At 59.7% G+C, this 57,671-nt stretch carries 37 protein-coding genes and 2 pseudogenes (2 of these 39 running past the window's edge); 26 read left to right on the forward strand and 13 right to left on the reverse strand.

Features of this window, described 5'->3' with window-relative positions; all coding sequences use genetic code 11:
- The 7 genes from P3T17_RS31810 to P3T17_RS31840 all read left to right on the forward strand — a co-directional run.
- On the forward strand, positions 1 to 1,719 hold the 3' portion of the coding sequence (locus P3T17_RS31810) for a TonB-dependent siderophore receptor (protein ID WP_429410674.1). Its footprint begins 411 nt before the window's first position; the window shows 1,719 of its 2,130 coding nt (coding positions 412–2,130); the start codon falls outside the window, past its left edge; the stop codon is at positions 1,717 to 1,719.
- 379 nt (positions 1,720 to 2,098) lie between these two features.
- Positions 2,099 to 3,529 carry a peptide synthetase gene (locus P3T17_RS31815; RefSeq protein WP_429410676.1) on the forward strand — a complete coding sequence of 477 codons (1,431 nt, stop codon included), beginning with the start codon at positions 2,099 to 2,101 and terminating at the stop codon, positions 3,527 to 3,529.
- Positions 3,530 to 3,745: 216 nt separating this feature from the next.
- Positions 3,746 to 4,609 (forward strand): YqcI/YcgG family protein, encoded by an 864-nt coding sequence (locus P3T17_RS31820; protein WP_429410724.1) that lies wholly within the window; start codon positions 3,746 to 3,748, stop codon positions 4,607 to 4,609.
- 116 nt (positions 4,610 to 4,725) lie between these two features.
- On the forward strand, positions 4,726 to 13,281 hold the full coding sequence (locus tag P3T17_RS31825) for an amino acid adenylation domain-containing protein (protein WP_429410677.1): 8,556 nt from the start codon (positions 4,726 to 4,728) through the stop codon (positions 13,279 to 13,281).
- A gap of 8 nt (positions 13,282 to 13,289) precedes the next feature.
- Positions 13,290 to 21,329, forward strand: coding sequence for an amino acid adenylation domain-containing protein (locus P3T17_RS31830; protein WP_429410679.1), 8,040 nt, complete (start codon positions 13,290 to 13,292; stop codon positions 21,327 to 21,329).
- A gap of 76 nt (positions 21,330 to 21,405) precedes the next feature.
- Complete coding sequence (locus tag P3T17_RS31835; RefSeq protein ID WP_429410681.1) at positions 21,406 to 23,055, forward strand: cyclic peptide export ABC transporter; 1,650 nt, start codon at positions 21,406 to 21,408, stop codon at positions 23,053 to 23,055.
- A gap of 703 nt (positions 23,056 to 23,758) precedes the next feature.
- Positions 23,759 to 24,964, forward strand: coding sequence for a porin (locus P3T17_RS31840; protein ID WP_429410683.1), 1,206 nt, complete (start codon positions 23,759 to 23,761; stop codon positions 24,962 to 24,964).
- Between the two features lie 130 nt (positions 24,965 to 25,094).
- Here the strand turns inward: P3T17_RS31840 and P3T17_RS31845 are convergent, their stop codons facing one another.
- A complete protein-coding gene (locus P3T17_RS31845; RefSeq protein ID WP_074267463.1) occupies positions 25,095 to 25,412 on the reverse strand; it encodes a DUF6566 family protein in 318 nt (105 codons plus the stop codon).
- Positions 25,413 to 25,517: 105 nt separating this feature from the next.
- Between P3T17_RS31845 and P3T17_RS31850 the strand changes: the two genes are divergently transcribed.
- Positions 25,518 to 26,024, forward strand: a complete 507-nt coding sequence (locus tag P3T17_RS31850; RefSeq protein ID WP_429410685.1) for a TraR/DksA family transcriptional regulator — start codon at positions 25,518 to 25,520, stop codon at positions 26,022 to 26,024.
- Positions 26,025 to 26,053: 29 nt separating this feature from the next.
- On the opposite strand, the gene P3T17_RS31855 is transcribed toward P3T17_RS31850, so the two are convergent.
- Positions 26,054 to 26,971 carry a LysR substrate-binding domain-containing protein gene (locus P3T17_RS31855; RefSeq protein WP_429410687.1) on the reverse strand — a complete coding sequence of 306 codons (918 nt, stop codon included), beginning with the start codon at positions 26,969 to 26,971 and terminating at the stop codon, positions 26,054 to 26,056.
- Positions 26,972 to 27,147: 176 nt separating this feature from the next.
- On the opposite strand from P3T17_RS31855, the gene P3T17_RS31860 reads away from it, so the two are divergent.
- From P3T17_RS31860 to P3T17_RS31875, 4 genes are read left to right on the forward strand one after another with little or no spacing between them, the layout of a single operon-like run.
- Complete coding sequence (locus P3T17_RS31860) at positions 27,148 to 27,846, forward strand: pirin family protein (protein ID WP_429410689.1); 699 nt, start codon at positions 27,148 to 27,150, stop codon at positions 27,844 to 27,846.
- A gap of 47 nt (positions 27,847 to 27,893) precedes the next feature.
- Entirely contained in the window at positions 27,894 to 28,316 is a 423-nt protein-coding gene (locus tag P3T17_RS31865; RefSeq protein ID WP_429410691.1) for a DoxX family protein, read from the forward strand.
- Between the two features lie 7 nt (positions 28,317 to 28,323).
- The gene (locus tag P3T17_RS31870) at positions 28,324 to 29,175 is read left to right on the forward strand and encodes a pirin family protein (RefSeq protein ID WP_429410693.1); all 852 of its coding nucleotides are present in this window, start codon (positions 28,324 to 28,326) and stop codon (positions 29,173 to 29,175) included.
- A 58-nt stretch (positions 29,176 to 29,233) separates the two neighbouring features.
- Positions 29,234 to 30,070 (forward strand): aldo/keto reductase, encoded by an 837-nt coding sequence (locus tag P3T17_RS31875; RefSeq protein WP_429410695.1) that lies wholly within the window; start codon positions 29,234 to 29,236, stop codon positions 30,068 to 30,070.
- Positions 30,071 to 30,165: 95 nt separating this feature from the next.
- Here the strand turns inward: P3T17_RS31875 and P3T17_RS31880 are convergent, their stop codons facing one another.
- Entirely contained in the window at positions 30,166 to 31,227 is a 1,062-nt protein-coding gene (locus tag P3T17_RS31880) for a LacI family DNA-binding transcriptional regulator (protein WP_429410698.1), read from the reverse strand.
- Between the two features lie 233 nt (positions 31,228 to 31,460).
- On the opposite strand from P3T17_RS31880, the gene P3T17_RS31885 reads away from it, so the two are divergent.
- The 7 genes from P3T17_RS31885 to P3T17_RS31915 all read left to right on the forward strand — a co-directional run bounded on the left by P3T17_RS31885 (position 31,461) and on the right by P3T17_RS31915 (position 38,777).
- Positions 31,461 to 32,453 carry a substrate-binding domain-containing protein gene (locus P3T17_RS31885; RefSeq protein WP_074267471.1) on the forward strand — a complete coding sequence of 331 codons (993 nt, stop codon included), beginning with the start codon at positions 31,461 to 31,463 and terminating at the stop codon, positions 32,451 to 32,453.
- A gap of 70 nt (positions 32,454 to 32,523) precedes the next feature.
- A complete protein-coding gene (locus P3T17_RS31890; RefSeq protein ID WP_429410700.1) occupies positions 32,524 to 34,062 on the forward strand; it encodes a sugar ABC transporter ATP-binding protein in 1,539 nt (512 codons plus the stop codon).
- The gene (locus P3T17_RS31895) at positions 34,055 to 35,068 is read left to right on the forward strand and encodes an ABC transporter permease (protein WP_429410702.1); all 1,014 of its coding nucleotides are present in this window, start codon (positions 34,055 to 34,057) and stop codon (positions 35,066 to 35,068) included. The genes P3T17_RS31890 and P3T17_RS31895 overlap by 8 nt, the downstream gene beginning before the upstream one ends.
- A complete protein-coding gene (locus P3T17_RS31900; protein ID WP_429288959.1) occupies positions 35,065 to 36,096 on the forward strand; it encodes an ABC transporter permease in 1,032 nt (343 codons plus the stop codon). Before P3T17_RS31895 ends, P3T17_RS31900 begins: the two co-directional genes overlap by 4 nt.
- Positions 36,093 to 36,968, forward strand: coding sequence for a sugar phosphate isomerase/epimerase family protein (locus P3T17_RS31905; RefSeq protein ID WP_429410704.1), 876 nt, complete (start codon positions 36,093 to 36,095; stop codon positions 36,966 to 36,968). Before P3T17_RS31900 ends, P3T17_RS31905 begins: the two co-directional genes overlap by 4 nt.
- A 161-nt stretch (positions 36,969 to 37,129) precedes the next feature.
- Positions 37,130 to 37,750, forward strand: coding sequence for a nucleoside/nucleotide kinase family protein (locus tag P3T17_RS31910; RefSeq protein ID WP_429410706.1), 621 nt, complete (start codon positions 37,130 to 37,132; stop codon positions 37,748 to 37,750).
- A gap of 340 nt (positions 37,751 to 38,090) precedes the next feature.
- Positions 38,091 to 38,777 (forward strand): hypothetical protein, encoded by a 687-nt coding sequence (locus tag P3T17_RS31915; RefSeq protein WP_429410708.1) that lies wholly within the window; start codon positions 38,091 to 38,093, stop codon positions 38,775 to 38,777.
- A gap of 1,463 nt (positions 38,778 to 40,240) precedes the next feature.
- Here P3T17_RS31915 and P3T17_RS31920 read toward each other — a convergent pair.
- From P3T17_RS31920 to P3T17_RS31950, 7 genes and pseudogenes are all read right to left on the reverse strand, one after another.
- On the reverse strand, positions 40,241 to 41,617 hold the full coding sequence (locus P3T17_RS31920) for a cytochrome c (RefSeq protein WP_074267478.1): 1,377 nt from the start codon (positions 41,615 to 41,617) through the stop codon (positions 40,241 to 40,243).
- Positions 41,618 to 41,626: 9 nt separating this feature from the next.
- Positions 41,627 to 43,408, reverse strand: a complete 1,782-nt coding sequence (locus P3T17_RS31925) for a GMC family oxidoreductase (RefSeq protein WP_074267479.1) — start codon at positions 43,406 to 43,408, stop codon at positions 41,627 to 41,629.
- A 1-nt stretch (position 43,409) separates the two neighbouring features.
- A complete protein-coding gene (locus P3T17_RS31930; RefSeq protein WP_074267480.1) occupies positions 43,410 to 44,147 on the reverse strand; it encodes a gluconate 2-dehydrogenase subunit 3 family protein in 738 nt (245 codons plus the stop codon).
- Between the two features lie 79 nt (positions 44,148 to 44,226).
- Positions 44,227 to 44,834, reverse strand: a pseudogene (locus P3T17_RS31935) (IS5 family transposase); the annotation flags it as partial.
- A gap of 64 nt (positions 44,835 to 44,898) precedes the next feature.
- A complete protein-coding gene (locus tag P3T17_RS31940) occupies positions 44,899 to 46,182 on the reverse strand; it encodes an alpha/beta hydrolase (RefSeq protein ID WP_083611620.1) in 1,284 nt (427 codons plus the stop codon).
- A gap of 74 nt (positions 46,183 to 46,256) precedes the next feature.
- Positions 46,257 to 47,570, reverse strand: coding sequence for a c-type cytochrome (locus P3T17_RS31945; RefSeq protein WP_074267482.1), 1,314 nt, complete (start codon positions 47,568 to 47,570; stop codon positions 46,257 to 46,259).
- A 40-nt stretch (positions 47,571 to 47,610) separates the two neighbouring features.
- Positions 47,611 to 49,872 carry a xanthine dehydrogenase family protein molybdopterin-binding subunit gene (locus tag P3T17_RS31950; protein ID WP_083611621.1) on the reverse strand — a complete coding sequence of 754 codons (2,262 nt, stop codon included), beginning with the start codon at positions 49,870 to 49,872 and terminating at the stop codon, positions 47,611 to 47,613.
- 417 nt (positions 49,873 to 50,289) lie between these two features.
- Between P3T17_RS31950 and P3T17_RS31955 the strand changes: the two genes are divergently transcribed.
- Positions 50,290 to 50,754 carry a (2Fe-2S)-binding protein gene (locus P3T17_RS31955; protein WP_074267483.1) on the forward strand — a complete coding sequence of 155 codons (465 nt, stop codon included), beginning with the start codon at positions 50,290 to 50,292 and terminating at the stop codon, positions 50,752 to 50,754.
- A gap of 151 nt (positions 50,755 to 50,905) precedes the next feature.
- Here the strand turns inward: P3T17_RS31955 and P3T17_RS31960 are convergent, their stop codons facing one another.
- Positions 50,906 to 51,223: a hypothetical protein gene (locus P3T17_RS31960; protein WP_429410710.1), complete on the reverse strand. Its 318-nt coding sequence runs from the start codon at positions 51,221 to 51,223 to the stop codon at positions 50,906 to 50,908.
- 63 nt (positions 51,224 to 51,286) lie between these two features.
- Positions 51,287 to 51,562, reverse strand: coding sequence for a hypothetical protein (locus P3T17_RS31965; protein WP_429410712.1), 276 nt, complete (start codon positions 51,560 to 51,562; stop codon positions 51,287 to 51,289).
- Positions 51,563 to 51,723: 161 nt separating this feature from the next.
- Here P3T17_RS31965 and P3T17_RS31970 point away from each other — a divergent pair, with 161 nt between their 5' ends.
- The 5 genes and pseudogenes from P3T17_RS31970 to P3T17_RS31990 form a co-directional block, all read left to right on the forward strand.
- The gene (locus P3T17_RS31970; RefSeq protein WP_253190080.1) at positions 51,724 to 52,500 is read left to right on the forward strand and encodes a fumarylacetoacetate hydrolase family protein; all 777 of its coding nucleotides are present in this window, start codon (positions 51,724 to 51,726) and stop codon (positions 52,498 to 52,500) included.
- A 108-nt stretch (positions 52,501 to 52,608) separates the two neighbouring features.
- A complete protein-coding gene (locus P3T17_RS31975; RefSeq protein ID WP_217272835.1) occupies positions 52,609 to 53,073 on the forward strand; it encodes a cupin domain-containing protein in 465 nt (154 codons plus the stop codon).
- A 91-nt stretch (positions 53,074 to 53,164) separates the two neighbouring features.
- The gene (locus P3T17_RS31980; protein ID WP_074267488.1) at positions 53,165 to 54,463 is read left to right on the forward strand and encodes an MFS transporter; all 1,299 of its coding nucleotides are present in this window, start codon (positions 53,165 to 53,167) and stop codon (positions 54,461 to 54,463) included.
- A gap of 280 nt (positions 54,464 to 54,743) precedes the next feature.
- A complete protein-coding gene (locus P3T17_RS31985; RefSeq protein ID WP_074267489.1) occupies positions 54,744 to 55,799 on the forward strand; it encodes a porin in 1,056 nt (351 codons plus the stop codon).
- Positions 55,800 to 55,995: 196 nt separating this feature from the next.
- Positions 55,996 to 56,274, forward strand: a pseudogene (locus P3T17_RS31990) (transposase); the annotation flags it as partial.
- Between the two features lie 229 nt (positions 56,275 to 56,503).
- Here P3T17_RS31990 and P3T17_RS31995 read toward each other — a convergent pair.
- On the reverse strand, positions 56,504 to 56,836 hold the full coding sequence (locus P3T17_RS31995; RefSeq protein WP_074296386.1) for an antibiotic biosynthesis monooxygenase family protein: 333 nt from the start codon (positions 56,834 to 56,836) through the stop codon (positions 56,504 to 56,506).
- Between the two features lie 662 nt (positions 56,837 to 57,498).
- Between P3T17_RS31995 and P3T17_RS32000 the strand changes: the two genes are divergently transcribed.
- Positions 57,499 to 57,671 carry the 5' portion of a GntR family transcriptional regulator gene (locus tag P3T17_RS32000; RefSeq protein WP_074267492.1) on the forward strand. It continues 541 nt past the right edge of the window, so the window shows 173 of its 714 coding nt (coding positions 1–173); the start codon lies at positions 57,499 to 57,501; its stop codon lies beyond the right edge, outside the window.

The following is a 57,671-nucleotide window of genomic DNA, read 5'->3' on the forward strand; positions in this document are numbered from 1 at the left end:
TATCAGACCCAGTTCGATCTGGCCATGTACGACCGCATCGAAGTGTTCCGCGGTCCGGAAGGTGTGATGACGGGTGCAGCCGATCCGACCGATGCCGGCGGTACGGTCAACCTCGTGCGCAAACGTCCGCAGAACACGTTCCATCTGGAAACCGAGACGCAGATCGACTCGTTCGGCGCTGTGCGCCAGATGGTCGACGTGACCGGGCCGCTCAACAAGGACGGCTCGTTGCGTGGCCGCGCGGTGATCGTGGGCAGCGATGGACTGCAATCGGTCGACGGCGTGCGCGAAAAGAAGTTCATGGTGTACGGCGCGCTCGACTACGACTTCAATCCGCGCACGACACTGTCGTTGTCGGCGGCCTATGAGGTCAATCCGGTGTCGGGCTTCGACTATGGTATCGGCGAAACGGCCTCCGGCACGCGGCTGCCGAGTTCGTACTCGCAAAACTTCAGCCCGAGCTGGAATTACAGCTACACGTCGCTGGCGGAAACCAATCTCAACCTGACGCACCGCTTCGAGAACGACTGGCAGTCGTCGACCACGGTCTTCTATCGCCATGAACTGCAGTCGACAAATTACGCCTATTCCGGCCCGGGCGTCACCGACGACGGCCTCTCGGCCTACGGCGATCAGCGGCAGCGCATTACCTACGACTGGTTCGGCGCCGATACCCATGTGTCGGGCCCGATCAATCTGTTCGGCCAGACTCATACGCTGACCGTCGGGGCAAACTATTCGCTGCAGAACGAGACTACCAAGTCCGGCTTTGTCTCCCTCACGGGGCCATTCGCTGACGGCGATTACAACGTCTTCGATGCGGACTCGGTGCCGAGCGTCAACGTGCCGTTCACGTATGGTTCCAACATCCGGACCGAGGAATACGGGGTCTACGCACAGGCCAGGATTCATCTCGCCAAGCCGCTGACACTCGTGCTCGGTGCGCGCGAAACGTTCTTCAATGAAGAGTCGCAGACCATCTTGCCGAGCGTATCCGACTGGAGCACGGAAGCACGGATGAATGGCAAGTTCCTGCCGTCGGCGGCACTTGTCTATGACATCGTTCCCTGGTTGAGCGCATACGTCAGCTATTCGAAGATTTTCGAGCCGCAGACGGCGACCACTTATACGGGTGCGGCGTTGCCTCCAGCAACAGGTGACCAGTACGAAACCGGCCTGAAAGGCACGTTCCTGAACGGACGCCTTGGTGCGACGGCCGCTCTGTTCCGCATCAACACCAACAACGTCGCGATCACGGACCCCGACAATCCGACGGGTTCGATCGCCGGCGGCGCGGCGCGTGACCAGGGCTTCGAGTTCGAAGTCACCGGGGAGCCGCTGCCGAACTGGAATGTGTATGCGGGCTACACCCTGCTGAACGAAAGCTTTACGAACCAGACGGCCAATTACTCGGACGGCACGGACCCGAAACATCTGTTCAAGCTGTGGACGAGCTACCGCCTCTCGCAAGGACTCCTGAAGGGCGTGACGGTGGGCGGCGGGATGCTGGCTCAAAGCGAGATTACCCGTGGTGTAGAGCAGGGCGGCTATGCGATCTTCAATGCGCAGGTGGGCTATCGCATCAACAAGCACGTGGATACCTCGCTGACGCTGAACAACATGTTCAATCGCGAGTACTACGTGCGTCCGCCCGGAACGTACTTTAGCCAGTTCGGGGACCGGCGCAACCTGATGTTGACGGTGCGCACGGATTTCTAACGTGGGCAAATCGAGGCATGCGCGCGAATTCCTTCGCGCATGCGGCTGCATGAAATGCGCGGCTCCGCTTTACGGCGTGGCCGCGCGCTGGTCTCTGGACCTCACGCACAGCGCCGCGCGTTCGTAGCGCTTGTGGAAACGCGCCGCCTCGGAGCCAGCTTGACCTGAAAGAACTTGACAAGACTGGGCATCATGTCTAATTTTGTATAAATGATAATCATTCGTATTTGTATTCAGCATGTCGAGCCGGCGGTGTGTCTGCCGGGTTTGTCGCGTTTGCCGCATTTGTTATCCGCCAGCCATTCGTGAGGTGTGCTGTGCATGCTATGCCGACGCTGTCGTGCAGCGCACTCCCGAGTCACTCACAGGAAATATCGCCATGACGCAAGCTACGCCGTTGCTATTCGACTTTGCGCCGTTCGCCGGCAAAAGCGAACAGTACGTAGAGCTGATCAAGCAGTTCGCCGCCGCCCAATCGTTTCGCAGCGCCACCGTCGACGAGTTGCTACTCGATGACGACTACCACCGGCGTCCGTTGCGCCCCGAAGACTTCGAGTTCCTCAAGTTCGCCAAGCCGGTCCGTCAACATAACGTGAGCCGTCTGCCGTCGCTGGCTGCAAACCGTACGCTGCTATCGATCTATGAGCTAGGCATCGCGCGCCTGCCGCGCAGCGCAGAGGCGGCGGAGTGGCAACATTTCAGCGAGTTCTATCGTGACGATGTCCAGGTGCGTGGCGCACAACTCGCGCCGTTCCTCGAGTCGTATGCATTCGAATACCTCGCTCAGGACCAGGGCATCGAAACGGATGCCGCCACGGCGGCGGGACGCCTTGCGCGGATTGTCGACGACGAAACCGCATTCTGGAGCGGGACATTCGAGCGCCTGATGCGCAACGATTATCTCGAGGAAGGGTTGCGCTTCATCATGGTCCAGCGCTGGGCGCTGGCGCCGTCGAAGCGCCGCGCGTTGGCGAAGGCTGCCGCAAGCGGCCTGTTCGATATGCTCCCTGCCGAGTTGCATCCGGCGCTCGAAGGCGATCTCCCTGACGATGCTTTGCTGCAACGTGTAGCTGGTGCATGTGGCGTCACGCGCCAGCAACATGCGTACTGGCAGTTCTACTTGCCCACCAGCATGGCGAAGTGCAATCTGCTGTATGCGCTGGGACGCAGGCCGGATCGCGCGTTCGCACTCGTCGGCGCCGCCTTTGCGGCGCAAGCCGAGTGGCTCGCTTTCGGTCTCGCACTTGAGCGCGCTTGTGCGCATCTGCAGCCTGCCGGACGCCGCCGCAGCGACGCAGCTGAGCGCAAGACCGAACTGGTGGCGCGCTTCACGCAGGCGTTGCAGGGCATCGAGCGCCAGTTCGGCGCCACTGCCTTCACGCAGGCTGTGCAAGGCGTCGCGGCTGCCGAGCGTCTCGCCGAGCGGGCCCGTTGGGATCTTGGCGAGCAACTGCTGTGGCTTTCGTCGATTCGCCGCTACGTCGATTTCGCGCATCGCATCAGCACGCGTATCGATGCGGAATGCCCGGGCATCGACCGTGAGACCTTCGTCGAGCCGCATGAGATGTGCTCGACCACGCACGTTCACAACGACCATCGTCTCGTGACCATTCAGGATGGCGAAATGCTTTTCTGGGGTAACGTCGGCATGCAGCTCAAGATGAACGAGGGCGACATGGTGCTGATCCCTGATGGACGCCTGCATGGCTCGACCGTCGTCTCCGGCGAGTGTACCTATCACCAGCCGATCATCCCCGACGATTGGGTGCAGGCGCTGGTCGCCGAACTGGACGCGAAGGCCGAGGCCTGAGCATCGCGCGAGGGCACTTGCGGTTCTTTTGTGGCCGTATCGTTGCCGAGCGCCGTGAACACCGGAAAGCCTGGGACAAGGGCGCCGGTTCCCCCGCAAACCGATATCGCAGTTGACGCACGTCCGCGAGGGCGTGTGCCGGCCCGCTCGCCACTGCGCGATGCAGATGTGTGACGACAAAGGACATTGAAGATGCGCTCAAACGAGGGAACCGTGATGGATGCCGTGCAGTTCGCCGAACCGCCTGCGCCAAACCCACACGAAGACGCGCTGCCCAGCGAAGGATTCGATCCCGGCGACTGGAAAAGCCGGATCATCGCAGGACGCGCGACTGGCGCGGCAGCGAATCCGCCCGCATGGCTGGATGCGTCGTATGGCACGATGTGCGGGCATGTGATGGACCCGGCGTATCCGTGCTTCTTCGGCACGATGGCCGAGAAACGCGGCGAAATGTTCTATTCGTATGTGAACGGCAAGGACATTCGCGATTTGCCCGCAACGATGCAAACGTTCGCCGAGCTCGTCTCGCTGCCGCAATATCGCAAGAACAACATTGCGGTGTTCTTCGAACCCGATCGCGAGCCGCTTACGCACGCGGCGTATCACGACTTGTTCTGGAGCATTCTGCAGCACCTGCACGACGTTGACCCCGATCCGCATGCCGATGCCCAGCCGGACCCGTCGCACGAAGACTGGGAGTTTTCGTTTGCCGGCGTGGAGACCTTCGTGGTTTGCGCGTGCCCGTCGTTCCGGCAGAGACATAGTCGCAATCTTGGACCCGGCATGGTGCTGCTGTTTCAGCCACGCAGCGTGTTCGTCGACACCATTACCAACAAGGTGATCGGGCGTGAGGCGCGCAATCAGGTGCGCAAACGCATCGAAACTTGGGACACGATTCCCGCACACCCCGACCTCGGCTTTTACGGCGACCCAGGCAATCTGGAATGGAAGCAGTACTTCCTCGACGACACCAACCTGCCCGCCGACGATCGTTGTCCATTTCTCAAGCGTCAACGCGAGAAGGCTGCAGCCCACGCGCTTGTCGATGCGGCATGGCGCAGAACATCGGCACCCGACTGAGACCGAGCACGAACGCGAACGCCGTGCGCGTCGTGAACGCGGCGAAGATTGAGCGAGTGGGTGACGCATTGCCCGAATCGCCGCAACGGGCGCGGCCTGCCACACGAGATGGTGAAATGACTGAGAACATGATCGAACGCTTGCGCGCATTGAGCGTATCGCGCGCGACCGGTACCGCGCTGGTGACGCTGGATGCCAGCGGTGAGAAGCGCTATGACTATGCGGGGCTGGACCGGCGCGCACGGGCAATTGGCGCAGTCTTGCACGGGGTGGATGGCGAGGCGGATGCGGAAGCAGCCCATATGTCACCGCGTGCGCTTCTGTTGATGGATAGCGGTGTCGATTACGTAGCAGCGTTTTTCGGCTGCCTCTACGCAGGCGTTATCGCAGTGCCGGCTTATCCGCCCGAGTCGTTGCGCGGACAACATCTCTCGCGCCTCGAGTCGATCGCCGCAGATGCGGGAGCTAGCTTCATCCTGACGACTGCTGCGCTTGCCGGCAAACTTCGCGATGCGTTTGAGAAGATCGGACCACGCGCTGAAATCGTAATGGTGGACACGCTCGATCTGGGCAGCGACGCATCGAGTTCCTTCGAGCCGCATCGCGCCGTGCCGTCCGACATCGCATTTCTGCAGTACACCTCAGGTTCGACATCGGCACCCAAGGGCGTGATGGTTACGCACGGCAGTTTGTGGGCCAATGAACTGGCCATCCGAGAAGGCCTTGGTGTTCGCGAGAACGACGTCTTTGTGAGTTGGCTGCCGCTGTATCACGACATGGGTCTGATTGGAACGCTGTCGCAGCCTGTGTTTAGCGGGATCCCACTGGTGCTGATGTCGCCGCAGTATTTTCTCGAGCGGCCGGTGAGATGGCTCGAAGCAATCGCGCGTCATCGCGGCACGATCTCGGGTGGTCCCGACTTCGCGTACCGGTTGTGCGCCGATCGCGTCAGCGAAGAGCAGCGTGCAGCTTTAGATCTGTCCTCGTGGCGGCTCGCGTTCTCTGGCTCGGAGCCGGTTCGAAAGTCCACTCTGGAGGTTTTTGCTGGACGCTTCGCTGGCGTCGGGTTCGATCCGCATGCGTTGTTTCCGTGTTATGGACTCGCTGAGGCTACGCTCTATGTCAGCGGCATGGCGCCGGGGAGTGGTGCTCGTGCGCCGTCATTTTCTGCGACTGGACTCGCAGCCGGTCGTGCCGAAGGCGAAGGCGCCGGGGATGGCGATGGCATACCCATCGTTTCATGCGGCAAGCCTGTGAACGGCCATGCGTTGGCAATCGTCGATAGCGAGAGTGGCATTGAGCTGGGCGCGGGGCAGATTGGCGAGATTCTCGTGCGAGGTCCGAGCGTGGCGGCTGGCTATTGGCGTCGGCCCGAGGACAGCGCTCGTACGTTCGTCGAGCGCGACGGCGCACGTTGGCTGCACACTGGCGACCTGGGCTTTCTGCACGAGGGCGAACTCTACGTCGCCGGGCGGATCAAGGATCTGCTGATCGTGCGTGGTCGCAATCTGTATCCACACGATCTTGAGCTCGCGATCGAGCGCGAGGTCGAACTGGTGCGTCGTGGTCGCGTCGCGGCGTTTGCAGTTGAGATCGATGGTCAGGAAGGCATTGGCATCGCTGCGGAAGTCTCGCGCAACATGCAGAAACTCGCGCCGGCGGAGGCGATTTCGGCTGCGCTGAGCGAAGCAGTCGCACTTGCTTGCGGTGAACCGGCGGGTGTCGTTGTGCTGCTGAATCCAGGTGGGTTGCCGAAGACATCGAGCGGTAAGGTACAGCGAGCGGCCTGTGTGCGCGGTTGGCAGCAGCGTTCGCTCGACGCCTATGCTTATTTTGAGCAGGGACGTCGGGTTGAAGCGAATGCCTTGCGTGATGGTGGCGCTACTGTGGCCGAGTCTGCATTGTTAGCGCCGCTGGCCGGATTTGAACAGGAGCTTGCCGCGCTGTGGCGTGATGCATTGAGCTTGTCGCAGGAGCGCCCTGCTCGCGAAGACAGCTTCTTTGCACTCGGCGGCAGCTCGCTCGCGGCGGTGCAACTGGCTGCTTCTGCGCGGGCGCGCTGGGCGATCGATTACACGCCGCGCGATGTCTTTGGTGCGCCCGTTTTCAGGGATGCTGCTGCACTAATCGAGCAGAGGAGCACGCAAGGAGCGGTGTCGCCGGAGTTGGTGGTAGTGCGTCTCTCCGACGACCAGCGTACGCAGACGCGCGCCTCCGATGCCCAACGAGGCCTCTGGTTGACGTGGCACCATGACCCCGCGAGTGCCGCTTACAACATGAGCGGCGAGTTGCATTTAACAGGTGAACTGGATCTGGGCGCCCTGCAGCGTGCGTTTGACGACGTGGTACGACGCCATGAAATCCTGCGCGCCCATTTCACGCTTGGCGACGACGGTGAGCCCGTGCAGGTCATCGAGGGCGACATGCGCGTGCTGTTACCCGTGACGCGGCTTGAAACTGGCTCGTCTGCCGCACAACGTGAGGCTATGCTCGATGCACTGGTCGAGCAGGTGGCTCGACAGCCCTTCGATCTCGAATACGGGCCGCTATTGCGCGCCCACCTGGTCAGCATCGGTGGGCGCGAGCATCGCCTGTTGCTTGCACTCCACCACATCATCGCCGATGGCTGGTCGGTGAACGTGTTGCTTACGTCGCTGGCGGACGCCTATCGTGCGCAACTGGCCGGGCCGGTTTCAGCGGTGTCGAGCATCGAGCCTCAGTTACAGCACGTGGATTATGTCGCGTGGGAGCGTGCCACGCTCGATTCCGCTGCGCTTGCGCGCCAGCTCGAGTACTGGCGCACTCAACTCGCTGCGGACGGGGATCCCGCTGCCGCAGCGCAACTCTTTGCACGACCCGCTTCAAGTGCTGCGATTTCAGTCGCAGATGTTACGAGCCTTGCAGGGCATCAACGCAGTTTGACCTTCTCGCTTCCTGCCCGTACCGCAGCGACGCTAAAACGCGTTGGCGCAACCCGGCACGCGTCGCTCTTCATGACGATGCTCGCAGTCCTGAATGTCACCCTGCAACGTCTGAGCGGCCGGGACGACATTCGCGTTGGCGCGCCGATGTCACTGCGCAAGCTTCCCGAAGCGCAGTCGATGATTGGCTACTTCGTCAATCTGCAGGTAATGCGCACGCGCATGAACGCGCATCGCGATTTCGGCGCGCTCGTCGATGCCGTACGCGAAACCGTGCTGGCTGCGCAGGAACATCAGGATGTGCCATTCGATCGGCTCGTCAGCGCGCTGCTGCCGAACCGCGCAAGCGGGGCCGCGCTGTTCCAGGTCAAGCTGACCGAACAGCAGCCATTCGCCGAAGCCGCGTTCGCGCCACTCGACGCGCGGCTTCATGTGTTGTTGAATGACGCACCTCATTTCGACCTTGCACTTGATTTCACCCGCACCGGTGAAGCGATTGACTGCTTGCTCGCGTATGACGATACGGTGTTCGACACCGCGTTTGCTGAACGCTTTGCGGGCTTGTTTACTGAGTTGGCGGAGCGACTCGGCGGAGCGCCCGATACGCCTTTGGAGCGACATGTAGCGAGCTCAGTTAGGGAGCTGATGCATTGCGGCGCGACTACCGGGCGACGCGCAAGCAACGTTCAGAACATCACCAATCCACAGGACGCATACACTACGCAAGACGTGCTGGCGCTGTGGGATGCCAGCGTCGCACGTCACCCCGAACGCATCGCTCTTTACGACGGCAAGCGCAGTGTGACATTCGGTGCACTGGACGCCGCAGCAGAAGCGCTCGCGGCCCAACTTGACGTTCTCGGTGTAGGCGATGAAGCGCGCGTTGGCGTGCTGGCCAGCCGCTCGATCGAACAGGTGTTTGGCATGCTGGCGGCGTTGAAGGCCGGTGCAACCTGGGTGCCATTCGATCCGCAGATGCCGCCCGCACGGATCGCCACGCAGATCGCGGACAGCGGCGCAGTTGCGTTGCTCCATGCCGGCGCCTTGCCGGCGGCCCTGACTAGTATCGCGTCGAGCATCTCAACGCTCGCGCTGCAACACGACCTAACGGCTTCGTCAGCGTACCGAATCGCTTCGACCGAACCGGCACCACGTTCACGCCGCCCACCGCACGCAGACCGAGCGGCGTACATGATCTACACCTCAGGTTCGACGGGTGAACCGAAGGGCGTCGTCGTCACCCATGGTGGTCTCGCAAACTACGTGAACGGGATGCTCACGACATTGCAGGTCGACGCGGACGCGTCGTTTGCGATGGTGTCTACCCCTGCCGCCGATCTCGGCCATACGGTGCTATTTGGCGCGCTGTGCTCCGGACGCACGCTGCATCTGCTTGCACAGGACCTCGCATTTAATCCCGATGGATTCGCGCACTATATGGCGGAGCACCGGATCGGTGTACTGAAGATCGTGCCGAGCCACCTGGCCGCATTGCTGTCCGCAGCGCGTCCTCGCGATGTTCTGCCGACACATGCGCTGATTGTCGGCGGCGAGGCGACCCCCGCCGCGTTGCTCGAACGTCTCAGTGCGCTCCAGCCGATCTGTCGAATCTTCAATCACTACGGGCCAACGGAAACGACGGTCGGCATCGCGATGCACGCTCTCCCGAAAGCGTCGCAATCAGGCCACGATTTGCCCCTGGGTGCGCCGCTGCCCAACGCCCACATCTACCTGCTCGATGATCGGATGGAGCCAGTGGCGCGAGGCGCTGAGGGTGAGTTGTACCTCGGTGGACCGGGTGTCGCGCGCGGCTATCATGGTCGCGCTGGCCTCACGGCTGAACGCTTCGTGCCCGATCCGCTCGTGCCCGGTGCTCGCCTCTATCGCTCCGGCGATCGAGGACGTCGCGGCGCCGACGGCCTGCTCGAATACCTCGGTCGAGTGGACGATCAGGTGAAGATTCGCGGCTATCGCGTCGAGCCGCGCGAGGTCGAGCGCGAGATCCTTCGCGTGGATGGCGTGCAAGATGTCGCGGTGCTGACATACGACGCGTCGTCGGGAAAACGCCTGGCGGCGTTTGTCGTGACGAGCCGTGCCCTCGATGCCGTGATGGTCGACGCTGCCCGCGCGCTGCCCGACTACATGATGCCGGCGGAGACCATCGCGCGCGACGCGCTGCCGCTGAACGCCAACGGCAAGCTCGACCGCGCCGCGCTGCGGGCGGCGCTCAACGAACATCGGCAAGTGCGGTCTGAACTGACCGCGGGCCTTGATACCACTAACGTCGGTGCACCTCGCACGGCAACCGAACTCACACTCGCGCAGATCTGGGCGGAAGTGCTCGGTATCGAACCGGGCCGGATCGGCCGGGGACAGAATTTCTTCGAAGTCGGCGGCGATTCGATTCTTGGCCTCAAGGTCGTTGCGAAAGCGCGTAAGGCTGGATTGTGGCTCACGCCGAAGCAGTTGTTCGAGCGGCGGACTCTGGCCGAACTTGCGCTTCACACGGAGTCGAAGGGTGGAGCGGCTAAGCAGGATGCTCATCGACAGCCTTCGATCAAGCGTCTGCCCGACACAGTGAGGGCGCGCACGGAAGCGTCCTTTGCGCAGCGGCGACAGTGGTTCTTATGGCAGCTTGATCCTGAGAGCAGTGCGTATCACGTGGCAGGTGGGCTGTGGCTGGGGGGCGAACTCAGCGCGGTTGCGTTGCGCAAGAGTCTTGAAGCGATCGTGACGCGTCATGAAGTGCTGCGTACGCGCTTCGTAGCAGACGAAGCAGGCAGGGTTGAACAACAGATAGATGCGCACGCTCAACTCGACTGGCGCGAAGCTACTTTGCCGGCCGCACAGATCGATACGGCAGCGCGCGCACTGGCGAGCGAGCCGTTCGATCTGGCAGCAGGTCCATTGTTGCGTGCTGCCCTGTACCGTAGCGAAGGCGAAGCGGGCCGCAGCCTGCTAGTGCTGACGCTGCATCACATCGTCTCGGACGGTTGGTCGATACAGGTGCTGCTGGAAGAACTGGTGGCGCATTACCGCGCAGCAGTACTGAGCGAACCGTTGACCGTACACGCGCTGCCCGTGCAATACGCGGACTACGCGGCTTGGCAACGCGAGTGGCTCGAAGCAGGCGAGCAGGAAAAGCAGCTCGCCTACTGGCGCGATACGCTGGGCACGACGCATCCAGTGCTGGCATTACCGACGGACGCACCGCGCCAGGCGCACGCGTCGTACACGGCAGGCCGCCATGGCGTGACGCTGCCGCCCGAACTGGCGCAGGCGGTCCGCGAATGCGCGCAGCGCAGTTCGACGACACCGTTCATGGTGTTGATAGCCGCATTCCAGGCGCTGCTGCACCGCTACACAGGCGAGCGCGACATCCGCGTAGGCGTTCCGGTCGCGAACCGCAACCGCGTCGAAACGGAGCCGCTGATCGGCTTCTTCGCGAACACGCAGGTGCTGCGCAGCCAGATCGACGGCGCGACCACATTAGGGACTCTGCTGACCCAGGTGCGCAACGCAGCCGAAGGCGCGCAAGCCCATCAGGAACTCCCATTCGATGTCCTGGTGGACGCGCTGCGCCCCGAGCGCAGTCTGAGCCACAGCCCGTTGTTCCAGGTGATGTTCAATCATCAGCGACGCGACTGGCGTGTGCTGCAGCAACTGCCTGATCTAACCATCGAGCCTTACCGGCTTCCGGGCACGATGGCGCAGTTCGAGTTGATGCTCGATACGCGCGAAGAGGAAGACGGCACGCTGACGCTCGAATTCACCTACGCGCAGGAGTTGTTCCACGAGTCGACTGTGCAGCGTCTGACTCGCCATTACCAGCGGCTGCTCGAAGCGTTCTCGCGACACACCGACGGGCTAAACGAAACGGTCGACGCGATCGTGCTGGCCGACGACACGGAACGTTCCATCCTCGCAGACTGGAGCCGCAATTCGACTCGTTACGTGGGCTACGAGCCGGTGTTCCGTGCCTTCGAACATCATGCCACCGTACATCCGGACGCGGCCGCTTTGCTCTTTGGCGAGCAGGTCCTGAGTTATGGCGAACTGAACGCGCAAGCTAACCAGCTTGCGCGCTGGCTGCGTGCGCAGGGCGTTGGCGTCGAATCGCGTGTCGGTGTGGCAGCGCATCGCTCGCTGGAGATGGTCGTCGCGCTCTACGCCATCATGAAGGCAGGCGCGGCCTACGTGCCGCTCGATCCCTCGTACCCGGCCGAGCGCCTCGCGTACATGATCGACGATAGCGGCATTGACCTGTTGCTGACCCACGGCGGCATCTCGTTGCCAGAGGTAGACGGCGTGCGCCGCGTCGAACTGGAATCGATCGACGCCGCTGCGTACGCAACATCCGATCTCAACGACATCCCGTTGCACGGCGCGAATCTCGCCTACGTGATCTATACGTCGGGTTCGACCGGCCGTCCGAAGGGTGTGGGCAACCGTCACGACGCGTTATGGAACCGTCTGGTCTGGATGCAGCAGACCTACGGCCTGAAACGTGGTGAAACGGTGCTGCAAAAGACACCGTTCAGCTTCGACGTCTCCGTTTGGGAATTCTTCTGGCCGCTGATGGTGGGGGCACGACTCGCTATCGCGGCGCCGGACGCGCATCGCGATCCTCAACGGCTGGCGGCAGCCATCCGCGATTACCGGGTGAGCACGCTGCATTTCGTACCGTCGATGCTGCAGGCGTTCACCGCGAGCGGAGAGGCATCACGCTGCGGCGAGACACTTGCGAGAATCGTATGCAGCGGCGAAGCGCTCCCGGCCGATCTGCAAGCAAAGGTCTCCGAAGCAATGCCACAGGTGGTTTTGCACAACCTCTATGGGCCAACCGAAGCAGCGATCGATGTCACCGCGTGGACTTGCATCGCAGAAGCCGGGCGTCCGGTGCCGATCGGTCGGCCAATTGCGGCTACGCAAACCTGGGTGCTGGATGCGCGGATGCAGCCTGTGCCGCAGGGCGTGCCCGGTGAGTTATACCTTGGCGGCGCCGGACTGGCGCGTGGTTATCTGGGCCGGCCGGGGCTGACGGCGGAACGCTTCGTGCCGGACCCGCTTGGCGGTACGCCCGGCGCGCGCCTCTACCGTACCGGAGACCTGGTACGCTGGCGTGCCGATGGCGCGCTCGACTATCTGGGGCGGCTCGATCATCAGGTAAAGATCCGCGGCTTTCGCATCGAGTTGGGCGAGATCGAGGCGGCGTTGACTGCACAAACCGGTGTTCGCGAAGCCGTCGTCGTTGCGCACGATGGCCGACTGATTGCGTACGCGGTGGGCGAGTCGCTTGACGCCGCCGCGTTGCGTACACAACTCGCGCAGCGCCTGCCTGAGTATATGGTGCCCTGGCGGATCATGCCGCTCGCGGCGATGCCGCTGAATGCGAACGGCAAGGTGGACCGGCGCGCTTTGCCGCAGCCTTCTTCGGAGGCCGCGAGGGAGGTGACCTGGGAGGCGCCGCGTGAGGGCGTCGAGGCGCAACTCGCGGCGATCTGGTCGACATTGTTAGGCGCTGCACGCGTCGGACGTCACGATGATTTCTTCACGCTGGGCGGCCATTCGCTGCTCGCGGTGCGTTTGAACGCGCGGATCGCGCTCGAACTGAACGCGAACCTGCCGCTCGCCACGTTGTTCGAAGCGGCGACGCTGCATGAGCAGGCGGCGGCTATCGATCGTACGCGTCAAGGTGAGAACAATGACGAGGCGCTGCGTGGTCTCGATCTCTTTATCGACACCCTTTGAGCAGATTCATGGAAAAAGACACCGCGCGACGCATTGCCGAGCGCTTCATCGAGTTGTCGCCGGACAAGCGTCGTCTGTTCTGGCAGAGGATGAACGAGCAGGGCGTAACGCCAGCGCAGTTACCGATTCTTGCGCGGGCGCGGGTGTCCGAACAAAAACTGCCGGTTTCATACGCGCAGCAGCGGCAATGGTTCTTGTGGCAGCTTGATCCTGAGAGCAGTGCGTATCACGTGGCAGGTGGGCTGTGGCTGGCCGGCGAGGTCGATGCGGTTGCGTTGCGCGCGAGTTTTGAGGCAATCGTGGCGCGTCATGAAGTGCTGCGCACACGCTTCGTAGCAGACGAAGCAGGCCGGGTCGAACAACAGATAGATGCGCATGCTCAGCTCGACTGGCGCGAAGTTGCTTTGCCGGCCACACAGATCGATACGGCAGCGCACGCACTGGCGAGCGAGCCGTTCGATCTGGCAGCAGGTCCATTGTTGCGTGCCGCCCTGTACCGCAGCGAAGGCGAAGCAGGCCGCAGCCTGCTGGTTCTGTCGCTGCATCACATCGTCTCGGACGGCTGGTCGATACAGGTTCTGCTGGAAGAACTGGTGGCGCATTACCGCGCAGCAGTACTGAGCGAACCGTTGACCGCACACGCGTTGCCCGTGCAATACGCAGACTACGCGGCTTGGCAACGCGAGTGGCTCGAAGCAGGCGAGCAGGAAAAGCAGCTCGCTTACTGGCGCGATACGCTGGGCACGACGCATCCCGTGCTGGCATTACCGACGGACGCACCGCGCCAGGCGCACGCGTCGTACACGGCAGGCCGCCATGGCGTGACGCTGCCGCCCGAACTGGCGCAGGCCGTCCGCGAGCGCGCGCAGCGCAGTTCGACGACACCGTTCATGGTGTTGCTAGCCGCGTTCCAGGCGCTGCTGCACCGCTACACAGGCGAGCGCGACATCCGTGTAGGCGTTCCGGTCGCGAACCGCAACCGCGTCGAAACGGAGCCGCTGATCGGCTTCTTCGTCAATACGCAGGTGCTGCGCGCCGAGATCGCCGGCCGCGACACGCTAGGTGAACTGCTCGAGCGTACCCGGCAGGCGACGGTTGGCGCACAGGCGCACCAGGATTTACCGTTCGATGTACTGGTGGATGCGCTGCAGCCGGAGCGCAGTCTGAGCCATAACCCGCTGTTTCAGGTGATGTTCAGTCATCTGCACAGTGACTACCGGGTGCTCGACGCGCTGCCTGGGCTGACTGTCGAATGGTACGAACTGACCGACGGCGCTGCGGCTTTCGAACTAACGCTCAATATCGTCGAGGCCTCCGACGGAAATCTATCGGCACAACTGATTTATGCGAGAGATCTGTTCAATAAAGAGACGATCGAACGTTTCGGCCGTCACTATGTGAAGGTGCTGAGCGGCTTGGCAGAGAATCCCGCCCAGGCGCTCATAGACATTGAGTTATCAGATCCCGCGGAGTGCCAGCCATCGCAATTCCTGGCGCACCGGGTTGACGTGGCCTCTGGCATGCCGCTAGTGCACCGGTCATTCGAAATGCATGTAGAGGCGCAGCCCGATGCAGTGGCCTTGCTGTGTGGCGACGTGCAACTCAGCTACAGCGAATTGAACGAGCGCGCCAACCGGCTCGCCGCACGTCTGATCCACGAGGGTGTTGGACCGGAGGTTCGGGTCGGCTTTGCAATGGCACGTTCGCCGGAGATGCTGGTTGCGCAGCTCGCGATCCTGAAAGCGGGCGGCGTCTATGTGCCGCTCGATCTGGCGTATCCGGCAGAGCGCCTCGCTTACATGATCGACCATAGCGGTATCGAGCTGCTGCTCGTGCAGACGCATCGGGCGTCCGTCGCGCACCTGCCTGTATCCGGCGCGCGACGGATGCTCGATCTCGATACCCTCGATGTCTCGAACGAACCTGCGGGGAATCCGTTGCTCACGCCGCATGCCGACAATCTTGCGTACGTCGTCTACACATCCGGCTCGACCGGGCGGCCGAAGGGCGTCGCGGTTGCACACGGAGCACTTGCAGCGCATTGCCATGCCATCGGGAAATGCTACGGCATGAGTGCCGCGGACCGCCTTCTGCATTTTGCTTCGGTCAGTTTCGACGCTGCCGCAGAGCAGTTCCTCGTGCCCTTGATGAACGGCGCGGCAATCGTGCTACGCGACGACGAGGTGTGGTCGGCGCAGCGGCTCGTCAACGAGATTCGCTCGAAGAACGTCTCAGTGCTCTATCTGCCGCCTGCGTATCTCGACGCGTTTGCCCGGGTCACGGAGACCGGCGCGGTGAGCCTGCGGGCCTGCATCGCGGGCGGTGAAGCATGGTCGAGGGCGGGCTTCGAGGCAGTGCGCACGCACCTGAATCCGCAGCGGATTTACAACGCCTACGGGCCATCGGAAACCGTGGTGACACCGACGCTCTGGCAGCCTGACGCCGACGCCCGGTTCGACAGCGCGTACGCACCGATTGGCCGGCCAGTCGGCGAGCGCAGCGCCTGGGTTCTCGACGCGCAGATGAACCGGGTACCGTCAGGTCTGCCTGGCGAGTTATATCTGGGTGGCACCGGTATGGCGCGCGGCTATCTGGGCCGGCCGGGACTGACGGCCGAACGCTTCGTGCCCGATCCGTTTTCCGGCGACCCGGGCGCGCGGCTCTACAGGACCGGCGATCTGGTGCGCTGGCGCAGCGACGGCGAGCTGGAGTACATCGGACGCATCGATCATCAGGTCAAGGTGCGCGGTTTTCGTATCGAGCTGGGGGAAGTGGAAGCGCAATTGCGCGCCCAGCCTGGTGTGCGCGACGCCGTGGTGGACGCGCAGGAGGGACCGGGTGGCACGCGGCTGGTGGGCTATGTGAGCGGGCTACCGGGCTACTCGCTGGATACGGCCACGCTGCGCGCGGGACTGGCCGCGACGCTGCCCGACTACATGGTGCCCAGCGTCGTGATGGTGCTCGACGCGTTGCCGCTCAACGCGAACGGCAAGGTGGACCGGCATGCATTGCCTACCCCCACGCAAGCATGCGCGCCGGCGAACGACGACGCTCCGCAGGGCACTGTCGAAGAGCGCCTGGCGGATATCTGGGCACTGTTGCTGCGGCGTGAGCGGATCGGGCGTCATGAGAATTTCTTCGAGCTGGGCGGCGATTCGATCATGGGACTGCAGATCGTCGCGCGCGCGCGTCAGGCCGGACTTGTTTTGACCGCCCGGCAGATCTTCGAACAGCAGACGATTGCGCAACTCGCGGCCTGCGCAGTCGCTCCAGACGAAGCGCTGCCGGACGACCGCAATGCATCCACCACAATAGATCCGCAAGCACCGGCTCCGTTGCTGCCGATTCAGGCGCGTTTTTTTGCGGAGCCGCTGCCGGAACGTCATCATTGGAACCAGGCGGTGTTGCTGCGCCTCGATGAGGCCGTCGACACCGATCGTCTCGAACAGGCATTGCACGCTGTCGTCGCACATCATGATTCGTTGCGTCTGCGCTTCGTGCCGTGCGAGCCGGCGCAATCGGACGGCTTTAGCTGGCGTCAGCAATACGCGCCCGTGGAGTCAGCGCCCATGCTGCAGGTTGAGAGCAGCGTGCGTACATCCGCCATCGAGACACTCTGCGACGCCGCGCAGCGCACGCTTGATCTGACACGCGGGCCGCTGTTGCGAGCAATTGCCATGCGTATCGAGGACGGCAGTTGGCGTCTGTTCATCGCGATCCATCACCTCGTCATCGATACCGTGTCGTGGCGCATCCTGCTCGATGATCTGCGGCGCGCTTACACGCAACTGGTTGCGGGCGAGGCAGTGTCGTTGCCTGCGCGTACCACCTCGTATCAGGCGTTCGCCCGCCAGTTGCAGCACGCTGCACGTCAGCCGGAGATTGAACGATACAGCGCCTGGTGGCAGGCGCTGGACGATGTTCCGGCCGCGCTGCCCGCGGGTTCGATAGGCGATAGTGGCGGCGTCGGGCCACAATCCTTTGCTCCAGTCAGCTCCACCGTGCGCTTCGACGCTGCTACGACGGGCCGCCTGATGCGCGATGCATCGGTGGCCTATCGAACCCAGCTCGCCGATCTGTTGCTATTGGCAAGCGGTCGTGCCTTGTGTCGCTTCGCCAAACGGGACGTGTTGCGTATCGATCTCGAAGGACATGGCCGTGAGACGCATTTCGGCGCGGCAGACCTGAGCCGCACCACGGGCTGGTTCACGGCGGTCTATCCGTTCCGGCTCGACCCTACTGGCGAGATCGGCGCTGCGTTAAAGCGCGTGAAGGAAGCGCGCCGTGAAGTACCGCACGGCGGAATGAGCTTCGGTATGCTTAAATATCTGGGAACTCCAGAGCAACGTGCGGCGCTATCGGAAGTCGGTCATGCAGAGGTGCTGTTCAACTACCTCGGCCAGTTCGACGGCACGCTCGCTGGCGACGGTGACTGGCAACTGGCGAGCGAAGGCACCGGCCACACGCACGACGAACGCAGTGGCGGTACGCACGCGCTCGAAATCGCAGGCCAGGTGCACGGTGGCGAGTTGTCGTTGACGCTACTGCACGCACGTGGCGACCGTTACGATGCGAGCACGCTCGACACGCTCGCGGAAGATATTCGTCGTGAACTGCTGGCGGTGCTCGCGCATTGTGAAAGCGGTGCGTGCGGCCTGACGCCATCGGATGTTCCGATCGCCATGCTCGATCAGGCGCAACTCGACAACTTACCAGTGGCCGCCGGCGAAATCGCGGACCTGTATCCGCTGGCGCCGATGCAGACGGGTATTGTGTTTCACAGCCTGCTGGGGCAGCAGTCCGGTGCGTATGTGAACCAGTTGCGTGTCGACATCGAACGTCTTGACTGCGTGCGCTTTCAGGGAGCGTGGGAATCGGCTGCTGCGCGTCATGACATTCTGCGCACTGGCTTTCTTTCGTTTGAGGATGCGCCTCGCCAGTGGGTGGCGCGCCACATCGAGCTACCGTTCTTCATCGAAGACTGGCGCGATGCGCAAGAGCCGGAGCTTGCAACGCGGCTGGATGCCTATGCGGTCGCGCAGGTCGAGAGCGGTTTCGATCTGGGCCGTCCACCGTTGTGGCGCGTGACGCTGATCCGTACGGCGGCATCGCGTTATCACTTCGTCTGGACCTTTCATCACGCGCTGCTCGATGGCTGGAGTGCCGCGCAATTGCTCGCGGAAGTTCTGGGTGAGTATGAAGGCCGCAAGCAGGTTGGGCCGCCCGGACGTTATCGCGAGTTCATCGCCTGGCTGCAGTCCCGCGATCAGGATGCAAGTGAGGCGTGGTGGCGAGCGCAGACCGGCCGCCTCGACGGTTCGACGTTGCTGGCTGGCGCGTTGCCGAAGCCAGAGGCCGTGGACGCTGCGGCCGCAGCGTCCAGCCGGGCCGATTCACCCGAGTCGACCAGCACCATACGCGCGGAGTCACATGCTTCAACGTTGCGGATCTGGGATGCCGAGCGCACCGCACAGCTAAGCGCTTTCGCGAAAGCACAGCACGTAACGCTGAACACTTTGGTGCAGGCAGCCTGGCTACTGTTGCTTCAGCGTTACACGGGGCAGCGCACGGTAAGCTTCGGGGCGACCGTCGCCGGCCGCCCCGAAGCGCTGGCCAGTGCGCACCGCACCCTCGGTCTGTTCATCAATACGATCCCAGTGATCGCCGCGCCGCAACCTTCGCTGAGCGTCGGTGCATGGCTCGAACAGATTCAGCAGCACGGCGTAGCGGCGCGCGAACACGAGCACGTCGCGCTGTACGACATCCAGCGCTGGGCGAAACTGGAAGGCGGGCAAGCGTTGTTCGACAGCATCGTCGTGTTCGAGAACTATCCGGTCGACGAGATCCTTGAAGCGGCGACACCGCGTGAGTTGCAGTTCTCCGGGCTGCGTAGCGAGGATCGCACGAGTTATCCGCTGACACTGTCGGTTACCCATGGACGACACGCACAACATAGCGGCGCGCAACGGGACGGCGAGACTTTGCGGATCGAATTCGCCTACACGTGTAGCGCTTTCGATGCGTCGCAGGTCGAACATCTGGCATCGCACCTGGTAGCGCTAATCGACGCGTTCGTTGCGAATCCGGCGGCTCCGCTCGGTGCGCTGGCAATGTTGCCTGATGCCGAATTCGCGCAACTGCGGCAATGGGGAGCGGGCGGCAGGCTTGAGCAGGCGCCGCTGGTGCACGAACGCATCAGCCGTCAGGCAGCCATGCGGGCCGCCGAGCAGGCGCTTATGCTCGACGGCGAATCGCTCGACTATGCGACGCTCGAACGCCGTGCCAACCGTCTCGCGCATCGCCTGCGCGCGGCCGGCGTCGGGGCAGAATCGCGTGTCGGCATTGCGATTGAGCGCTCGTTCGAGATGATCATCGCGGTGCTTGCCGTGCTGAAGGCGAGCGGCGCTTATGTGCCGCTCGATCCGTCCTACCCGGCAGAGCGGCTCGCGTTCATGATCGAGGATAGCGGGATCAAGCTGGCACTGACGGGCGGAGCGTCCACTGACGCTCTCGCAGAGCTTGGCGTAGCTAGCATCGAAGTGCAGCAGGCGTCGGCGCTGACGAGCGCTGGTCTTGAGGATGAGGAGATGGATCGCGCTCCTGCGTGCACCGTCTCACGCGACAACCTTGCCTACGTGATCTATACCTCAGGCTCGACCGGCCGCCCGAAAGGCGTCGGGATCACACATGGTGCGCTTGCTCAGCATACCAAGGTATCGATCGATCTGTTCGGTGTCACTTCGAGCGACCGCGTCCTGCAGTTCTCTACGTTCAATTTCGATGGCTTTGTCGAACAGGTGTTTGCGACGCTGAGCGCAGGCGCTGCATTGGTCCTGCGTGGACCGCAGCTATGGAGCAGCGAGCGCTTTCTCGATGAGGTCGAACAACAACGCATCACGGTTGCCGATCTCACCACTGCCTACTGGAACGCACTGGCCCAGGACTTCGCCGGTAATCCGCGTGCACGCGTCGCTTGTGCGAGCCTGCGCAGGGTGCATGCCGGCGGCGAGGCGATGCCGGCTGACGGCGTACTCGCCTGGCGCACGGCGGGCCTCGCACACGTCGAGCTCGCGAACACCTACGGGCCGAGTGAGGCTACGGTCACGGCGAGCGCATTCGATTGCTCGCCCTATCTGCGCACAGGCGTTGAGATCCCGCCGCATATTTCGATTGGGGGTCCGCTCGACGGCCGTTCGCTGCAGGTCCTTGATGTACAGCTTAATCCCGTGCCGGTCGGCGTGGCCGGCGAGTTGTGCATCGGCGGCACGCTGCTGGCGCGTGGCTACCATGGACGCCCAGGCTTGACGGCGGAACGTTTCATCGCCGATCCTCATGCGGCGTCCCCTGGTGGCCGGTTGTATCGAACTGGCGATGTGGTGCGCTGGAACGCTCGTGGCACGCTCGACTATCTGGGCCGTATCGATCATCAGGTGAAGGTGCGCGGCTTCCGTATCGAACTCGGCGAGATCGAATCGGCGCTATTGTGTCAGCGTGAAGTGCGCGAGGCAGTGGCGGTGGTGCGCGAAGGCGCGGGCGGCGCGCGCGTGCTGGCCTATGTCGCAGCGGTGCCGGGCGCGCAACTCGATGTTCGTGCGTTACGCGCTGGCCTCGCTGCTACGCTGCCGGACTACATGGTGCCGTCAGCGGTGATCGTGCTCGACGCGTTGCCGCTGAACCCGAATGGCAAGATCGACCGGCTCGCGCTGCCCATGCCCGGTTCGCATGAGCTGATGCAGGCAGACGCGGAACCGGCCGACCCGCCACAAGGCCAGCTTGAAGAGGCGCTTGCCGCGATCTGGGCCAGTGTCCTCGAGGCACAGCAGGTACGCCGTAGCGATCGCTTCTTCGAACTTGGCGGCCACTCGCTGGCGGCGATGCAGGTGCAGTCGGCAATCCGGCGTACGTTAGGCATCGAAGCGCAATTGGCGGATCTGATGAACAATCAGCCGCTGTATCACCTCGCGCAGACGCTCGCGTCCGCGAACCGGGTGGCGCAGGACGATGATGCAATGGCGGCTGAAATGCAGGACATTCTCGCGGAGCTATGACGGTGGCCTCGCATCTGACTGGCAACGCATTGACCGATACGCTGGACGTTTTCAACTACTTCAAAACAAGGTTTTCATGTCCCTGCTACTGACCCTGGTCCGGCAATCCCGCTGGATTCTACTGCTCGCGCTGATAACGAGTGTTGTCGGCGGTCTGAGCAATGCCGCGCTCATCGCGATCATCAATCAGGCGCTCGGCGCTTCGGCCGACCAGTTGTCGGAGCTTGGCTGGCGCTTTCTGCTGCTGGCGCTCGCCGTGCTCGTCACGCGAACGCTGTCGCAGACCTTCTTCGTGCGGCTCGGCCAGGCAACCAAAGCGGCGCTACGCATGAGGACGATCCGCAGCGTTACTGAGGCTTCCTATCAGAACCTTGAACGCCAGGGCGGCGCAAAGGCGTTGACGGTACTGACGCAGGATCTCGACACTATCGTCGTGTTCTTCCTGAGCGTGCCGACACTCACGATGAACACTTCGATCGTGCTGGGCTGTCTCGCGTATCTGGGCTATCTGTCGTGGCAAATCCTGCTGTTTGCGCTGGTTACGATCCTGATCGGATCGCTGGGATTTCATCTGGCCAATACACGTGCCATGTTTCATCTGCGCAGTTCGCGTCAGCGGGAAGATGATCTGGTGGGCGACTTCCGGTCGCTCTTCGATGGGGCAAAAGAACTCAAACTACATCGCCGCCGCAGACAAGCGTTCGTCGACGACTCGCTCGCTACGAGTGTCGAGGCGGTGCGCGTGCAGCGCACGCGCGGCTATGTGCTGTACACGGCTGCCGCGAGCTGGGGCAGCATGATTTTCCTCGCCTTCATCGGCTGCGTGCTGTTTCTGCTGACACGCATCTATCCGGTGCAAGGACATGTGCTTTCGGGCTACGTGGTGATCTTCCTCTACATGAGCACGGCAATCGAGAGCCTGCTGTCGTCGATTCCCTCGCTGGGTTCGGCGAAGGTGGCGCTAGAACGTGTCGACAAGGTGAACCGCGACCTTCCTCGTGAGAACGTGCTGCCCGCAGAATCGGCTCGCGCGTTCGATAGCATCGCGCTGAAGGGTGTCACGCACCGCTATTTCCGCGAGAAAGAAAACGAGGTGTTCACGCTTGGGCCGGTTAGCCTGGCGTTCAAACCGGGCGAGCTGGTGTACCTGATTGGCGGCAACGGCAGCGGCAAGACGACGCTTGCGAAGATGCTGGTGGGCCTCTATGCGCCGGAAGGCGGTGAAATCCTGCTGAATGGCCAGGCGGTCGGCGAGGCCGAGCGCGACATCTATCGTCAGCATTTTTCAGTCGTTTTCAACGACTTCTTCCTGTTCGACCAGTTGCATGGCCTGCATCTGGAGGGACTGGACGCCCATGCGCAGGAGTTGCTCGAACTGCTGCATCTGGAGCATAAGGTGACGATTCGCGACGGCAAGCTGTCGACGATCAATCTGTCGCAGGGGCAGCGCAAACGTCTCGCGCTAATGGTTGCGTATCTTGAGGACCGTCCGTTCTATGTGTTCGACGAGTGGGCCGCAGATCAGGATCCGACCTTCAAGGATGTGTTTTATCGCCGCCTGCTGCCGGATCTCAAGGCCAAAGGCAAAACCGTTCTGGTGATCACCCATGACGATCGCTACTTTGGACTCGCGGATCGCTATATCAAGCTCGATTACGGCCAGGTTGTGGAGGAAGGTGCTGGCGCTGATCTCGTGCATCAGCCGGTAAGGTCGGCGGTGGAGTGAGATCGCGGGCCAGCAGAAGGGCGGACAACGGCGCTGCTGGCTATGCGGGCTCATTGACCGATGTAAGGATATAGTTGTATTACGAGTCGATATTTTTCTTTATGATGTTAAGCGTATGCGGAATCACCACATTCGGGTTTTCCTTACGTGTATAAAATATTAAAATTAAAACAAATAGTTATGTCATTTCTCCCTAAGTGGCAACATCTGCTGCTCACCTCAAGTTGCTTGACATCATTGCCTGTGGTTCGGTATGTTCGCTTACGGATTGTTTCTGGGACAGTAAAGTTGTCAGAGCGCAGATCGGCTAAATATCCCAAATAACAGGATTTTAGTGAATTAACGCGTTCAATTTGGTGCGGTTGTCAGTCAAATGTCGCGCCGTGGACGTCGCTCGAAGCGACGACCCGGCCACCGGCTAAGTGCGACTTCAACCCACGCTTTGAACGCTAGCGCCCGTCCGCACGATCACAAGCTCATACAGCAAAGAAAGCTTCATCGGCCCCAGCCTGCGACATCCGAACGCGCTTTCCGACAGGAGACCAGGGTTCGAAGCACGTGATAAGGATAACTTATCGTCATGAACGGCATTTCTGGAGATGCGTGACGACGAGAGCGATAACTGGGTGCCGGGATGGCAGCCGGACAATTTCGTGCGGCATGACATGCCGCCATAACTCCAACGACAACAAAGGATGATCAGATGAAACGCTACAAGGAAGCCGGGTTTGTACTCGCTGGCATGACGGCCATGCTTGCGACGGGGACGGTGTTTGCGCAAAGCAGCGTCACGCTGTACGGGATTGTGGACACGGGAGTGGGTTACCTGAGCAGCCAGGCTCCGTCGACTGGCGCGACCAAGGGTGGACAATCGGTGGTCAAGCTGGTTGAAGGGGTGTGGGGTGGCGAGCGCTTCGGCTTCAAGGGCGTTGAGGACCTGGGCGGCGGCACCAGGGCGATCTTTCAGCTCGAAGAGGGTTTCAATGCCGACACCGGCGCATTGAGCAAGGCCGGCCTGATGTTTAGCCGCGCTTCCTGGGTGGGCCTGACCAACGATACCTACGGTACGTTCACGGCAGGGCGCCAGTACACGCCTTACTACAACATGCTCGCGCAATACGGTCCGACGCCGTGGCTGACGGGTGCCTTCGGCGCCCATCCGGGCGACCTCGACGCGCTCGATACCGATTATCGCGTCAACAATGCCCTCGTCTACACGTCGCCGTCATTCGCCGGGTTGAAGATAAGCGGCATGTACGCGTTGGGCGGAGTAGCGGGCGCCTTCAATTCGGGCGCATCGTGGAGCGTCGGTGCGCAATACGTGGCTGGCGGCGCGGGCATAGGCGTCGGCTTTGCGCGCTTTGACAATGCAACGAGCGGCGGTGGCGCCTGGAGCTCGAGTTCGACCGCCTACTCGGGCACCGGCGAACAGGGTGAATCGAGCATCACGAACGGCTATCAGAACGCGGCAGCGCAGCAACGCTTCGCTGTGACCGGCGGTTATCAATTCAATCCGCAATGGGATGTTTCGGCATCCTATTCGAATGTGCAATATATCGCGGGTCCGAACTCAGGCTTCTCTACGACCGCGATCTTCAACACGGGCGGCGCTGTTCTCCATTACCGGCCGGTGGTGTCGTGGGATCTGGCCGTTGGCTATAGCTACACGCGTGCTACCCAGGCCAACGGTGTCCAGGATGCGGCGAGTTATCAGCAGATCAACCTGACCGAGCTCTATAACCTTTCCAAGAGAACTCGCATCTATGTGCTGGAGGCGTTCCAGCGGGCTAACGGCCAGACGATCGATAACGGCAAGGTTGTTACCGCAACGGCGGCCATTGCCGAGCAATCTGCTGCGTCGTCCCGTAGCCAGTTCGGCGCGACTATCGGTATCAATCACCAGTTCTGATAGGGCATTGTGGTACCGTCGAGGACCTATCGTTTGAGGATTTTTGCAGGATGAAAATCCCGCAAAAATCCTCTGAACGCGAACAGAACCCGCTTCGCCGGGTTCTGTTGCACTCCTCGGCCTTCTGGCTTTACGCGTCGATTTCAGGGCCACGCGACTTTTCCTGCACATCGCGAAACCAGATTTCCGCACGGGACCGGTCGACCACCCATGAGTGCGACCGCGGCGTGTTGAGTTCACGCTCGATGAACCGGCTTCCCCACTCGACTGCGTCTCTAATCGCTTCCGCTTCAGTCCGCCATTCGGGTTGAACGGTCATGGGACGATGTTCGACAACTTTTCCCGCGCTATCTTTCAGGCTCACGCTTGTGACCCAGGCGCCGAACTTGTTGGTCTCAGGGGATATAACGATTTCATATCCGCCGTAAGAAACGGTGCTCTCTGCCATCGTGTTCTCCTTTTACGTTCCTGATTGAAACCCGTTTGCGGTTGCGCGGTTGCTTCTCGCTGACCGAGCCCAATCATGCCACTTCCGCGTGTTCGTGACATGCTCATGGCATTCGTCGCCGGTATAGGCATTGCGGCCGCATGCGTTCGGCGCGATGATGGTCGTTCATGTGACGAAATCGCGAAACGCGGATCACGCTGCGTTCCGTCTATTGCCGTAAGGGAGAACACCATGCCGGATCAATCAGGTGGCTTGAGTGAGGCGTTTATCGCGCAACAACGCACGCGTCTCGAGGCGCTGCGTCGGCAATTGCTGGGTACAGAAGAGGGCACGATTGCCGATGAGCGTGCGTCCCAGGAGGAGCACGGCGACGAGGCCGAAGAATTCGAGGACGACGCGCAAGGAATGGCGCAGGATGAAATCAACCAGTCGCTGCGTAACACGAATGACCTGCGCATCGGCGATATCGAGCGTGCCCTGCAGAAGATCGATGAGGGCACCTACGGCTTTTCGGACAAAAGCGGTGACCCGATTCCAAAAGGCCGGCTAGAGGTGATGCCGGAGGCGATCTATACGGTTGAGGAACAGGGGCGCCGGGAGGCCGGCAACTGAGTCGTGGCGCAGGAGGCTGACTTGCCACTCTAGTGCGCCGGGTTCAAACCTTCGCACCCCGAAACGAGTGCGTCGAGCAGGTGACGCACCGCCGGAACCATGCCTCGGCGCGTGGGGAAGATCGCATGCACGAGACCCGGCGTGCTGGCCAGACCTGGCAGCAGGTGCTGCAGGCGGCCTGCCTGAATATCGGCCTCGACCTGCTCCCTCGGCAGCATGGCCACCCCGACACCTGATATCGCCGCGACCCGGAGGCTGGCCAGGTCGTCGGTGGCGAGGCGCGGTCGATGCGCCCATGATGTCGCGTGTCCCTCGGCGTCGACGAGGTCCCAGACAAACCGGCCGCCGCTGCTGGCCATGGAAACCGTGGGCCATTCCTTCACCGATTCGATCGAACTGGGCGCCGGATAGCGCGCCGCCAAGGCCGGACTGGCAACCAGAATGCGGATCGACAGTCCCAACTGGCGCACCGCGAGATCGGTGTTCTCCAACGGCGGAAGCCTGACCCGGATCGCAAAGTCCAGGCCTTCCTCGACGACATCTACGCGGCGGTTGGTTGCATCCAGCAGAACCTGGACATCAGGATTCTCCTCGACGTATCGCGCGATGATCGTGGAGATGCCGGACTCCAGCAAGGCGACGGGGCAGGCGATGCGGACGGTGCCCTGCGGCCTGGCGCGCGTGCGGTCCACGATATCTTTGGCAGCGTTGGCTTCCGCTACCAGCGCGAGGCAATGCTGGTGGAACTGCCGCCCCGTTTCCGTCAAAGACAGGCTCCGGCTGGTGCGATTGAGCAGGCGGACGCCAAGTTCTTCTTCCAGAGCACGAATGCGCCGGCTGAGCTTCGACGTTTGCAGGCCGAGGCTGCGCGCGGCCGCCGTGTAGCTGCCGTGCTCGACCACCTCTGCGAAGAGCCGAAGATCGTTGAGGTCGGTGATCGCATTCATAGGCACAAGCTCGCTTTTATCGTTCTATCCTGGGCAACGATGCATTCCAATATAGGAGATATGCACGGGTTCGTTGCAAATATAGCATGTGCCTCATCAACTGTACCCGCGCCGAAACCGGCCGGTCATACAGGCGGCCTGCACCGCATTCGCGGTGGCGGGAAACGGAGGCGGACATGCTCACACACAGGCGTTGGGAATCATTGGACAGGGCGGACCACGGCTGGCTGCGTGCGAAACACCATTTCGCGGTCAGCGCCGACGGCAATCCTGCGCATGCTCCCCTGGGACCCCTGATTGTCTGGAACGACGACGAGATCGCCGCTGGCAGCGGGTTTCCGATGCACGGACATCGTGACATGGAGATCATCACCTACGTGCGTCAGGGGCTGCTCGGGCATCGGGACACGTTGGGATCCGAGGGAGTGATCAACGCAGGCGATGTCCAGGTCATGAGCGCAGGCAAGGGAATACGCCACGCCGAGTTCAATCGGGGCGAGGTGCCGCTCAAGCTCTATCAGATCTGGCTGCGACCTCGTGAAAGCGGTGGCGAACCAGCGTGGGATACGAAGCCTTTCCCAAAAGGCGACCGATCCGGGCGCTTCGTAGTCCTTGCCAGCGGGTTTGCCGGCGACGAAGGTGCGCTTCCCATTCGAGCCGATGCGCGTGTACTTGGCGCACTGCTTAAGGCAGGCGAAAGCGTTCGATACGAATTGGCGCCAGCGCGTCGCGCCTATCTCGTGGTGGCGTCGGGGCGCATCGAAGTGAACGGCGAGCCGGTTGGACCGCTAGACGGTGTGGCGATTACGACGGTCGCCACGGCGCAGATTTCAGCACTTGAAGATTCAGAACTGGTGATGGTGGACGCCGGCTGATTCCCTTTCTTGTCATCCACCTCCGTAATTTCATTTAGGAGATCGTAATGGAACGCTTTAAATTTCTTCCGCTGTTGGGCCGCATCCTGATCGGTGGGCCGTTTGTCATGAGTGGTCTCGGCAAGCTTGCGGCGTACGGTGCGACAGTTGGTTATATCGCAGCCATGGGTCTGCCTGTGCCGCTTCTCGCGTTCGTTCTTGCCGTGCTGACCGAACTGGGCGGCGGTTTGCTGCTGCTGTCGGGCTACCGCGCCCGTGTTGTGTCAGTAGCAATGGCGGTGTTCTGTGTGGTCACGGCGCTTTTCTTCCACCACAACTGGGCAGACCAAAACCAGATGATTCACTTCCTCAAGAACGTGATGATGGCTGGCGGCCTCCTGCAGATCACGTACTTCGGTGCTGGCGCGTTCAGCCTGGATGCCCGGCTCGGACGCATCGCTTCACGTCTTTCGCCTCTGAACGCAAGCTAAGCCTGCCATGCAAACCACTGCCCTTACCTCCGGTCCGCTGAGGGCCGGAAGAGCGATAGTCACACGGACAGCCGGCCGGCAACACGGTGCCGTCAAGCGGCTGGTCAGTCCGTCCGACCTTGGAGAAGTGTTGAAGCCGTTTGTCTTTCTCGACTATTTCGATAGCTCGGTGGAAGCCAACATGCGCTTTTCCATGCATCCCCATTCGGGCCTCGCCACGACGACCGTGCTGCTGGAAGGTGAAGTTGAGTATGAAGACACGACGGGCGCGTCGGGGATCATGCCGGCCGGCAGCGTCGAGTGGATGAACGCGGGGCGAGGCGTGTGGCACGATGGTCGCGCCCGAGGCGATGGACCGGTGCGCGGCTTTCAACTGTGGGTCGCGTTGCCGCCCGAGATCGAACTAGGCGAGCCCCGTAGCCAATATTTGTCGGTGAGCGAAGTGCCGCGCATCGGTCCGGCGCGCGTTGTCCTGGGTCGTTATGGAAACGCCGAAAGCCCGGTAGCCGCACCGCCAGGCATCAACTATCTGTTCGTGCGGCTGGCGGCTGGAGAGCGTTGGGAATACACGCCGCCGGCCGGTCACGAGGTCGCCTGGGTCTGTGTTCAGCGTGGCGCGCTGCGCATTGCAGATGAATCCATCGCCGACGAGCTCGTTGTGTTCGACGAGTCCGAAGACGTCCTGGCATTCACTGCCGATGAAGACACAGAGTTCGTCATCGGCTCCGCAATTCCTCATCCGCACGATCTCGTGCTTGGCTATTACTCGGTTCATACGTCGTCGGAAACGTTACGTGCGGGTGAAGCCAGGATCAGGGAGATCGGGGTACAACTGCGTCGCAGCGGGCGCATCGGATAGTCCGCTTAAAGCGGTTTGCGGTTCAGGCAGTGTGCGAAGACTCTATCGGGAACACCTCATGCAAAACGTCCATGTTGGTAACGCCGCCATTCCGGCGATCGGCTTCGGCACTTACGGAATGAGCGCTGCGGAGATCTATCGACTGATTCCCGCAGCGCTTCGTGCCGGCTTCCGCCATATCGATACCGCGCAAATCTACGGTAACGAAGGCGAAATCGGCGACTGCGTCGCAGCGTCCGGCATCCCAAGAAGCGAAATCTTTCTGACGACCAAGGTCTGGGTGAGCAATTATGCAGAGAGAAACTTCGAAGCGTCAGTGGACGAGAGCCTCCGAAAGCTCAAGACAGACTATATCGATCTGCTCTTGCTGCACTGGCCGGGATCGAACGTGCCGCTGGCGGAACAGATCGCCGGCCTCAACGCAGTCGCGCGCGCCGGCAAGGTTCGACACATCGGCGTGAGCAATTTCAATCGCGCATTGATGGCGGAATCTGTGCGGCTCTCTGCGGTTCCTCTCGTGACGAACCAGTTCGAATATCACCCGTATCTGAACCAGTCCTTGCTGATTGAAAGCACGTTGCAGGCGGGGCTTGCCGTGACGGGATACTGCGGCATGGCGATTGGCCGAGTGTTCTCGGAGCCAACGCTTGAGGAGATCGCGGCCCGTTACGACAAAACCATCGCTCAGATAGTCTTGCGGTGGCTTGTACAACAACGCGGAGTTGTCGCGCTTTCGAGGACCGCCAAGCTTGAGCGGCTGGCCCAGAACCTGGCGGTATTCGACTTCGAACTGGAGAGCGAGGATATGACGGCAATACATTCGTTGGCGACGGCGGACAGCCGGATCGTCAATCCACCTGGGCTTGCGCCAAAGTGGGACAGAACAAGCGGCTGATTACGCGTGCCCTCGATACCTCTGCGCTTGAAGTGACTTACGGGCGATTCGCATCTCTTAGATACGTTGATGAGGCGATCAGATGAACGCACGCGTCAGCATTCGCGCCCGATCTTGATCGTCAGTTCGTCTTCCTCGACCATTTCTCCGAAGCCCGTCGGCACCATGACGAGAGGATGGTCGATTGCGTCGTGGCTGTCCGCCAGCGCGAAGGCTTCGAGGATTATCTTCTGCACGTCCTGGCGCATCATGGTTACTTCAAACGGCAGGTGCACAGCAAAAGGATCCCAGTCGAAGCAACCGACCACCGTGGATTGCCAGGCCTCGCGCGGCAATTTCGACGCGAATTGAACCAGGCCCTCGAACGCGGTGATCGAATTCATCAGTAATCCTGTGGGAAGTCTGCCGAGACTTTCATAACGGCTCGCCAGCGCGCGCCGCGAAGACGATGCGCCGTATCCGAAGCATTCCACGGCATCCGCCACGGGGCTGATCCCGCGAGCCTCGAACGCGTCGCGGTAGCCGGCAATGCGCATTTCGGTCGCATATTCGTCCACGATGCCACCCAGAAAAAGTAGTTCGCCGGGCGAACTGCCGGCGGCGATCATCTTCTCCATCAACGCCTCTGTCAGCGCCCGCGCGCCGCCGCGATTGTCCGACACCACCGATGGTGCACCTGGGCCGGGCAGGTCGACGTTGATGCATGGAATACCTGCCGCCGAGCACAGTGCGTCAAGAGGCGTGGGATTGCGCACGCCGACGATGAACAGCAACTCCACCTGCTGCGAGATGAGCGTCTCCGTCACGCTCATTTCTACCGCCGGGTCGCGCTGGGTACTGACCACGATTGGACACAACCCGCGACTCCTCGCATGCTCCTCGAAGTTCTCCGCGAGCCCCGCAAAAAAGCGGTTGCGATAGTGCGGAAGGATCATGCCGGCCAGTCCCGAGCGAGACAGGCGCAGTCCGCGCGCTTTCATGTTCACGTTGTAGCCAAGTTGCGCGGCGCTCGCGAGGATCCGGTTGGCGGTTTCTTCCTTGATGCGATAGCGAGCCCAGGTGCCGTTCAGCACCATGCTCACCGCTGACGTCGAAGAACCCGTCGCTTTGGCGATGTCATAAATAGTCGACTTGCGTCCTGAACTGCTGCGGGCCATCTGCCTTTTACTCCCAAAGCACCATCGTTCATGTTGTGCAGACGGTAGACCTTCTGCCACCGGAAGCCATATTAGGGTATCTACCCGATTGACCCCTTAGCTGAATGGATTCAGCATTTGCTCACCGATTTGCTGAATGGATTCAGCAAACTTTGCTGAGATTAGCAGATCGGCTCATTTCCATTACCTATCCGGGCGTTTGGCGAAGCTTGCCGAGGTCCAACGGAGGAGACATGTCAAAGAACTTCGTGCGCACACTGTGCGCAGGCATCGCCGCGTTTGCACTCGCGACAGGCCTGGCTTCGGCGTCGCCCGACAAGCCAGTCATCGGCATCGTCGTGAAGATTGGCGGCATCCCATGGTTCAACGCCATGGAGGCGGGGATCAAGAAACGTGCGGATCAACTGGGCGTCAAGGCGTTTATGGTTGGCCCGACCAGCGCGGACCCGGCGTTGCAGGTCCGGGCGATCGAGGATCTGATTGCGCAGCACGTCGACGTGATCGGCGTGGTGCCGAACGATGCCAAGGTACTGGAGCCCGTCCTGCAGCGGGCGAGAGCCGCGGGCATCAAGGTCATTACGCATGAGTCTCCGAACCAGGAGAATACGGATTGGGACTTCGAACTGGCCTCGGTCAAAGGCTTCGGCGAAGCGTATGGCAAGCGCCTCGCGACCGCCATGGGCGGCAAAGGAGAGTACGCGGTCTTCGTCGGTTCGCTCACCGTGCCGTTGCACAACGCATGGGCCGACGCCGCGATTGCTTATCTGAAGGCCAATGATCCGGACATGAAGCTGGTCGGCGACCGCTATGGCGTGGCCGAGAACGTCGACGCATCGCGCCAGACGGCGCTTGATCTGATGCGGGCTCATCCCGATCTCAAGGGCATTCTGGCGTTCGGCAGCCAGGGGCCGATCGGAGCGGCTCGCGCTGTCGACGAAACGCATAAGAAAGGCCAGGTCGTGGTGCTAGGACCGTTCTCGCCGGGACAAGGCAAGCGTCTCGTGCATGACGGCATCCTGACCGGCGGCTACATGTGGAATCCGGAGCTGGCGGGTGAGGTATTCGTCACACTCGGCACGATGGTCGCGAAGGGTGAACCGATCAAGGACGGCACGAACATCCCGGGTCTGGGCGTCGTGCATCCGCAGGGTCACGATCTGATCGTCGACCAGCTGGTGGATCTCAATGCCAGTACCGTTGACGATCTCGCGAAGTTAGGTCTCTGAAGCGACCTTGGTTGCCTGTCAGTCGCATTGGAGCATTCCCATGATTTCAGCGGCCTCAAAGGATCGTCCTGTGCCTGAGCGGGGACATACGAGCGAAGCGGGCGTGGTCGTCGACACCTCTCGTACGCCGCTGCTCAAGCTCGACAATATCTCCAAGATATTCGGCGGTGTGAAAGCGCTGCAGGCTATCAGGTTCGACGTGCTGCCCGGCGAGGTGCTGTGCCTCGCCGGCGAAAACGGCTGCGGCAAGAGCACGCTGATCAAGGTGATCAGCGGGGTCTATCAGCCGGAGCCTGGTGCCGTCATGCTGATGGACGGTCAGTCGATCGAGGGGTTGGATCCGGCCAAGGCGCGGGAGCTGGGCATCCAGGTGATCTGGCAGGATCTCGCACTGTTTCCCGAGATGACGGTCGCAGAGAACATTGCTTTCGAACAGAACCTCGGGCCGCGTCCGCGCCTCGTCAACTATCGCCAGATGAAAGTGGCGGCGCGCCGCATCCTCGAGCGGCTCGGCGTTTCAATCGATCTGGGCCGTTCGGTGCGTTCGTTGTCGATCGCTCAGCGCCAGATCGTCGCCATCGCCCGGGCGCTCGTTGCCGACGCGCGCCTCGTTTTCATGGACGAGCCGACGGCCTCGCTCAGTCATGCTGAAACCGAGGCACTCCTTACGATCGTGCGCCGTCTATCGGCCGACGGCATTGCCGTGGTATTCGTCAGTCACCGGCTTGCCGAAGTGCTCAACGTCTGTACGCGCGTGACGGTGTTGCGCGACGGCCAGTACGTCGGCACTTTTCCCACGGCCGGCATGACGCAAACCCGCCTCACGGAACTGATGACGGGCCGCACCTTCGACTATGCCGTGCGCACGACGGACCTGTCCGCCGCACCCGCTGTACTGCAGGTAGATAGCCTGACCCGCCGGGGCGAATATGACGCAGTTTCGTTCTCCGTGAGGAAAGGCGAGATCCTCGGCGTCACGGGTCGCCTTGGCGCGGGGCGAACGGAACTCGCGTTGTCGTTGTTCGGCATGACGCGTCCGGACGCCGGCTCGATCGGCCTCGACGGCAAGAAATTATCGCTGGGCTCGAACCGCGACGCTATACGGGCGGGTATCGCCTATGTTTCCGAAGATCGCCTTCAGCTCGGCCTCGTGCAGCCGCAATCGATCGGCGACAACACCGTGGCCGCGGTGCTCGACGATCTTCTCGACGCCACGCGGCTGATCAGTCTCAGGAAGCGCGACGGCCTGATCAAGGACTGGATCCAGCAACTGGCGGTCAAGATCGGCAAGCCCGAGGATGCAGTCTCCACGCTGTCCGGCGGCAACCAGCAACGCATCGTGCTCGCCAAGTGGCTCGCCACGAACCCGAAGCTGCTGATTCTCGATTCACCCACGGTAGGCGTGGACGTCGGCGCCCGAGCCGGCATCTTCGCCATCATCCACAAGCTGGCTGCCCAGGGCATGGCCATCCTGCTGATCTCCGACGAGATCCCGGAGGTCTACTTCAACGCCGACCGTATCCTGCATATGCGCAATGGCCGCATGGTGAAGGAATACGTGCCGGGTGCCACATCCATCGACCAAATCGAGCGAGACGTCCATGCCTGATCTGCGCAAACTCGGAATCGGTTCGATCGAGGCGCTGCTGATCCTCGTCATCGCCGTCATGGTGATCGGCCTTGGCGTGACGACCTCGACTTTCCTGACCTTGCCCAATCTGTTCGACCTCCTAAACCAGAGTTCGGTCAACATCATCTTTGCGGTCGGACTGCTAGTTGTACTTATCGCTGGCGGCATCGACATCTCGTTTGCGGTGGGCGCTTCCGTGGTGCAGTACCTGACCGCCTTGACGGTCATGCACCTGGGCGGAGGCAACTGGGCGCTAGGCGTCCTCGCGTCGGCCGCGTTCGGGTTTCTGCTGGGCGCCATCAATGCCACGTTTATCTACCGGTTCCGCATCGTCTCCATCGTGGTGACCATCGCGACCTTTAACGTGTTCTTTGGCGGCCTGATGTTTCTGACCGGAGGCGTATCCCTCTACGATCTGCCGGACTGGTGGATGAACCGCATTTCACTGATCGCGCTGAAGACATCAAGCGGCGTTGCCGACCTCGGGCTGCCTGTCGCCGTCATGTTCTGCACGGTCGTGGCCACCTGGTTCCTGCTGCGGCGCACGACTACCGGCAGGCAGCTCTATGCCATGGGCGACAACCCGGAAGCGGCGCGGCGCGTCGGCATCAATATCGGCGCCATGCACTACATCGCCTTTGGCTGGCTTGGGATGATGGCCGGGATCGCGGGGCTGATGCAGGCGCACTACGTTCAGGAGGTGGTGCCCAACGCGCTGTATGGCCGCGAACTTGACGTGCTCGCCGCCGTGGTGCTCGGCGGCGCGCGATTGGGCGGCGGACGCGGCACGATCCTCGGTGCGATCCTTGGCATTCTGCTCACCGCCATCACCGCGAACGGACTCAACCTGCTAGGAGTCTCTCCGTACGCGTTCAAGATGATCATCGGCGCCGTTATTCTGATCGCGATTACCTTGTCGAGCGGCGGCTTCGCCAAACTCGTCGGATCGCGCTTCGCGTCGCAACGCGTCAAGGCCTTCCCATGAAAACCTCTTCGTCGCAACGTTCCGCTGTAGCGTTCGTGCCTGCTGACGTCGTCGGTCTGCTCGGCTTTCTGGCTGTCGTGATCCTGGCAATGAGCCTTGCGTCCAGCCGCTTTTTTTCTGCGGATACGTTTGTCTCCGTGGCCTTTCAGCTGCCGGAACTGGGGCTGTTCACGCTGGCGATGCTGATGCCGCTGATCTCCGGCGGCTTCAATCTCGCCGTAACCTTCACCGCCAATATTTCCGGGCTGGCCATGGCCTGGGTGCTGCACGCCTATGGCGGGGCGGATGCAGGCGCTGGCGTCATCGTGCTGGGCATTGCCGCGGCACTCGCCACAGGTGCCGCGTCCGGATGGGTGATGGGCGCCATCATCGCGCGCACCGGCGCAAGCCCGATCCTCGTCTCCCTCTCGATGATGATCTTCCTGCGCGGCCTCGGGGAATTCCTGACCCACGGCGGCGATATCTCCGGCTTCCCGCCCGCCGTGCTGGTAATGGGCAATGGCCTGCTGCTTGGCGTGCCGGTGCCGCTATGGATCTTCGCCGGCTGCGCGGCCGTCTGGCACGTCGTCATGACGCGCTCGCGACTCGGCTTTGCCACACGCATGATCGGCTCGAATCTCGAGGCGACGCGCTACTCGGGCATTGCCACCACGCGCGCGGTCACGCGGATTTACATGCTGTCGGGTCTCATGTGCGGCGTTGCCGGCATCGTCATGCTGGCCAGTTTCAACTCGGTGCGCGTCGGTCATGGCGAGGCTTTCCTGCTGATTTCCGTACTCGCCTGCTTCCTCGGCCGCGTCGACCCGTTCGGCGGCTTCGGGCGTGTCGTGCCGGTGGTGATTGCGCTGGTCATCCTGCAGGTGATTGCCTCTGGCCTCAATCTGCTCGGTGCGAACCAACATCTCGCCACCGCCTTATGGGGTGTGTTTTTGCTTGCCGTGATGCTGCTCCGTTGGGCGTGGGCAAACGGCTTTTTTCAGTCCTTGGTCCGCAGACGCGCGACCGCATCGGGAGGAGTTGCACAATGAATACGCTTGGTGTTCACGCATTGGTATGGGCTGGCGATCTGACGCCGGAGTCGACGCGCAAGGTAATCAGCCAGACCAGGGCCGCAGGCTTCGATCTCGTTGAACTGTCGTTACACGGGCCAAAGGTAATGGACCTGGCGCTCACTCGCGACCTGTTGCAGGAGCACGGGCTGCAAATCGGCTGTTCGCGTGGCCTGACCTTCGACGCGGACGTCTCCAGCGACGACCCGGCCACGGTTGCGCGTGGCGTGGCGCTGCTGGAAGAAGGCATCACCATTACCGCCGAACTCGGGGGCAACTACTTCGGCGGTATCCTGTACGGCGCGATGGCCAAGTATTCAGCGCCCGTCACCGTGCAGGGACGCAGGAACGCGGTCGACTCGCTCAAGCGGATTGCGGACTTCGCCTTGAAGAAAAACGTGACCCTCGGGCTTGAAGTGGTGAATCGTTACGAGAGCAACCTGCTTAACACGGCATCGCAGGCGCTCAGAATACTGGACGATGTCGATGCGCCCAATGTGGTTGTACACCTCGACACCTATCACATGAACATCGAGGAATCGGACTTCATGCAGCCGGTACTGGAGTGCGGAAAAAGGCTCGGTTACGTCCATATCGGCGAAAGCAATCGCGGTTATCTGGGTTCCGGAACCATCGACTTCGCGCAGTTTTTCCACGCACTCGCCATGATCGACTATAAGGGGGTGGTCACGTTCGAGAGTTTCTCTTCCGCGGTCGTGAACGAACAGTTGTCCAACGCACTGGCAATCTGGCGAAACATGTGGGACGACGGCATGGATCTGGCCACACACGCAAGAAGTTTCATTGCCGGCGGGATCAATGCTGCGGCCAAAGCGAAGGCGCATCACTGAGAGTGCCGTGCTGTTCTGTTGCAAAGAGGAGCGGCAGATACAATTAGGATGCCGTATGGATTGGTGCCGTCATGCGGTTTCCCGTTGTCATATTGCATGGCATGCGGTATTTTGGGCCCGTTGACAGTATCTACCTGCCCGAATAACTCTGGATTGTATCGATGATCGAAAACCCCTTTCTCGCCCGGCTGGAGCAGCTTGTCGCCGATGGTCAGCGCCGTATCCTCGGCCTGGTGGGCGCGCCCGGAGCCGGCAAATCAACGCTGGCGGAGCAGATCCTTGAAGCGCTGCCTGGCCGGGCCGTGGTTGTGCCGATGGATGGTTTTCACCTTGCGAACGTCGAACTCGAACGGCTAGGGCGCGCGTCCCGCAAGGGCGCCGAAGATACCTTCGACAGTGCGGGTTACGTCGCGCTGCTGAGCCGTCTGCGGGCACCGCGCCATGGCGAGACGGTCTATGCGCCGGCTTTTCGGCGGGAGATCGAAGAGCCCATCGCCGGGGCCATTCCTGTCAGCCCCAACGTGCCGCTCGTTGTCACCGAGGGAAACTATCTGCTACTGGAGCGCGGGCACTGGAAGGCGGTTCGCCCACTTCTCGACGAGGCCTGGTATGTCGACGTCGATCCGGAGTTGCGCAGGCAACGGCTTGTCGATCGCCACATCAGGTTTGGTCGCGATGAAGACGCTGCTCGAAAGTGGGTCCAGCAGACCGACGAGCCCAATGCAGTATTGATCGATTCGACGCGAGATCGTGCCGACCTGGTGTTTCGGTGGCCGTCGTAGAAGGCCAGCGGAATCCGACTGCTAGCTAACCTGGAAAGACGGGACGATGGATTCAATGGAACGTTGGACGTTGAAATGGGCCCATGGCGAAGCGACTGCGCAGTCGCTTGGCGGAATGCTTGCTCCTGTGCGATTTGAACTGGGCGGGGGCCGCAGCGTTTCGCCGCTGTACGTGGCTCCATGGGGTGACGACGCTCGCTGGCCAGGTCTCCTGCGCGCATTGCGCGGCGAATGGCCGTGCCTGCCGTTTGGGACGGTTGCGGCACCACCCGGTCTGCCTCCAGGCTTCGAGACACGGAATGCCACTGACACGTGGAACCATGGATACGGCGCGAATCACATGTGGCGCCTTGTCGAGAAGACTGCAGACAGGCTCACGCTGCGGATTGATTACCCATCCGAGGAAGCAATCGAAAGCCTCGAGCGCACCATTGAAGTTGACCCTGAAGCGCCGGCGCTTATCGTCTCACTGACTGTCCACGCGCGTAGAGACGTCGTCTTGCCGTTCGCTCTCCACCCTACATTCGCCATACCGGACGAGGGAGTCGAGGTACTCGCATGTCCGTATCAAATGGTTCACAGCTACCCGGTCTCGCCGGAGTCGGGCATTTCGCGGAGCTTGCCGAACCACGCCTTCGCTTCTCTGAAAGAGATCGCGACAGCAACCGGCCCTATGGACGTGACGCGATTGCCACTGCTGGACAAGACCGAGGAGCTGTTACAGATCGCAGGGTGTCGGCCGCCGTTTGTCTTGCGATATTCCACTCAGCAGGCCGATGTCCTGCTCGACTGGAATCCCGAGGAACTTCCGGACGCGTTGCTCTGGATTAGCAATGGCGGACGTGCATACGAACCATGGTCCGGACGAAACGTTGCATTGGGCGTTGAACCGGCCCAAAGCTTTTTCGACCTTGGCCGTGTAGTGATGCCTCCGGCCGACCATCCGCTGGCGGGCCGAACGGGTCTCGCGTTTCGTGCCGGTGTGTCGCGCACGGTCAGCTACCGGCTGTCAGCGCGTTCGGTGTGAAAGCGCTCCGCGCATGCGGTCACTATCCCTTGAAGGGGTTGTGTGCTGGAGAAGGTGTCTATTGCCTTCACCCGCTGACAAATTAAGCAAAAGTTGATCAAAAATAAACCAAAAGTTGAACGTCAGATCGGGCACGCGGATCGGTGCAGCAGACGCTGAATAAATCAAAAGCCCGCAACTATTTGCAGAAATAAAGCAAAAGCTGAAATTGTTTGATTTTTTATGTAATGCATTGATTTTAAATGTTATTTCTTGTCAATGAATTGCGGGGTGAAGCATATGTTGAGCGTTTCGTGGTCGTCACGTGCCTACGGTAACCGCCCAACAGATTATTAATCAAAATGTGGTGTACCCAAGAGGGTCCACAGAGCGGGTTGGATATTTCCGTAAGAGGCTGAAGGTAGGGAGCGGAGCGAGTCTCAAGCGCGGTCCGAGATTGGATAGAAACTTCTAAGGGAAAGCTCTCGAATCGCTTTTTCTTTGATGCAGATATTGGAGCACAACAAAGTCTGCAGCAAACGCTTCTGGATATTTCAGATACAGCAGAGCCTACTGCACGTCTCAAAACTGTGTTGCCATGCAGCATTAGCAGGAGTAATCGGTTCGCGAGCAGTCAGTTGGGGCGTATTTCGATCGCTGTAGTGCCTCTTGCGCATACCTTAAATTGGGGGGGCGAGACAAATTTACCGATAGCACCACCGCCCCGCTTAGCAGTCCCTCAAGTCGGCGTGTCACCGATAGCAGATTCGTCATAAGAAAGGGCGTCCGACTCCTGCGCTGACTCGAACTAGTTTGCGGCGGCCCCAGTACCCGTGCGCCGTCTTCCCGCGGCGCCCGAATTCCCTCCGAGTTAGGCCTCGTCTTCGTGCAGAGATTTTGCGCAGGCGAATCAGTTTCTCGGTCAAGTAGAAATCCCCGCGCCTGAAAGCTAGTTTTCTTGCCGTTATGCCCTGTCGGTTGGACATCTGTTCGACGCTCGACGCCAGCTTCGCAGAAATTGCCGAGGAGCACTATTCGACACAACGCCATAAGATACGGACCTTGTTGAGCACTTTGGCGACGGATGTTCCGTTCGATCTAGATGCTTGTGTTGGTGTCGTTCCGGCTCCGCTTACGTCCGTCGATGGTGGCGATGAGGAGGCGCGCCGTGTCGTCACCAGATATCAGTTGCGTGATTCCGACCTTTAACGATCGCGTCCATAACCATGAGCCGTAAGCTCGGTGCTAGGACAGGAAGGCGCGTTGGTAGAAGCGATCCTTGTGCATGATGGCAGACGAACCATAAGCGGCTCGGGAACCCGTCTTGACGGGTTGCGCTAATCGACGATCACAGTGGCATCGAACTGATGCATATGTTCGGCAAAGGACAGATGAAACATGCTCGAGCTTATCATCCGCCCGTCGCCGATCGATTCTACGAACTCGCAACGTAAGCAATACTTTGCATATCGATTCGACTCTACTCATCGAGTCTTACTGCGACAAATCCCGTTGATGAGACGTGTCTGAAGATCCGTGGCCGGCGCCTTCTCGGGAAGGCTCTTGCGCACGGCGGCCACCATTTCCGATGTAACGGCAGGTGCCGTGTTCCCCCAGCTACTACGCACAAACGTCAACACATCCGCCAGATCCTGATCGCTTAGCCGATCAGCGAAGCCAGGCATCGCATAGTGCGTCGGCGCGGATGCCGTCCAAGGCATCTGGGCCCCGGACAACACGATACGAATCAGCGACGACGGATCTTTCGTGTTGACCGTGGTGCTCAACGCCAGTCGCGGGAAAGTCCCATTCCAACCGTTGCCAGTAGTCCGGTGGCAGGCTGCGCAATTATTCAGGAACTGGATCGCGCCGTTACTGCTGGCGCTCCCGTCGTGGAACATCTTCTCCGTGGCGCTATCGTACGTGAGCGACGTCTGGTCCGGATGCGCCGGTCCCAACGTTTTCAGATACGTGGCGATCGACATGAGATCGCTGTCCATCATGAATTGGGTACTGTCCTGTACGACCTCGGCCATGCCGCCAAAGGCAGCGGAGTGCTCGTTACGGCCACTCTTCAGGAACGCGACAATATCCCCCTCGCTCCAATTGCCGAGGCCGTCCTTCACGTCTCCGCGCAGATTCTCTGCGAGATAACCGTCGATCACCGTACCTGACAGGAACGTCGATCCATCGTCGCTCAGCGATGCTTCCTGCATCGTCACCTTACGGGGCGTGTGACACGCGGAGCAATGCGCCAGACCTTCCACCAGATACCGGCCACGGAGCACCGGATCAGTAGCGCTTACAGGTGTGTCGTCAGTTACCACGTCTGGTGCATACAGCTTACGCCAGACCGACAGCGGCCATCGCATTGACATCGGCCACATGATGTCCGTGGTCTTGTTCGCCTGCGAGACCGGTTGCACGCCGTGCATAAAGTACGCATAGAGCGCCTTGATGTTTGATGGCTTGACCTTCGCATACGACGGATAAGGCATCGCCGGATACAGTGTCTCGCCATTCTTCGCTATCCCGTGGCGAACCGCTCGATCAAAGTCGTCAAGGGTGTAACTGCCAATCCCGGTGTCTTTGTCGGGCGTGATGTTCGACGACCAGATCGTGCCGATCGATATGCTCATCGGCAGGCCACCAGCGAACGGCTTTCCATCCTTCGCGGTATGGCAGGCGACACAGTCACCGATTTGCGCGAGGTAGGCCCCCTGCCTTATCAATTGGGTCATATCCGCGCTAGTTGCATCCTGCGCGCGCACAGTCGTGGATAATGCCGCTAGTCCAAGCGCGAGCGATGACATGACAACCGACGCCAGCGCCGGCAGCACGCGCTTCGTATATTTAGTCATCGTGCGTGCCTAAGCCTGCACCAGCGGGCCGGGGTTCTTCAGGTACTGTTCGCGGATCGCTTTCACGGAACGGTAAGCGATTGCCGTTACCAGCCCTGTCGGGTTGTACCCCATGTTCTGCGGAAACAGACAGGCGCCCATCACGAAAACGTTCGACACACCCCAGGTTTGGCCATACGTGTTGACCACGCTGTCCTTCGGATTGGTACCCATGATGGCGCCGCCAGTCAGGTGTGTGCTTTGATACTCGCGCACATCGAAATGCTTTCCCTTCTTGCGGATGCCACGAACTACCCTGTCACCGCCCATCACATTGGCCAGCTTTTCCATCTGGTCGCCCATGAAACCCAGCATGTCATACTCGTTGTCATGCCAATCGAACGTCATGCGCAGCAATGGCTTACCGAACTTGTCGCGATAGGTCGGATCCAGATCGAGATAAGCGTCCTTGTAAGACATGACCGAGCCAGCGATCGCGATATTCATATACCGCTGATATGCATCCTGGACACCCTCTTTCCAACCCGAGCCCCATGACGGCGTCCCCGGTACCGTCGGGGCCTGGCCGATCGGTCGGCCGCCCGAGCTCAAACTTCGAATGCTCGCCCCCCCTATGAAGCCGAGCGGCCCGTGGTCGAACTGGTCGCCATTGAAGTCGTCCAAGCCGACAGCGCCTGCGCCCGCGGCCGCGAAGCGGTTAAAATGTGTGCCCTTGGGCATCAGGATGCCAATGCTTCCGTTCATCTGGTAGGCGAAGTTTTTGCCGACCACACCTTCACCCGTCAACGGGTTATACGGCTTACCAATGCCGGACAACAGCAGCAGACGCACGTTGTGCATCTGAAAGGCTGTCAGGATGACCATGTCCGCCGGTTGCTCGACCTCACGCCCCTGCCGGTCGACATATGTCACCCCGGTTGCCTTCGTGCCCGTGGAGTCCATATTGACCTTGATCACCTGCGATTCGGTCCGAAGCTCGAAGTTCTCACGCTTGAGCAGAACCGGCATGATCGTCGTCTGTGGCGATGCCTTCGAATACATGTAGCAGCCATAGCCATCGCAGAAACCACAAAAGTTACACGGTCCGATGCGCACACCATAGGGGTTCGTGTATGGCGCGGACGCATTCGCTGCCGGTGCCGAGTACGGATGCAGACCCACTTCCCGTGCGGCTTTTTCAAACAACATGCCGCTATATTGCTTTTGCAGCGGCGCTGTCGGGAATTCGTTGGTTCGTGGACCCTCCAGCGGATTACCTTCTTCGGCGCCAGTTAGCTTGCCATTGATATTGCCGGCCCTACCCGAAACAGCCATGACTTTTTCCGAAAAGTCATAGAACGGCTCGAGATCCTTGTAAGTCACGCCATGATCTTGCAGCAACATATTGTCGGGAATGAATTTCTTGCCATAGCGCTCGGTATAGCGCGTGCGCATCTCGAGTTCTTCCGGCAGGTTGCGGTACATCATGCCGTTCCAGTGAAAGCCGGCACCGCCGACACCATTTCCCAGCAGAAATGCGCCATGCTGACGATACGGCACCGCTGTCCTCGTCATATCGTGACGAATGGTCACCGTTTCGTCGGCAAGGTGCTGCAATAGCTCGCCGCGTGTGGAGTACTTCAGTTCGTCCGCGACCTTCGGATATTCCGCGTCCGTCGGTGTATCGCGGAACTCCCCGCGCTCGAGCGCCAGCACGTTAAGGCCGGCCGCCGTCAACTCGATTCCCATGATTGCCCCGGTCCATCCAAAGCCGATCAGGACGACGTCTACCTTGTCTTTTTGGATTGCCATGTTATCCCCGCATTCCCGAGATCGAGACCGGGCCGTACGGATAGTTCACGTTTGGCTTGTCGATCCAGTCTATGAAATCCGCACGGGCACCCGGGAATCCGATCATTTTCCAACCGCCCATGTTCTTGTTGCCACCGTAAATCGGATCGGCCAGATAAGCTTCCTTGGTGTTTGCCAACAGATATGAAAAGAAGGTCCTGGAGGGAAGAGATTCGAATTGCGGCGTGCCGGCGTCGAGTGCTTTCAGGACTTCGACTTGAAGACCCTTCGACAAATCGACAAACACCTTGTCATGATGCTTCACGCAGTACGTGTTGGTCTCGGCAACACCGTGGCGATAAATCTGGCGCGGGTTCAGGTTCATCTGGTAGCCCATGTCAGGGCTTTCATCCGGATGAAACGGTCCCTGCATATACCAGAGCTTGCCGTGCCCGTAAGGCGTTTCCATCTGGCGGTCAATGAAGACCGGTACGTCACACTCAAGCGCGCCGGCACCAAATTTATCCGATGGAATGAGGTGATCGACAGCCGCTTCAATGAACGTGTATTCCTCTTTCGTGAAATAGGTTGGTTCGTAGAGTCCGAGACTGGTAGCGCCCAGTTCATTGGCACTCCCCGTCTGTGGGGGTTTGGAACAGGCCGTTTGTGTTAGTGCGACGCCTGTGGCCAGGCCGGATGCCGGTACGATTGCGAACATCTGTCGCAAGAATCGTCTGCGCGGTTCTTTTTCTTGAGACATTATGATTCTCCGAAGAGATTGAGCATGTGATCGAGGGGGGCGCAATGAGGTGTTCTGGTAATCTGGTTAAGAGTTGCCAACAAAACTGATCAACCAACCTTGAGCAGACGACAGCACAAGCCAGATTGAGCAACGCGACATGAGTATCGAGAGCCCGTTCGAAACGGATGCACAGTTTGCCGAAACCGGCAAACCAGGCATGTGTGCGTTCGACCACCCAGCGATGACGGCCGAGCCTTTCGCTGCTCTCGATACCACGACGCGCAATGCGTGCCGTGATGCCTCGTTGTTGCAGTGATTCCCGGCAGAGCGCATAGTCGTATCCCTTGTCAGCATGGACCTTGTCCGGCCGCCGCCGTGGTCGCTCAGGCACGCCCGACACGGGCGGTATTGCATCGAGTACAGCTTCGAACACCGTCGAGTCGTGCCGGTTGGCGCCTGTGACCACCGGGGCCAGCGGGATACCCTGGGCGTCTACTGCAATATGCCGCTTGCTGCCTAGCTTGCTCCGGTCGGTCGTGTTTGGCCCGGTCGGCTCGCCCTATAAATGCTCACACGACTCCAGTCAATCGCGTCATATCCACGCAGGCGTACAAGGAACGCCCGATGCGAGTCTGCCCACACGCCGTTGTCCTGCCATTCACGCGGTCGACGCCAACACGTCATGCCACTGCCGAAACGCATCTCCGCTAGTGGCAAGTGGTGGCTCCATAGTTTGATCAGTTTTGAATCACGAGACGCGCGAAATGGATCATTGCCCAACGATCAAACGCGCCCGTATCCACGGTCGGATAACCTTGTCGAAGATAGCTTTATGCGTCCAACTGCCAGAGTCTCCCATGTGTCGGCCTTCTGGGTTGACCCATGCGTCCTTTGGCGTCCCGGTCTGCAGTAGCTCGATTAGATCGGTGAACGGCGTTTGGCTGTCCTGTACACCACCGATCAGAAGCATAGGTGACGTCGGCTGTCCCAGGAGTCCGGCTGCCTTCAGCGACATCGACGGCATATAGTTCAAGAGCGCTTCTACCGAGGGTTGCCCAAGAACATATAAGCGTGATGCAACGAAATCAAACAGGTATTCCTTCGTGTGCAGAGAGTTATCTTGCCATGCACGCTGAAAATAACTGTCCACCGGACCACTCTGATACACCGCACCTTTTAGACGATTCGCCTCAACAAATGCGAGCCGCGCGGACCAATAACTGCCCCAACTCGTGCCGCGTACGACGATGCGGCTACCGTCGACGTCGGTTCGCGTGAGTAGATAGTCGATCAGACGTGAATAGACCCTCTCGGCTCCCGGGCGGGCCATAGGTGCATCGCCAGTGCCGGGCATGTCGACTGCGACGTCGGCAATGCCGTCCTGCAGGAATCCGCGCCCCTGGTCAGCGACGGAGTCCTTCCATTCATCCATGCCGCCGAGGTCAAGGACAATCGGTGGCTTTGTGACACCGGGCGGTTTTTGCAGATAGGCAACGATCTGCTTGCCTTCGAATGGAATGCTGATCGTTTCGATCGGTGGATTGAGAAGCCGCCCATAGTTGGCGAAAGCTTCCTGTGCTTTTGCATACGACTGCGCTTTGCCTGGCGAATTAGGGGAGGGCCAACGACCGAACGAATAGTTGAGCCATGCTGCCCGATAGTCATCACGTGCGGCGCCAGAGTCTGTCGGTTCCTCCGATTTTGCACGCAGTTCGTATTGATCGCCAATCGCCATCCAGGCCGAAGCCCATTCGTCGCGATCGAGGGAGTGGATATGCGAGAGCGCTTCGCGAACATCATCTGGCTTGAGTCCAGTCAAAGGATAGGCACCTCGATCCGCACGCGCCTGCGTTTCGGCGGCAAGCTCAGGCCAGGAACGCGTTTGCCATTTGTCCTGTGACTCTTGAGCCACGGCGTTATGCGACAGTGCTAGAGCGGTCAACACCACGATTAATGTGCCGCCTCCATGTACGCGACGATGTTTTCTGTTGCTATCGTTCCGCAAAGTCTGCCGCGTCTTCGAAGAAAAAGTGTGATCGACAGGGTGGCGCATGATTCCCTCTTTGGTCGTCAAGAAAGTAGATCTAGTTGTATTTGATGCTTGCTCAAAAAATGTGTATCCACCTATCACTTGCCGCTCGTACTGGCTCTCACCTTCGCAACATCCTGTGCTTTGATTTCTGGAGCGCGGTTATTCCAGCCGCTTCGTACAAAACTCAACACGTCGGCGATATCCTGGTTCGTGAGGCCTAGCCTGAACCTGGGCATGGGATAGGCCGCGGGCACGCCGCCGACTACAAGATTCGCGGCGCCATTGATCGTCACGTTAATAAGCGACAATGGATTAGTGCCCAACACATCCGGGTTTCCTGCCAGGGGAGCGATGAAGGGTGCACGTCCTCGGCCATCAACCCCGTGGCAGTTGGCACAATAGGTCAAGTAGACGTGTGCGCCGTTCGGTAACGGCGTTCCTGCGACCAAGGTGGAGGTTATCTGACCGTCGTATCGATACGGCTCTCTCTCGTTGACGTCACCCGCGTGTGACGGAACCAACGAACGGAGATACCGTGCTATCGCGACTTGGTCTTCGTCGGACAAATACTGAGTACTATTGTTGACGACATCCGTCATTGGACCATACGCGGAAGCATGAACGTTCGCTCCAGTTTTCAGAAACATGTGCAGATCATTTTCCGTCCATCTACCGAGTCCCGCATTGTTATCACCGGTCAGATTCGATGCAAACCATCCGTCGAGAGATGCGCCGGAAAGGAAAGTCTGACTCTTCTCGTCGAGCGCTAGTTCTTGCATCGCCATGCCTCGCGGCGTATGACAAGCGCCGCAATGCGCGAGGCCCTGAACAAGATAAGCACCCCGGTTCCAGATGGGGTCTTTGTTCGGCTTTGCCCGATAGACCGTATCGTCAAGAAAAAGGAGGTTCCACAGCTTGAGTGGCCAGCGCATATCAAGCGGCCAAGGAATATCCGATTGTCGATTGCGCTGTTTTATGGGTTTCACACCCTTCATAAAATAGGCATACAGCGCGTCCACATCCTCATCGCTGATCTTGGAAAAGGATGGATACGGCATTGCCGGATACAAGTTATGATCTCTAGCGACTCCGTGTCGTAACGCACGCTCGAAATCGTCCCGCGTGTATCGGCCGATTCCCGTGTCGGGGTCGGGCGTGATATTGGTCGTGTAGATCGTGCCGACGGGCATTTGCATGGGCAGCCCGCCGACAAAATCCGCACCGCCTCGAACCGTGTGGCATGCTGCGCAATCGCCGATTTTTGCCAGATAGCCGCCCCGAGCGACCAAACGATCCGCAGGCGTAGCCGCCCGGCTTGGTAGACTTGCCGTTAGCACCATCGCCAGGATTGACGCAAGCGCGAACCATCTACGTATGCGCGTCGGGTTGCTTGAGATTGCAGTCTTCATCGATGAATTTCGCTTCGAAAGGAAGCCAGGAGAGCAGCGTCTACACCAGCTTTTGGCCGGCAAGCGGCAACAGTCGAATACGCTTACCGGTTGCGGCGAAAATCGCATTAACGACGGCAGGTGCGACGGGTGGCGTACCCGGCTCGCCAACACCTCCCCAGCGATCAATGTACTTGTTGCCACTTGGGATGAGATAGGTTTCGACCACGGGCATCTCGCTGATCCGAAGCGCCGGATAGTCGTGGAAGTTAGACTGCTGTACCTCGCCATTTTTGATCGTTACCTGACCCCAAAGCACAGCACTAAGCGCATATGCGACGGCGCCCTGTAGTTGCTTTTTGACGATGCTTGGGTTCACGACATATCCGCAATCAAGCGCACATACGACGCGATGTACTTTCACCCGTCCTTCGTCATCGATCGATAGGTCGACGACGTGAGCGCAGACTGAGTCGTAGCATTCGACGAGTGCCATTCCCTGGTATGTGCCGGCTTTAGTGTGCCCCCACTGAGCGCGAGTCGCTACCTCATCCACAACGGCAAGCGAGCGCGGGCTATGCGCGAGTAACTCACGCCGGAAAGCGTAGGGATCCTGGCCACTTGCATGCGCCATCTCATCAACGAAGGACTCTCTAAAAAATCCGTTCTGACTATGATTGACACCTCGCCAAAAGCCCACTGGGATCGGCAACTGCCGCATTGCGTAGCCGACTTCAAAATTGGGGATGTGGTAGCTCATGTCACCCGGTAGAAATGCCCCCATCATGTCGAAGTCCTGTCCATGCCTCAGCCGAGAGGGCATAAGGTTGGCCAGAATAGACGTACACGACAGCCGCACTTTCCATGCGAGAAGTTTTCCATTCCTGTCGAATCCTGCTACATGTCGGGCAATGGACATGGGGCGGTAGTAGTCATGCCTGACATCTTCTTCCCGGGTCCATAGCATTTTCACCGGTTTACCTACAGCCCTGGCAATCAAGACTGCCTGTTGAGCCCAATCTTGAGATACTCCGCGGCGCCCGAATCCGCCGCCAAGATGGCATTTGTGAATCTTGACGCGGGACGGATCAATCTTGAGTGTGTGTGCTACGACTTGCAGCGTCCCATCGCCATTCTGGGTAGGCGCCCAAACTTCGGCGAATTCGGGAGTTACGTGAGCAGTGCAGGTTTGGGGCTCCATCGTGGTGTGTGCGAGATATGGAACCTCATAATCGGCGTGTATTACATTGGTAGCATTTGCGAGGACCTCGTCCACGTTGCCGATCCTTTGGGCAACTGCAGGATGCGGATCGTCAAGACCCTTCAGGAAAATCTCACGGATGGATTCGTTGGATAGCGCCGCAGCAGGGCCAGCGTCCCATCGGACCAACAACGTATCAAGCGCATGGTGGGCCTGCCACCACGAGTCGGCGACTATGGCGACGGCTGTATCCCCAACCGGCACCACATGACGTACGCCAGGCATGACCAACGTCTTTGACGCGTCGAAATCTTTGAGTCGTCCGCCGAGAGTTGGGCATGCCGTAACCGTTGCGTAAAGCATGTCGGGAAGACGCACGTCGGTCGCGAAGATCGGTTTCGCCAATACTTTGTCTTCGAGGTCCAGCCGTTTCACCGGTGTCCCGATCAGTCGCCATAGGTTCGGGTCTTTTAGCGTCACTTCTTGTGGAACAGGACGCCGCGCTGCGTTTTCCGCGAGTTCCCCGTAGGTCAATGAACGCCCACTAGCAGCGTGAGTTACGACACTGTCGCGTGCCGTGCACTCCAACGCGCTGACTTTCCAACGCGCCGCGGCTTCGTCCACTAACATATGACGCGCCTGAGCACCCGCCTTACGCAGATAGAGGTGAGACATACGGATGGACGCGCTTGATGCAGTCATCATGTCGCCCCATGCGTGACCATGCGCAAGGTTTGCTTCGGGCAACACATATTCGGCCGTCACATGACTCCAGTCACAGTCGAGTTCTTCAGCTACCAGCATCGGTAACGCCGTGAAATTCCCTTGACCCATCTCCGATCGCGCAACACGAATCGTCGTGGTCTCGCCGTCTATCACAACCCAGATCCCTACCTCTGAGCCAGGGGCATTTGTGAGCAATGGCGATTGCACCACCCCTGTACTCTCCGCGAGCGAAGGCAAGCCTGTAAGGACAAGACCGCCAACCGCAGCACTGATTCCAAAGATAAAGCCCCGCCGCGAAATACCTTCGCCCTTGTTGTTCATATCGGTCCCTTTGCCGGCTTCCCTCATGTCGCTGCACAACTTCGCCACTCTGCCCGGCCGCCATTCGAACTCCATCAAGTTCCCCCGCGCAATGTACGAATCATATATCAAATTTTGTTTTATTGAAAAATATATATTATTGGCCTAAGATTGCTGTAAACGCGACGCGCGCGGTAGCTCTGATGTTCCGCTGGTCACGAGAGAAGGACTCCGCCCACAAGGAGCTTTGCGCCCTGCCGTTCTGGTCCGATTGGCTCGCAACACCGTTCAGTTGCGGTTTGTAGGCGCATGAAACGAAGTCGCAGTCGCAGGTTCCTTGCGACGAGTCGGATGGATGGGCTAAGGAGAAGGAGCAGGCTACGTCTTAGCCTGAATGAGTGCTTGACTGATCGACTGTTCGCAAACCGTGTTTGCGCATCGTCGGTTCCACGGGTTTGAAGCTGAGCATTCAACCATCCCGTCGTTTTCACCAGATAGCGTGGCAAAAATTTTATGCACAAGCTTAGGATCAACGGACGAACACAACCGGTAACGGCCTCGCCTGAAACCCCGGTTCTTTGGGTGCTTCGTGACGAGCTCGACATGACGGGAACGCGTTTTGGCTGCGGACTTGGGTTATGCGGAGCTTGCACCATACATCTGAACGGAGAGGCAGTTCGTTCCTGCTGCATTCCCGTTTCGGCAGTTGAGGACAACGAGATCACAACGGTGGAGGCGATGGGCGCGAGCGTTATCGGCAGGGAAATTCAGAAGGCATGGCTCGAGCATGAAGTACCGCAATGCGGATACTGCCAGTCGGGACAAATGATGAGCGCGATGGCATTGCTAATGAAAAACACCCGACCTTCTGATCAGGATATCGACCATGCGATGAACGGCAACATTTGTCGTTGTGGAACCTACATTCAGATTCGAGAGGCTATTCACGCAGCCGCGGCCGCACTGCGCAAATCCTAGCTAGCCTCTCAGGGGCGCTCCATCGGATTGAGCGCGATTTTTGTCGATGAGGCAGAGAGGTGGTGTCAAGTTGTCGAACGGCACGCCCTTGGCACGCCGCGCTTGAGGATGCCTATTTAATGAGCCAATTGCCCCAGCATCGGCGCTCCCGTCAAGCGTTCCTTCGCCTCGAAGACCTCGCCTCGGAGCGTCTGCTTTTGCTTTGCGTCGGTGTGGTAATGGCAATGCAATGCCGAAAGAGGTTTGTGACCTGATCATGCACCGAAGCGAAAACGTTGCTGGCGACGCGTTGATCTGAAGCGGGATCAACACCCGCGATGTGCGCCCGTGCTTCCTGAGCAGCTCGCGCATAAGGCGCCTGGCCGAGTTGGTCGCTCCACCTCGGCATCAGCACGTCGAACATGGCGCCATGCAGGTCCACCGTGCGCCACAACCGGTGCCTCCTGACATTGATCGTGACGACTTCCATCCAGGTGCCACTTCGTCTCCTCGTGTCGGTGCGGCGGGCCGGATACGTCGAGCAATGTCCAGGTCAAACTTTACCGACCGACTTCGCTTGGTCTCGTACATGGGTGGGATGCCGCGCGGCCAGCAGTTCTTCGACCATGTGCAGGCTCGGCAGCAAGCGGTAGTACGGCCGCACCGCGCGGCTGATCGTATCAGGCGGAAACCGGATGTGCCTCATGTCGGCGATTGTCGCCGCATGGTCTGGCATCAAGGTGACCGTTTTCCGACATGCAGGCAATGTGCCGACCAAAAAAATATATGATTTGTTGAAAATATATGTATCATAGCTAAATAGGTTCAAATTTTACTTTTACAGAGATATCAATGCGACTCCTTACTTTTGCGACCACCGGAGACCAGGCGAGCCGCGTCGGAGCACTACGAGACGCCGACAGGCGCGTGGTCGACATCGGAAGGTCGGCCGCTGAATTGGGTCTCGAGACGCCTTTCGACTCGAGGGACATGATTTCGGTCATCTCAGCGGGTCAACCAGGATTGGATGTGATCCGGACTATTGTCAACCATGCCTCGACGGATTTTTTGCTTGCCGACGTGCAGGTGAACGCGCCTATTCCACGGCCTCGTAAGAACATCTTTTGTGTCGGCTGGAACTACCAGGATCATTTCGAGGAAGGCGCAAAGATCCGTCCGCACGTGAAAGAAATGCCTGCGTTTCCGACATTTTTTACCAAGGCTCCGACAACGGTGATTGGGCCGTTTGACCCGATACCCTTCTTCGGCGGTTTGTCGGCCCAGTTGGACTGGGAAGTCGAGCTCGCTGTAGTCGTTGGTCGCGCGGGCCGCGACATCCCGGAAGCTAACGCGATGGAGTATGTCTTCGGCTATACGGTACTCAATGACGTGACGTGGCGCGACGTTCAACGTCGGCATGGGCAGCAATGGTTCAAGGGAAAGAGCATCGATGGAACCTGCCCCATGGGCCCCTGGATTACCAGCGCAGATGAGATCGATCCTGAGAGTCTCGATCTCTCCAGTCGAGTGAACGGTGAGAGCAAGCAGACGTCGAACACACGTCACATGTACTTCAAGATTCCGAGGATCATTGCGGAGCTATCTCATGGACTTACGCTTGAACCGGGCGATGTGATTGCTACCGGTACGCCACCGGGCGTGGGACATGCCCGTACGCCTCCGGAATTTATGAAGCCTGGAGATGTTCTGGAAACAGAGGTTGCGGGGCTGGGGCTGTTGCGTAATCTCATCGCCACCGCCGCTTGACGGTCCACGATCTGGTCGCCCACAACACGTGTGCCCCATCGTCGTTGCAGTCGCGAATGTGAAAATCACCTTACCTAATATACGAGAAGAGCAGCTATGACACTCTCTGTGCGCCGCGTTGTGACCGGTCACGATGCCAACGGAAAAGCAGTTGTCGCCATCGACGAGCTTGTGAAAAATGTCGCTTCGTTGCGCGAAGGGGCACAGGCTACCGTCATCTGGACTACCGAAGGCTTCCCGATCGATAACAACGACGACTTCGACGGTGCCAAACGCAAGGTAGCAACCAGTCATTCCAACGGTACGGTGTTCCGCGTCATCGAATATGCACCGGGTGTCAAACCGCGAAACCATCGTACGGACTCGATCGACTACGCCGTGGTGATATCTGGAGAGATCGATATGGATGTGGATGGCGTCGAGGTTCACCTGAAGGCCGGCGATGTGCTGGTTCAACGCGGCACGATTCACGATTGGATAAACCGGGGTACCGAGCCGTGCGTGATCGCTTTTGTACTGATTGATGCCGAGCCGTACAGCGTCGGCGCGAAATCGCTCAATGCCATTGGATGACAGCATGATCCTGTGACTCTTGGCGCCGCTCGCGGCGTGCAAAGTCAGCGCGTGCTTGCGCACGCGATTATAAGAAGCAGTGGAGGAGACAGTGAATCTTTTAGCGCGTGCAGGGTTCGGCGATGAATCAGAGTGGCGACTATATAACAAGATAGCCAGCCGGTTACTGCCATTCATGATCCTGCTATACGTGATCTCGTTTCTGGATCGGGTCAACATCGGTTTTGCAAAACTGCGTATGGCCTCCGACATTGGACTAAGCGATGCTGCCTACGGTTTTGGCGCTGGCGTTTTCTTTGTCGCTTACTGTATCTGTGAAATCCCGAGCAATCTTATTCTCGCGCGTGTGGGCGCGCGAATATGGATTGCACGAATCATGCTCCTCTGGGGGCTGGTGTCCGCAGGCATGATGTTCGTTACATCGCCAGTGGAATTTTATGTGATGCGAGTGTTGCTTGGCGTTGCGGAGGCAGGCTTTTTCCCAGGGATCATTCTGTACCTGACATATTGGTTTCCCACTCGTCAGCGCTCTCAGGCGATCAGTTATTTTCTCCTGGGCATCGCACTCGCTGGCGTAATCGGAGGTCCTTTCTCCGGATGGTTGATGCAGACATTAGACAGACAGGGTGGCCTGCATGGCTGGCAATGGTTGTTTCTGATCGAGGGAATCCCAGCTGTCATGGCTGGCATCGCAACGATTTTCTTTCTTGATGACGGTCCGGCGAAAGCGCGATGGCTGACGGCTAACGAACGAGAACGTGTCATCGACACGCTAGTTCAGGAGCGCGCTGCGCGGGATGCTCTTGGCATGGGCCACAAACTTGGGCACGCCTTTAGGGATCTAGATGTTTGGGCTCTGGCTTGCGTGAATTTTACTCAGATCGGCGGCATCTACGGACTTGCTTTCTGGTTGCCGCAAATTATTCGCGAACTCGGAGTTGCCAGCTTGCTCCACACAGGTCTGATAACTGCCATCCCATTCGGTTTCGCGGCGTTGACGATGATCTTTGTCGGCCGGCATTCAGACCGCGTAAACGAGCGACGATGGCACGTAGCCTGCACGGCCATAATCGGATCGAGTGGCCTCCTGCTCAGCGGCGCGTTTGCACATATTCCGGTGCTGTCGCTGATCGGTCTGACGCTTGCTGCGGCTGGCTTGATCAGCGCGAATGCGGTGCTGTTCGTCGTGCCTGGGAGCATCCTGTCGGGCACGGCTGCCGCCGCCGGTATCGGCATGATTTCGATGATAGGAAATGCGGGTGGATACGTTTTCCCTTTTGGCATTGGCTGGCTGCGCGAGATAAGCGGGCGGCCAGAGTATGGGTTATTTCTGCTCGCAATCGCGTCCTTCATGGGCGCCCTTGTCATGCTTCGAATCCGGAAAGCCTGATTCTTCCGAACAGGTTGGGGAGGTGCTCCTGCTGGCGCCGGCAGCCTGCACCTGAGCTACAGGCGTACGTTCGCCGGCCAGGCAGCATAGCGGCGTAAAGCGTTACGAAAATGACGATGTTCTTACCCGTATCAAGCGACCGCCATACCAGATCGGCATGAACTTAACCGGCGCAGCGACTTGCCCGAATGAAGTGTTGAGTGCAATGAAAAAAATATAAATTTAATAAATTAATAGTACTAACTATGCAGGAGACAGGGTGAGATCATCTTTTCGCTCGATGTGGAAGTGTGTTGTGGTCAATGCGATTCTTGTGCCAATTGGTGTCGCGCACGCGCAAAGTAGCGTCACGCTCTATGGCATGCTCGACGCAGGGTTCCTGTATGCAAACAGGACCCCAGGTTCGACAGGGAAAAATGCCGGCCCTACGTTCGCGATTGATAATGGAGGCCTCGGTCCTTCGGTTTTCGGACTGAGAGGGAGCGAGGATCTTGGTGGCGGCATGAAGGCCGAATTTGATCTTGAAAGCGGGATCAGCACGGTCACTGGAGGCATTGTCAGTTCGAACGGCTATTTCCTGGGGCGCCAGGCATGGATCGGACTCGAGGGCAATTTCGGCAAAATCAGGCTCGGCGTACAACACTCGCCATTCTTTCAAGCCGCGGTCGATCTGGATCCACGGCACTCGACGTTTGGCAGCTCCATTTTGCCGTATGACAACAACGTCCGCTTTACAAGCATGATCAGCTCTAATGCTGTGTTGTACACCACCCCAAACCTGGCTGGCCTCACAGGCACTGTGATGTTTGCTCCGGGCGGCGTCGCCGGTGATTTTTCAGCGGGACGGCAGTGGTCGGGCGGCCTCAAATATGACAACGGCTCGTTCATGGTTGACGCCGCGATCTACGATAGCAATGCAGGTGGTGCGGTCACGCCTATTCCCACCGATATAGAATTCACGGGTCGCATGCTAGGCGTAGCGTACAGGTTTGGGGCACTGACCACCAAGGTGTCGTTCACCAATTACAAGGTGGCCGGTGCATTTAACTCGAACGTTTATGGTGGGGGAGTCGATTACTTTGCCCGATCGGATCTTGAATTGAACGGCGGCGTTTGGGTAACTAGTGACCGCAACGATACCGCCAATCACTCACTATTGGCAGCGGTGGGTACAACCTACTTCCTCTCGAGACGCACGTCCGTCTATTTGCAATTCGGACGTGTCGACAACCACGGAGCAATGGACACCGGCCTGTCGTTGACGTACAAAGATATTCTTACCGAAATACCGGGGACTACGTACGGTGTAAATATCGGGATGCGTCACTTTTTTTAGTGGCTCGGCGGCGGATGGGCGCCACTGCTGAACAATATCGGCTATGCGAACCTCACGCGGTTCAGCGATACGAGTTACGTATGGTCGTATACGCCTGCTTTCGGCGTTAATGCAGAGGCGCAGGCCATCTCGGCCCTTACACCGGGATACCTGAAGCGGGTTGAACATTCTTGGCCAGACCTGGTAACCTGGCGGGATGCCAGGTCGCAAGCGATACCCAACGCATGTTTCGAATGAGAAATGGAGTTTTGTTGCTCCGTGCCCGACACAGATGAACGAAGGCGCGCCGCCACGCCGATACGAATTGTGCGTGGTGTTCGACGCGCTGCGCTGGAGGGTGCGAGCCGGCGCGCAAATGCTGTCTATCAGCTTTGCGCCGTGGGAACGGGTCTATCAGAAGACGCAACGCTGGTTGACTGCCGACTGTTTCGAGGAGATGGTGAACGATCCGCACTCGGTGTTGCGCGTGGCGCAGGAGCAGTAGTGCGAACGCGGTGCGGTGACGGGGTGCACTTATCGCAGACTTACCACAGCGACAAATAAATGAGAACAAAGCTCGTCAGCTGGCCCCCGCGGACGACAACGAGTTTCGCCCCGGTCCGCTTCGCGCGTCCCCGAAGGGGCATTGGGCCTATTTCTGTAAGTCACTTCTACACGCTATGGCGACGAAGCTTCTCTCTACCCACGTTCGTGCGCCGATCGCCCTACGCCTCTCCGGCTGGGGGGGAATATGTTTCGACGACCTCGTACACTGCGGTCTCGAATTCCGTGAATGCTGCTGCCTGCTCAAAGTAGCTTAAAGGGGTGGGATTCTCACGCATCGCCCGATAGGCCTCAACACTTCGCCACTGCGCGTACATGGTGACCTTGTTGCCATCTATGCCCCGGTGAAGGCTTGATGAGATGAATCCGGGCTCCAGGCGCACGATCTGGGTTGCACGGTCAAGCAAATCGAGGAGTTCCTGTTGCCGGGACGGCTCGACGGTGAATACGTTGATCAACGTAATAAGCTGGTTATGTTTAGAGATTGTAGTCATGATCAGTTTTTCAACAGGCGATAGTGAACTCTCAACATGGGCCTACAGGCTTCGCTTTATCCGCTTTTTTCGCAAATGGAATGTTGGACTTGTTCGACCCGGTGCTCCTTACGTGGTCGATCAGCAGTCCCGATTCGCCTCTAACTCTTTCCTTCAATCTCCTCGTCAGGAACGGCCACTACAGGCGCCCTTGTTGGGAGAGCAGGAGGACGTAGGGGGAGTTTTATGCGACCTCCCTCGGGTTCGCCTGCGCCGGTGCCGTGTTCCTCGCAAACCATCGTTCGAACATGTCGAGCAAGTCACCGTTCAGAACCTGCACGAGAGTTTGAAGTAGCTGGCACGTACTACACCGTATCCAGCACATCTGCCGTTTCCTTACAACGCACTTGCTGACCAGGTAGCCCATGGGCGACTCGACGGAGGCGATGATCTTTAGTCTTCACGCTTTCGCCGTCAGCTACGCCGAACTAGCCCCCAGGTCGCAGTTTTCTGGTCCGAGCGACTCGGGACGATGGGGACCAACAGGCCGTCCGGTTTCTACATGGTTCTTGGAAACAGCTTGCGCCACAAAGTATATATATCTGACTTCACAAATCAATTTGTATATAAAGAGCTGCTGTGTAAAAATAGTCAGCTGACGCTCGCTGGGTTCTACGTTACATATGAAGGAAGTTGTCGAAAACCATCGCTCCAAAAATGCCGACGCCGAAGCTAGGACACCGGGAAGTCTCGGTCTGCAGACCGCCGCTGGAGCCATATATGAGCGGCTTCGCGTGGACATTATTTCCTGTGGACTGCCTCCCGGATTCAAGCTGCGCCTGAACGATATCAGCAA

Source organism: Paraburkholderia sp. GAS82 (assembly GCF_050436285.1).
In the GTDB taxonomy this organism is placed as follows: domain Bacteria; phylum Pseudomonadota; class Gammaproteobacteria; order Burkholderiales; family Burkholderiaceae; genus Paraburkholderia; species Paraburkholderia phenazinium_B.

Bases quoted from the DNA above. Each gene is read 5' to 3' on its own strand.
- P3T17_RS31830 (WP_429410679.1), top strand. From the start codon at position 13,290: ATGGAAAAAGACACCGCGCGACGCATTGCCGAGCGCTTCATCGAGTTG.
- P3T17_RS31940 (WP_083611620.1), bottom strand. From the start codon at position 46,182: ATGCGCCACCCTGTCGATCACACTTTTTCTTCGAAGACGCGGCAGACT.
- P3T17_RS31950 (WP_083611621.1), bottom strand. From the start codon at position 49,872: ATGGAGTTCGAATGGCGGCCGGGCAGAGTGGCGAAGTTGTGCAGCGAC.
- P3T17_RS31995 (WP_074296386.1), bottom strand. From the start codon at position 56,836: ATGACTACAATCTCTAAACATAACCAGCTTATTACGTTGATCAACGTA.
- P3T17_RS31945 (WP_074267482.1), bottom strand. From the start codon at position 47,570: ATGAAGACTGCAATCTCAAGCAACCCGACGCGCATACGTAGATGGTTC.
- P3T17_RS31910 (WP_429410706.1), top strand. From the start codon at position 37,130: ATGATCGAAAACCCCTTTCTCGCCCGGCTGGAGCAGCTTGTCGCCGAT.
- P3T17_RS31915 (WP_429410708.1), top strand. From the start codon at position 38,091: ATGTGGCGCCTTGTCGAGAAGACTGCAGACAGGCTCACGCTGCGGATT.
- P3T17_RS31895 (WP_429410702.1), top strand. From the start codon at position 34,055: ATGCCTGATCTGCGCAAACTCGGAATCGGTTCGATCGAGGCGCTGCTG.
- P3T17_RS31960 (WP_429410710.1), bottom strand. From the start codon at position 51,223: ATGGAAGTCGTCACGATCAATGTCAGGAGGCACCGGTTGTGGCGCACG.
- P3T17_RS31860 (WP_429410689.1), top strand. From the start codon at position 27,148: ATGCTCACACACAGGCGTTGGGAATCATTGGACAGGGCGGACCACGGC.
- P3T17_RS31820 (WP_429410724.1), top strand. From the start codon at position 3,746: ATGGATGCCGTGCAGTTCGCCGAACCGCCTGCGCCAAACCCACACGAA.
- P3T17_RS31985 (WP_074267489.1), top strand. From the start codon at position 54,744: ATGTGGAAGTGTGTTGTGGTCAATGCGATTCTTGTGCCAATTGGTGTC.
- P3T17_RS31920 (WP_074267478.1), bottom strand. From the start codon at position 41,617: ATGACTAAATATACGAAGCGCGTGCTGCCGGCGCTGGCGTCGGTTGTC.
- P3T17_RS31900 (WP_429288959.1), top strand. From the start codon at position 35,065: ATGAAAACCTCTTCGTCGCAACGTTCCGCTGTAGCGTTCGTGCCTGCT.
- P3T17_RS31970 (WP_253190080.1), top strand. From the start codon at position 51,724: ATGATTTCGGTCATCTCAGCGGGTCAACCAGGATTGGATGTGATCCGG.
- P3T17_RS31835 (WP_429410681.1), top strand. From the start codon at position 21,406: ATGTCCCTGCTACTGACCCTGGTCCGGCAATCCCGCTGGATTCTACTG.
- P3T17_RS31870 (WP_429410693.1), top strand. From the start codon at position 28,324: ATGCAAACCACTGCCCTTACCTCCGGTCCGCTGAGGGCCGGAAGAGCG.
- P3T17_RS31875 (WP_429410695.1), top strand. From the start codon at position 29,234: ATGCAAAACGTCCATGTTGGTAACGCCGCCATTCCGGCGATCGGCTTC.
- P3T17_RS31840 (WP_429410683.1), top strand. From the start codon at position 23,759: ATGAAACGCTACAAGGAAGCCGGGTTTGTACTCGCTGGCATGACGGCC.
- P3T17_RS31925 (WP_074267479.1), bottom strand. From the start codon at position 43,408: ATGGCAATCCAAAAAGACAAGGTAGACGTCGTCCTGATCGGCTTTGGA.
- P3T17_RS31845 (WP_074267463.1), bottom strand. From the start codon at position 25,412: ATGGCAGAGAGCACCGTTTCTTACGGCGGATATGAAATCGTTATATCC.
- P3T17_RS31905 (WP_429410704.1), top strand. From the start codon at position 36,093: ATGAATACGCTTGGTGTTCACGCATTGGTATGGGCTGGCGATCTGACG.
- P3T17_RS31850 (WP_429410685.1), top strand. From the start codon at position 25,518: ATGGCATTCGTCGCCGGTATAGGCATTGCGGCCGCATGCGTTCGGCGC.
- P3T17_RS31815 (WP_429410676.1), top strand. From the start codon at position 2,099: ATGACGCAAGCTACGCCGTTGCTATTCGACTTTGCGCCGTTCGCCGGC.
- P3T17_RS31865 (WP_429410691.1), top strand. From the start codon at position 27,894: ATGGAACGCTTTAAATTTCTTCCGCTGTTGGGCCGCATCCTGATCGGT.
- P3T17_RS31855 (WP_429410687.1), bottom strand. From the start codon at position 26,971: ATGAATGCGATCACCGACCTCAACGATCTTCGGCTCTTCGCAGAGGTG.
- P3T17_RS31955 (WP_074267483.1), top strand. From the start codon at position 50,290: ATGCACAAGCTTAGGATCAACGGACGAACACAACCGGTAACGGCCTCG.
- P3T17_RS31880 (WP_429410698.1), bottom strand. From the start codon at position 31,227: ATGGCCCGCAGCAGTTCAGGACGCAAGTCGACTATTTATGACATCGCC.
- P3T17_RS31825 (WP_429410677.1), top strand. From the start codon at position 4,726: ATGACTGAGAACATGATCGAACGCTTGCGCGCATTGAGCGTATCGCGC.
- P3T17_RS31930 (WP_074267480.1), bottom strand. From the start codon at position 44,147: ATGTCTCAAGAAAAAGAACCGCGCAGACGATTCTTGCGACAGATGTTC.
- P3T17_RS31885 (WP_074267471.1), top strand. From the start codon at position 31,461: ATGTCAAAGAACTTCGTGCGCACACTGTGCGCAGGCATCGCCGCGTTT.